This is a genomic window from Paraburkholderia sp. SEWSISQ10-3 4 (assembly GCF_030464785.1).
GTDB lineage: Bacteria > Pseudomonadota > Gammaproteobacteria > Burkholderiales > Burkholderiaceae > Paraburkholderia > Paraburkholderia aspalathi.
The window spans coordinates 173,015-230,685 of sequence record NZ_JALPRI010000006.1 but is presented as its reverse complement, the minus strand read 5'-3'; the positions used below and the strand labels follow the sequence as shown (position 1 = coordinate 230,685).

At 61.7% G+C, this 57,671-nt stretch carries 53 protein-coding genes (2 of these 53 running past the window's edge); 33 read left to right on the top strand and 20 right to left on the bottom strand.

Annotation, left to right across the window (positions count from 1 at the left end; genetic code table 11):
- From M0D68_RS15960 to M0D68_RS15940, 5 genes are all read right to left on the bottom strand, one after another.
- Positions 1–218, bottom strand: partial view of a biopolymer transporter ExbD gene (locus M0D68_RS15960; RefSeq protein ID WP_200618296.1) — the 5' portion only. 181 nt of this gene lie to the left of the window's left edge; only the first 218 of its 399 coding nucleotides appear in the window; it begins with the start codon at positions 216–218; its stop codon lies off the left edge, out of view.
- Complete coding sequence (locus M0D68_RS15955; RefSeq protein WP_200618297.1) at positions 215–868, bottom strand: MotA/TolQ/ExbB proton channel family protein; 654 nt, start codon at positions 866–868, stop codon at positions 215–217. Before M0D68_RS15955 ends, M0D68_RS15960 begins: the two co-directional genes overlap by 4 nt.
- Before the next feature lie 27 nt (positions 869–895).
- Positions 896–3,241, bottom strand: coding sequence for a TonB-dependent receptor (locus M0D68_RS15950; protein WP_266224808.1), 2,346 nt, complete (start codon positions 3,239–3,241; stop codon positions 896–898).
- Positions 3,242–3,633: 392 nt separating this feature from the next.
- Positions 3,634–5,397 (bottom strand): protease pro-enzyme activation domain-containing protein, encoded by a 1,764-nt coding sequence (locus M0D68_RS15945; protein ID WP_266224807.1) that lies wholly within the window; start codon positions 5,395–5,397, stop codon positions 3,634–3,636.
- Positions 5,398–6,017: 620 nt separating this feature from the next.
- The gene (locus M0D68_RS15940; protein WP_266224806.1) at positions 6,018–6,368 is read right to left on the bottom strand and encodes a DUF4148 domain-containing protein; all 351 of its coding nucleotides are present in this window, start codon (positions 6,366–6,368) and stop codon (positions 6,018–6,020) included.
- A 519-nt stretch (positions 6,369–6,887) separates the two neighbouring features.
- Between M0D68_RS15940 and acs the strand changes: the two genes are divergently transcribed.
- From acs to M0D68_RS15925, 3 genes are all read left to right on the top strand, one after another.
- Entirely contained in the window at positions 6,888–8,861 is a 1,974-nt protein-coding gene (gene acs, locus M0D68_RS15935; protein ID WP_211706541.1) for an acetate--CoA ligase, read from the top strand.
- Between the two features lie 55 nt (positions 8,862–8,916).
- Positions 8,917–9,516: an acetate uptake transporter family protein gene (locus tag M0D68_RS15930; protein ID WP_093645383.1), complete on the top strand. Its 600-nt coding sequence runs from the start codon at positions 8,917–8,919 to the stop codon at positions 9,514–9,516.
- Positions 9,517–9,597: 81 nt separating this feature from the next.
- Complete coding sequence (locus tag M0D68_RS15925; RefSeq protein ID WP_200618302.1) at positions 9,598–9,837, top strand: UDP-glucose 4-epimerase; 240 nt, start codon at positions 9,598–9,600, stop codon at positions 9,835–9,837.
- 48 nt (positions 9,838–9,885) lie between these two features.
- On the opposite strand, the gene M0D68_RS15920 is transcribed toward M0D68_RS15925, so the two are convergent.
- From M0D68_RS15920 to M0D68_RS15905, 4 genes are all read right to left on the bottom strand, one after another.
- Positions 9,886–10,413 carry a universal stress protein gene (locus tag M0D68_RS15920; protein ID WP_211700494.1) on the bottom strand — a complete coding sequence of 176 codons (528 nt, stop codon included), beginning with the start codon at positions 10,411–10,413 and terminating at the stop codon, positions 9,886–9,888.
- A 41-nt stretch (positions 10,414–10,454) separates the two neighbouring features.
- Positions 10,455–11,174 carry a Crp/Fnr family transcriptional regulator gene (locus tag M0D68_RS15915; protein WP_093645389.1) on the bottom strand — a complete coding sequence of 240 codons (720 nt, stop codon included), beginning with the start codon at positions 11,172–11,174 and terminating at the stop codon, positions 10,455–10,457.
- Between the two features lie 204 nt (positions 11,175–11,378).
- The gene (locus M0D68_RS15910) at positions 11,379–12,668 is read right to left on the bottom strand and encodes an NRAMP family divalent metal transporter (RefSeq protein ID WP_200618304.1); all 1,290 of its coding nucleotides are present in this window, start codon (positions 12,666–12,668) and stop codon (positions 11,379–11,381) included.
- A 244-nt stretch (positions 12,669–12,912) separates the two neighbouring features.
- The gene (locus M0D68_RS15905) at positions 12,913–13,785 is read right to left on the bottom strand and encodes a LysR family transcriptional regulator (protein WP_266224804.1); all 873 of its coding nucleotides are present in this window, start codon (positions 13,783–13,785) and stop codon (positions 12,913–12,915) included.
- Positions 13,786–13,991: 206 nt separating this feature from the next.
- Here M0D68_RS15905 and M0D68_RS15900 point away from each other — a divergent pair, with 206 nt between their 5' ends.
- The 5 genes from M0D68_RS15900 to M0D68_RS15880 all read left to right on the top strand — a co-directional run bounded on the left by M0D68_RS15900 (position 13,992) and on the right by M0D68_RS15880 (position 19,888).
- The gene (locus tag M0D68_RS15900) at positions 13,992–14,954 is read left to right on the top strand and encodes a sugar ABC transporter substrate-binding protein (RefSeq protein ID WP_054038992.1); all 963 of its coding nucleotides are present in this window, start codon (positions 13,992–13,994) and stop codon (positions 14,952–14,954) included.
- Positions 14,955–15,027: 73 nt separating this feature from the next.
- Entirely contained in the window at positions 15,028–16,653 is a 1,626-nt protein-coding gene (locus M0D68_RS15895; RefSeq protein ID WP_200651431.1) for a sugar ABC transporter ATP-binding protein, read from the top strand.
- Positions 16,654–16,656: 3 nt separating this feature from the next.
- Positions 16,657–17,658 (top strand): ABC transporter permease, encoded by a 1,002-nt coding sequence (locus M0D68_RS15890; RefSeq protein WP_200658545.1) that lies wholly within the window; start codon positions 16,657–16,659, stop codon positions 17,656–17,658.
- A 59-nt stretch (positions 17,659–17,717) separates the two neighbouring features.
- Positions 17,718–18,650, top strand: coding sequence for a ribokinase (rbsK, locus tag M0D68_RS15885; protein WP_093645395.1), 933 nt, complete (start codon positions 17,718–17,720; stop codon positions 18,648–18,650).
- A gap of 134 nt (positions 18,651–18,784) precedes the next feature.
- Positions 18,785–19,888 carry a nucleoside hydrolase gene (locus tag M0D68_RS15880; RefSeq protein WP_266224800.1) on the top strand — a complete coding sequence of 368 codons (1,104 nt, stop codon included), beginning with the start codon at positions 18,785–18,787 and terminating at the stop codon, positions 19,886–19,888.
- A 58-nt stretch (positions 19,889–19,946) separates the two neighbouring features.
- On the opposite strand, the gene M0D68_RS15875 is transcribed toward M0D68_RS15880, so the two are convergent.
- Positions 19,947–20,858 (bottom strand): LysR family transcriptional regulator, encoded by a 912-nt coding sequence (locus tag M0D68_RS15875; RefSeq protein WP_200618309.1) that lies wholly within the window; start codon positions 20,856–20,858, stop codon positions 19,947–19,949.
- Between the two features lie 117 nt (positions 20,859–20,975).
- Between M0D68_RS15875 and gltP the strand changes: the two genes are divergently transcribed.
- The 20 genes from gltP to M0D68_RS15775 all read left to right on the top strand — a co-directional run bounded on the left by gltP (position 20,976) and on the right by M0D68_RS15775 (position 41,318).
- Positions 20,976–22,301, top strand: a complete 1,326-nt coding sequence (gltP, locus tag M0D68_RS15870) for a glutamate/aspartate:proton symporter GltP (protein WP_266224798.1) — start codon at positions 20,976–20,978, stop codon at positions 22,299–22,301.
- Between the two features lie 54 nt (positions 22,302–22,355).
- Positions 22,356–23,630 carry an aminotransferase class V-fold PLP-dependent enzyme gene (locus M0D68_RS15865; protein ID WP_266224796.1) on the top strand — a complete coding sequence of 425 codons (1,275 nt, stop codon included), beginning with the start codon at positions 22,356–22,358 and terminating at the stop codon, positions 23,628–23,630.
- A 221-nt stretch (positions 23,631–23,851) separates the two neighbouring features.
- The gene (locus tag M0D68_RS15860; RefSeq protein ID WP_093645406.1) at positions 23,852–24,055 is read left to right on the top strand and encodes a hypothetical protein; all 204 of its coding nucleotides are present in this window, start codon (positions 23,852–23,854) and stop codon (positions 24,053–24,055) included.
- 272 nt (positions 24,056–24,327) lie between these two features.
- Positions 24,328–25,572: a Crp/Fnr family transcriptional regulator gene (locus M0D68_RS15855; RefSeq protein ID WP_256456680.1), complete on the top strand. Its 1,245-nt coding sequence runs from the start codon at positions 24,328–24,330 to the stop codon at positions 25,570–25,572.
- 70 nt (positions 25,573–25,642) lie between these two features.
- Positions 25,643–26,407 carry a flagellar motor protein gene (locus M0D68_RS15850; RefSeq protein ID WP_266224795.1) on the top strand — a complete coding sequence of 255 codons (765 nt, stop codon included), beginning with the start codon at positions 25,643–25,645 and terminating at the stop codon, positions 26,405–26,407.
- Between the two features lie 103 nt (positions 26,408–26,510).
- A complete protein-coding gene (locus M0D68_RS15845; protein ID WP_266224794.1) occupies positions 26,511–27,200 on the top strand; it encodes an OmpA family protein in 690 nt (229 codons plus the stop codon).
- A gap of 1,064 nt (positions 27,201–28,264) precedes the next feature.
- Positions 28,265–28,444 carry a Flp family type IVb pilin gene (locus tag M0D68_RS15840; RefSeq protein WP_093637811.1) on the top strand — a complete coding sequence of 60 codons (180 nt, stop codon included), beginning with the start codon at positions 28,265–28,267 and terminating at the stop codon, positions 28,442–28,444.
- Between the two features lie 135 nt (positions 28,445–28,579).
- Positions 28,580–29,116 carry a prepilin peptidase gene (locus M0D68_RS15835; protein WP_093637815.1) on the top strand — a complete coding sequence of 179 codons (537 nt, stop codon included), beginning with the start codon at positions 28,580–28,582 and terminating at the stop codon, positions 29,114–29,116.
- 34 nt (positions 29,117–29,150) lie between these two features.
- Positions 29,151–29,984 (top strand): Flp pilus assembly protein CpaB, encoded by an 834-nt coding sequence (cpaB, locus tag M0D68_RS15830; RefSeq protein ID WP_093637818.1) that lies wholly within the window; start codon positions 29,151–29,153, stop codon positions 29,982–29,984.
- A gap of 89 nt (positions 29,985–30,073) precedes the next feature.
- A complete protein-coding gene (locus tag M0D68_RS15825; RefSeq protein ID WP_244179430.1) occupies positions 30,074–32,092 on the top strand; it encodes a type II and III secretion system protein family protein in 2,019 nt (672 codons plus the stop codon).
- 23 nt (positions 32,093–32,115) lie between these two features.
- Positions 32,116–32,409 (top strand): hypothetical protein, encoded by a 294-nt coding sequence (locus tag M0D68_RS15820; protein ID WP_093637822.1) that lies wholly within the window; start codon positions 32,116–32,118, stop codon positions 32,407–32,409.
- Between the two features lie 46 nt (positions 32,410–32,455).
- Entirely contained in the window at positions 32,456–33,685 is a 1,230-nt protein-coding gene (locus tag M0D68_RS15815; RefSeq protein WP_093637825.1) for an AAA family ATPase, read from the top strand.
- Between the two features lie 56 nt (positions 33,686–33,741).
- Positions 33,742–35,127: a CpaF family protein gene (locus M0D68_RS15810; RefSeq protein WP_266224792.1), complete on the top strand. Its 1,386-nt coding sequence runs from the start codon at positions 33,742–33,744 to the stop codon at positions 35,125–35,127.
- Positions 35,128–35,161: 34 nt separating this feature from the next.
- Positions 35,162–36,139, top strand: coding sequence for a type II secretion system F family protein (locus M0D68_RS15805; protein ID WP_093637831.1), 978 nt, complete (start codon positions 35,162–35,164; stop codon positions 36,137–36,139).
- 52 nt (positions 36,140–36,191) lie between these two features.
- Positions 36,192–37,160 carry a type II secretion system F family protein gene (locus M0D68_RS15800; protein WP_093637834.1) on the top strand — a complete coding sequence of 323 codons (969 nt, stop codon included), beginning with the start codon at positions 36,192–36,194 and terminating at the stop codon, positions 37,158–37,160.
- 34 nt (positions 37,161–37,194) lie between these two features.
- Positions 37,195–38,061, top strand: coding sequence for a sterol desaturase family protein (locus M0D68_RS15795; RefSeq protein ID WP_093637837.1), 867 nt, complete (start codon positions 37,195–37,197; stop codon positions 38,059–38,061).
- Entirely contained in the window at positions 38,058–38,573 is a 516-nt protein-coding gene (locus M0D68_RS15790; RefSeq protein ID WP_093637840.1) for a TadE/TadG family type IV pilus assembly protein, read from the top strand. Before M0D68_RS15795 ends, M0D68_RS15790 begins: the two co-directional genes overlap by 4 nt.
- A gap of 1 nt (position 38,574) precedes the next feature.
- The gene (locus tag M0D68_RS15785) at positions 38,575–39,207 is read left to right on the top strand and encodes a TadE/TadG family type IV pilus assembly protein (protein WP_093637843.1); all 633 of its coding nucleotides are present in this window, start codon (positions 38,575–38,577) and stop codon (positions 39,205–39,207) included.
- 49 nt (positions 39,208–39,256) lie between these two features.
- Complete coding sequence (locus M0D68_RS15780; RefSeq protein ID WP_093637846.1) at positions 39,257–40,594, top strand: vWA domain-containing protein; 1,338 nt, start codon at positions 39,257–39,259, stop codon at positions 40,592–40,594.
- Between the two features lie 94 nt (positions 40,595–40,688).
- Positions 40,689–41,318, top strand: coding sequence for an isoprenylcysteine carboxylmethyltransferase family protein (locus M0D68_RS15775; protein ID WP_266224788.1), 630 nt, complete (start codon positions 40,689–40,691; stop codon positions 41,316–41,318).
- Here M0D68_RS15775 and M0D68_RS15770 read toward each other — a convergent pair.
- The 9 genes from M0D68_RS15770 to M0D68_RS15730 all read right to left on the bottom strand — a co-directional run bounded on the left by M0D68_RS15770 (position 41,315) and on the right by M0D68_RS15730 (position 50,540).
- Entirely contained in the window at positions 41,315–42,493 is a 1,179-nt protein-coding gene (locus M0D68_RS15770; RefSeq protein ID WP_266224786.1) for an MFS transporter, read from the bottom strand. The genes M0D68_RS15775 and M0D68_RS15770 overlap by 4 nt on opposite strands.
- Complete coding sequence (locus M0D68_RS15765) at positions 42,490–43,284, bottom strand: DeoR/GlpR family DNA-binding transcription regulator (protein ID WP_200651411.1); 795 nt, start codon at positions 43,282–43,284, stop codon at positions 42,490–42,492. Before M0D68_RS15765 ends, M0D68_RS15770 begins: the two co-directional genes overlap by 4 nt.
- 158 nt (positions 43,285–43,442) lie before the next feature.
- On the bottom strand, positions 43,443–44,264 hold the full coding sequence (locus tag M0D68_RS15760; RefSeq protein ID WP_266224784.1) for a DNA-binding domain-containing protein: 822 nt from the start codon (positions 44,262–44,264) through the stop codon (positions 43,443–43,445).
- Between the two features lie 13 nt (positions 44,265–44,277).
- Positions 44,278–45,177 carry a DUF692 domain-containing protein gene (locus M0D68_RS15755; RefSeq protein ID WP_266224783.1) on the bottom strand — a complete coding sequence of 300 codons (900 nt, stop codon included), beginning with the start codon at positions 45,175–45,177 and terminating at the stop codon, positions 44,278–44,280.
- A 34-nt stretch (positions 45,178–45,211) separates the two neighbouring features.
- Positions 45,212–45,475 carry a DUF2282 domain-containing protein gene (locus M0D68_RS15750; protein ID WP_234487631.1) on the bottom strand — a complete coding sequence of 88 codons (264 nt, stop codon included), beginning with the start codon at positions 45,473–45,475 and terminating at the stop codon, positions 45,212–45,214.
- 159 nt (positions 45,476–45,634) lie between these two features.
- The gene (locus M0D68_RS15745; RefSeq protein ID WP_211700507.1) at positions 45,635–46,084 is read right to left on the bottom strand and encodes a copper chaperone PCu(A)C; all 450 of its coding nucleotides are present in this window, start codon (positions 46,082–46,084) and stop codon (positions 45,635–45,637) included.
- 36 nt (positions 46,085–46,120) lie between these two features.
- The gene (locus M0D68_RS15740; protein ID WP_266224781.1) at positions 46,121–47,572 is read right to left on the bottom strand and encodes a PepSY domain-containing protein; all 1,452 of its coding nucleotides are present in this window, start codon (positions 47,570–47,572) and stop codon (positions 46,121–46,123) included.
- Positions 47,573–47,671: 99 nt separating this feature from the next.
- Entirely contained in the window at positions 47,672–50,056 is a 2,385-nt protein-coding gene (locus M0D68_RS15735) for a TonB-dependent receptor (RefSeq protein WP_266224779.1), read from the bottom strand.
- A gap of 82 nt (positions 50,057–50,138) precedes the next feature.
- Positions 50,139–50,540, bottom strand: coding sequence for a DUF2946 domain-containing protein (locus tag M0D68_RS15730; RefSeq protein ID WP_266224777.1), 402 nt, complete (start codon positions 50,538–50,540; stop codon positions 50,139–50,141).
- Here M0D68_RS15730 and M0D68_RS15725 point away from each other — a divergent pair.
- Positions 50,539–50,814, top strand: coding sequence for a hypothetical protein (locus M0D68_RS15725; RefSeq protein WP_211706513.1), 276 nt, complete (start codon positions 50,539–50,541; stop codon positions 50,812–50,814). The genes M0D68_RS15730 and M0D68_RS15725 overlap by 2 nt on opposite strands.
- Positions 50,811–52,967 carry a tetratricopeptide repeat protein gene (locus M0D68_RS15720; protein WP_266224775.1) on the top strand — a complete coding sequence of 719 codons (2,157 nt, stop codon included), beginning with the start codon at positions 50,811–50,813 and terminating at the stop codon, positions 52,965–52,967. The genes M0D68_RS15725 and M0D68_RS15720 overlap by 4 nt, the downstream gene beginning before the upstream one ends.
- Positions 52,968–52,982: 15 nt before the next feature.
- Here the strand turns inward: M0D68_RS15720 and M0D68_RS15715 are convergent, their stop codons facing one another.
- Positions 52,983–53,939, bottom strand: a complete 957-nt coding sequence (locus M0D68_RS15715) for a LysR family transcriptional regulator (protein WP_266224773.1) — start codon at positions 53,937–53,939, stop codon at positions 52,983–52,985.
- A 104-nt stretch (positions 53,940–54,043) separates the two neighbouring features.
- Between M0D68_RS15715 and M0D68_RS15710 the strand changes: the two genes are divergently transcribed.
- From M0D68_RS15710 to M0D68_RS15700, 3 genes are all read left to right on the top strand, one after another.
- Positions 54,044–55,159: an aryl-sulfate sulfotransferase gene (locus tag M0D68_RS15710; protein WP_266224772.1), complete on the top strand. Its 1,116-nt coding sequence runs from the start codon at positions 54,044–54,046 to the stop codon at positions 55,157–55,159.
- Between the two features lie 30 nt (positions 55,160–55,189).
- Positions 55,190–56,518 (top strand): uracil-xanthine permease family protein, encoded by a 1,329-nt coding sequence (locus tag M0D68_RS15705; protein WP_266224770.1) that lies wholly within the window; start codon positions 55,190–55,192, stop codon positions 56,516–56,518.
- 68 nt (positions 56,519–56,586) lie between these two features.
- Positions 56,587–57,671: the 5' portion of a porin gene (locus M0D68_RS15700; protein WP_266224768.1), read on the top strand. Its footprint extends 22 nt past the window's final position; 1,085 of the gene's 1,107 nt are visible here — the first part of the coding sequence; the start codon lies at positions 56,587–56,589; the stop codon falls past the right edge of the window.

The following is a 57,671-nucleotide window of genomic DNA, read 5'->3' as shown; positions in this document are numbered from 1 at the left end:
ACGAATACCTCATTGCTACTGTCCACCGAAATAGTCAGCGGTTCATGTGCCGCCATCTTTTGCGCGCTGCCGGCAGGGAGATTGACCTTGAGTGCATCGAGCCGCTGCATCGCAAGCGATGCGAGCATGAAGGTCGCCAGCAGAAAGAACATCACATCGATCATCGGAATGATTTCGATGCGACCGCGCTTAGCCGCGCGCGAGCGCTTGAACTTCACGGCTGCGCTCCCACGGACGTGTCAGCAACGGCAAGGCGGATTTCGCTGAGCCGCGCATTCGCGAACGACTCGAGTTCATCCATGAGTCGTTCGAGCCGGCGGGAAAAATAGTTGAACGCAAAGAGCGCGAACAACGCGACGACGAGACCGATCGCGGTTGCCACCAACGACTGTGCCACGCCGCCGGTCACGCCACCTGGATCGACGAGACCATCGCCACCGAACAACTGGAACGAATGCATCATGCCGACGATGGTGCCCAACAGACCCAACAGAGGCGCCGCCGTCACGATGGTTTCCAGCACCCAGAAACCTTTGCTCATGTCGCGTTCGATTTGCGCGGCGACCGATTGCGCTTTCGCCTCGCGTAGCCACAGCGGTACAGAAGGATCAGGCGCCCACGGCGCGCTCATCCGTCTGAACGCGTTCTGACTGGAGACATCCTTCAATCTGCCGGCCCAATCAAGGGCTGAACCGGCCGCCGCAATCTCGTGTGTGCCACGCAGCGTGCCCGACAACCGGCCAAAACGCAGAAAGACATAGGCCCGGTCGAGGGCAATGGCGACGGCCAGAATAGCGAGTATCGTCAGCGGATAGATGACCCATCCACCTACGCGTACTGCCGCTAGAACGCTTGTCCAATCTTGCATGCTCTACCTCTTCGTAGCTGGACAGAATCAGAAGTGCTTGGTGACGCCGGCGTAGACGGCGAAATGCGGGCCGTACTGCGGTGCGCCGACACCGATACCCGACCCGTCGCGCAACTCATAGACGCGGTTGAATGCGTTAATCACGACGAGGCGCGCATCGAATTTGCCGATGAGCGGTTGATTAAAGTGCTGTATCACCCCGAGATTGACTTGCGCGTAGAGCGGCAGTCGATCCGTGTTCGCAAAGCCGCTGCGCAAACCGCTTCCGACGAGTCCGTCGAACGTGAAGGTCGTTCTGCCGAGATCGTATGTCCCGCCGAACGACGCGGTGATGCGTTGGTCGTGATCCAGATAGACCCAGTGATTGTTGATATAGGCGAGTTCCGCCGGATCGAAATTGAACTGCGCGGAATCGATCTGCGTGCCCTGCGCGCGGCTCCACGCGAGATTCATGTACGCGGATACGTTGTCCTGTTTGTAGTTGGCCGTGAACTCGACCCCATACACACGCCCCTCCCTGTAGTTGAATGGCGTGAAGATAAGCGCGGAGCCGAACTGTCCTTCATCGAGCAGGTTCGCCGACTTCTTGTAGTAAGCGTCGAGCCCGACCGTCACGTTCGATCCAAGACGCTGCGTCACACCGAGATCGAAATAATGGCTGCGCTCCGGTTGCACCTGATCGTTCTGGTTCGATGGACTCTGGTTGGTCGTGCCATTGAAGCGGCTGATGGTCGAGCCGGACACCAGTTCGAACGCGGGCGGCGTGAAATAGCGCGCGTAACCGGCATGGAGCGTCGTGGCCGGCGTCAGCGCATAGACGAGACCGATGCGTGGACTAAGCTGGCTTGCGCTGACATATTCGTCCATCTTGTCGTAGCGCAGACCATAGTTCAGCGTGAGCTTGTCCGTGATCTTCCACTCGTCCTGTACGTAGGCGCTGTACAGATAACCGGTCTTGCTGCTGGAGTCCTGAATATTGAAGGGCTGATCGGAAAGCTGGTTGCCGTTGCTGTCCGTCGCGAATACGTTGACGCTGTCGTTGAACACGGCATGTTCTTGCTGGAAGAAGATACCCGCCCGCACCGTATGCTTATCGTTCAACCGCCAGGTCGTGTCTACCTGTGCGCCATTGGCCGAGTTGCTGTGAAAATCCTGCGACGCCACGCCGTTAAACAGGAGATCGCCGACCGGATCGGGATTGAATTGCGTCCGCGTGTAGCGAGTGAACAGGGCAACCTGATAGTCGAGTGCGCCACCATTGGTGCCCTGGAGGGCCACCACCGCGAAGTTGTTCAACTCCGATTGCGTTTCGTTCAGTTGGCTCGAATCGAACGTGTTGCTGCCGTTGAGTGTGAAGTTGGTCGGCAAGCCGGGTGTGTTGGGAATCTCGAACTGGTTGCTCGTCGTGCCGAACATCACGCTCACGCGGGTGAGCGGGTTGATGATGTACGACATGTAACCGAACGCGTCGCCTTGACGGGTGTGATCGTGAATCGCGTTGGCACTCGCAGTGGGATTCTCGATCCCGAGGTTGTTCATGCCGAGCGAACCGCTGAAGTAGTAGCTGAACGGCCCTTCACTGCCGAATACATCCGCGCTGGTCTTGATCGTCTGATGGCTGCCGCCGAACACGTCGATGGACCCGCCGTTGCCGGCATCGCCTGTCTTCGTGCGGATGTCCACCACGCCGGCCGTGCGGTAGCCGTATTGCGCCGGTAACGCGCCGGTGAGCAGGTTCACCTGGTCGATGATGCGAGTGTCGAGTGCCTGGCCGAAACCGCTGATTGGCTCGGGAATGATGATGCCGTTGATGCGGTACTGCAGATTCGCGTGATCACCGCGCACGTGCAGTTGTCCGTACGAGTCGCTCGCCACGCCGGGCGCCTGGAGCAACACCTGGTTCAACGGCGTGTCTTGCCCCGCGGGCAGCGCATTGATATCGGCCTGGCTGAAACGGTACACGCTGCTGCCGGTTTCCGGCAGTAGTCCGTTGCGGGCTCGATCGAGACGCTTTGCGTTCACCTGAACGTCGAGCGTGTCGCTTTGAGCGAGTTTGACGCTTACTGCGCTTTCTGCACCTGCTGTCGTGGTCGTCACGCTGCTGCCGCTCGCAAATCCCGGTGCCGTAACCACGATCGCGTAAGTGCCCGGCGTCACATGGCCGATCGCAAAACGGCCGTCCGCATCCGTCTTTGCCTCATTGACCGCGGCGCCGCTTGCGTTCTGAACGCTCACGGTCGCGTTCCGGACGGGCTTGCCTACTGCGTCGGTGACGGCGCCTGTTACCGAACCTTCGTCGGGCGCGGCATGGGCGTGAGCGGCGATAGCGAACAGCAGCAGGGCTGCATGGGAGACACGCGTGCGGTTTTTCATCGTTATTTATTCAGGGTGAGCACTGGGTGGATGTGTTTTCTGTCTTGCCGCCGTTTTTCCAGGACCAAATACGGATGACCAGGCGTGCGCCGACCGGTCCCGATCAAGCGGGCACCTTGTCGTCATTCGTCACGAGGAATGTTATATCATTACATCGCAAAACAAAAATGACAACCCAATGGAGGGCACGGCGAGCGATTGGGGAAAGCGAGGAGGGGCGTTTTACGCGTGAGGGGCGGCTCGGATTCGGACCGCCGCAATCGTTCGGCGCGAGGGGAGGGACGCTCGCGCGCGGCGATTTCGACGAACAGTTTGCCTGTCGCCGCCGATGACCCGCGTGCCGCGAAGTCATCTGCGAGCGTTCAGGCGTTCACATCAACCGGCCTGCGGACTCAATGTGCAAAGCCGTTGCTCTTGATATGTGCAGACAGTTTCGCGATATCCAGACTGCCCCATCCGGTCGGATAGTCCCAACCGGTTCCCGCCTTGTAACCATAGCCGCCGTAGCCGTTGTTACCCGATTTCACGTCGTGCACCAGCGAAGGCGTCGAGCTAATGGCGCTGTAAAAGCTGGCTGCGGGGAAGCCCAGGCTGTTCGAATTCGCGGTCTGCAAACGTGCCCACAGTCCGACGAAGATCGGCGAAGCGAGGCTCGTCCCGCCAATCTGCTGCAGCTGACCGTAGTTGTAAATCAGTGCACCGGTGCTCTGCGCCGCGTCGAAGGAGATGTCGGGCAGCAGGCGCTGGCTCGGCGTGCCGCTCACCGCCGATTGCCACGACGGCTTCGCCTCGTACACGCTGTAGCCGCCGCCGGTCGCCCAGAGCTTGCCGTTGCTGTCGAGCCCTTCATTCCAGACGGTTTCGCTCGAGTAGGCGCCTGCTGACGTCGTGTAAAGTGTCGTGCCGCCGACGGCGATCACATTCGGCGACGAGGCCGGCCACGATACCGAATAGGTGCTGCCGTCCGGGTAGCCGCGGTTGTTGCACTCGTACACGCCCTCATCGCCGGACGACACCGAGAAGGTTTGCCCTTGTGCAGCCGCCGTCGAGAAGATGCGGTCTTCGGCCTGCAGCGTGCCGTCCGCGTTGGCATCGGCTTCACACCAGCCGAGCGACACGTTGATCACCTTCGCGACGTTATCGGACACCGCCTGATTGAACGCCTGCGTGAGGCCGGTGTTGCCGGACGCGCTTTGATCGGCCATATAAAACAGTAGTTGCTGCACGGCGCCGCCTGCGGAACCGACAATCGACTGGCTGTCGAGGTCCCATTCACCCTGGCCGTCCTGATCGTCGCTGTAGTCGCCATTCGACGACCCGGTCTGGATCGTCTGTGTGTTGACGGGCGCGAGACCGTTCGCGCTGGTGAACTGCTGGAGATCCTGCAGCGTCTGCGAGACGCCGCCGATCGTGATGATGCCGACCGTCGTGTTCGCCGCGGTGGGCGCGCTGCTGGCGTCGTAGATCGTCGGGAATTCGGTCGGATTGTGACCCTTGGCCGTACCGGCGGCCAGCGTCTTCGCGGCGGAACGCTCGCCGACCTTCAGCATCGGATGGGCTCGCGCGACGTTCTGCAAGCCGAGCACCGAACCGACTATTTCGCCGAGATCCTGCGGCACTTGTGCCGGCGCCGTGTTCGCGTAGCCGGCCTTGCCGTTCAACTGGTAGCGAACCAGCGGCGTATTGAAGGCCGCTTTGACTGCACCGGCGCTGCCGTCGGCGGAAATCAGCAGACGGTTCGGCGCGACGTGAATGTTAACGAAGCCGTTCTTCCGCAAATGCGCGACGACGGCCTGCACTTGCGCTTCGGTCGGCGCGTACTGCGAGAGGAATTGCTGACGCTTGAGGAATTTGCCGAACTGCGCGTTGCCCGGCTGGTTGACTGCCTGCGCGAATTGCTTCAGTTGCGCCTCATCGCGAAGCTTGAGACTGACCACGACATGTGCGGTCTCGCCGGCGGCGAGTTCGAGCAGCGGCGTCGCACTGCGCGCCTCGACCTGGGAGGGCGTCACAAACGCCTTCGTGTCGGTGGGCGCCCACAGCGTGGACGCAGGTGATGCGCCGAACGCGGCGAACGAAGCAATAGCGAGAGGCAAAGCAACGACCGCGTAACGGTTTAGACAAAGGACCGTCTGTTTTGCGGCTGACGACTTCATGTGACCTCCTGAGATAACAGCGCAACGAGACGCCGAATCTTCCGGTGGCTGTTTCCGGTCGAGTCAAATAAATAGGAATTTCGTCTGGAAGCGCTGTTCTGAACGGTTAATAGGGGCACTCAGTTAAATCCGTGAGCGCCGCCAAATTACCGTTCATTACAGATTATCGGTACCTATCAGAATAGATAGTTGAGAGGGAGGGGAAGTCGCGACTGAACGAGGGTGGTTGCTTGAAAATATTATTATTATCAGTCGGTTATGGAGCCGTTGATTGTTCGACAAACCTAAGTGCATGGCGCACTGCAATGGAGGCAGGACTCTAATTGATTTAATGACGCTGCCGCGTAGTCATTAATTACAAAATCATTTCTTTATGCTAATTCGATAATGATGCGTCGGGATTTGAGTAATTTTCAATTAAAAGGCATGTCTGTTAAATTGGAATTAATTGGGCTGTATCGTCAAAGGGAAATCAAAAAGCGATGCGGCCTGTGACCGGGTTGTTAGAACGGACGGACGCCTCATAAGGCCACCGTCCGCTCGCCCCCGGCATAGGCATTCGACAGCCAGCCAGTCATTCGTTGAATCCCAAACCACTTCCAGAAGCGCATCGTCAGCGGTTAGCTGCCGAAGTACGGCGAGCAGAAGCTTACGGGGCCGACACACGCCGGCATCGCCGCGCCTGCTGAACGAGCGGGCGTGCTGGACGAACGTTGGCCTGCCGCCGTCGAACCCGACATCGCCGGACCTTCGCCACTCGTGTTCATTTTCAGACGTGCGGCCTGCTGCGCGAAGATCGGGCTAATCTCGGGATACGACGTATCGGTCACGAGGTTCGAGCCGTTAGCTTCTGCCTGAACCAGTTCCTGACGCACTTCCGCGCGGGTCTTTTCCTGCGCCGATGCCTGGGTGACTGCGCCGGCCGACGCAAGGAGGATCATCGAAAGGGTCACTGCAAGATTGAGCTTCATTTGGATGCCTAATTAAGGTTGGTTGAATCTAACGATCTATGTGATTGAGAACTACGTCTTTACCTGTCCACCAATGTGATCTACGTACTGCTGAAGCTGCGCAGAAGCGTTTCTGCTTTCGCTCGTAGACCGTCTGTTTGCTGCCGTCCACATAAGGGCAAACACATCGCCGGGCGGCTTATTCCAGATTTTTTCTGCAGCCCCGGTGGAATGGTACAAAACTTACATTTGCCTGAAGGCGCAGACGAAACCCTGTACGCCACCGTACCGACTTCCCCCTCCTACGCGAGCACCGTCGTTACAAGCCCTCTGCTTTTCTCCGTCACCGCGGATCGAAACAGTTTCGTGTGACAAGGCTTCCCTGACCGATTTGTGCGCCATCCCCATTTCGCCCGGAGCGGCCAACCGCTTGATCGAACCGATCACGCGGAATGCCATGTCACGCCCGGCGCAGCAGGGGCGCCGCCACGAGCGCAACACATCTATCAAGCACGCACGAAAGCGTGCAAGGGACACAAAATGTCAACCAGCGATTCGATTCTGGAGGAGCCGCAAGCCTTCCTTCCTCACGCCAGCGTGGCGGCTTACGCCGCGATCTCCGGCATGGATGCCTACCGCGCGTTGGTCGCCGAAGCTGAGCGCGATTACACAGGATTCTGGGCGCGTCTCGCGCGCGAAACGCTCGAGTGGAAAAAGCCGTTTTCTACGGTTCTCGATGAATCGCGCGCGCCGTTCTATGAATGGTTCAACGACGGCACCCTCAATGCGTCCTACAACTGCCTCGACCGTCACGTCGAAGCCGGCAACGGTGAGCATGTTGCGGTGATCTTCGAAGCCGACGACGGCACCGTCACGCACGTCACCTACCAGCAATTGCTCGAACGAGTGAGCCGCTTTGCCAACGCTTTGCGAACGCGCGGCGTGAAGAAAGGCGACCGCGTCGTGATCTACATGCCGATGTCGATTGAAGGCATCGTGGCAATGCAGGCGTGCGCTCGCATTGGCGCGACGCATTCCGTCGTGTTCGGCGGCTTTTCGTCGAAGTCGCTCAATGAACGGATCGTCAACGTGGGCGCGATCGCGCTGGTGACCTGCGATGAACAGATGCGCGGCGGCAAGGCGCTGCCGTTGAAGAGTATCGCGGACGAGGCCCTTGCGCTGGGCGGCTGCGAAGCGGTGAAAAGCGTTATCGTCTATCGGCGCACGGGCGGCAAGGTTGCGTGGCACGAAGGGCGCGACCTGTGGATGCACGAGCTCACAGAAGCCGCAGCCGACACGTGCGAGCCCGAATGGGTCGGCGCGGAACATCCGCTCTTTATTCTGTATACGTCTGGTTCGACGGGGGTGCCCAAAGGTGTGCAGCACAGCACGGGCGGCTTCCTGATGTGGGCCGCGCAGACCATGAAGTGGACCTTCGATGCGAAGCGCAGCGACGTATTCTGGTGTACCGCCGACATCGGCTGGATCACTGGCCATAGCTACATCGCGTACGGCCCGACAGCGATCGGCGCGACCCAGGTCGTGTTCGAAGGCGTGCCCACCTATCCGAACGCCGGCCGTTTCTGGGAGATGATCGCGAAACACCGCGTCACGGTGTTCTACACCGCGCCGACCGCGATCCGTTCGCTCATCAAGCTTGCCGAGTCCGATCCCAAAGTTCATCCGGACCGTTACGACCTGTCAACATTGCGTTTGCTCGGCACAGTCGGCGAGCCGATCAACCCGGCCGCGTGGACGTGGTTCTACGAACACGTCGGCCATAGCCATTGCCCTGTCATCGATACCTGGTGGCAAACGGAAACGGGTGGCCACATGATCGCGCCGATGCCGGGCGCGACGCCACTGGTGCCGGGTTCGTGCACGCTGCCGCTGCCTGGCATCATGGCCGCGGTCGTCGACGAAACCGGGCAGGATGTGCCGAACGGGCAGGGCGGCATTCTCGTCGTCAAACGGCCATGGCCGTCGATGCTGCGCGGCGTCTGGGGCGATCCGGAGCGCTATAAGAAGAGTTACTTCCCCGAAGAACTCGGCGGCAAGCTGTACCTCGCCGGCGATGGCGCGGTGCGTGACGAGGACACCGGCTACTTCACGATTACCGGCCGTATCGACGATGTGCTCAACGTGTCAGGCCACCGGCTCGGCACGATGGAGATCGAGTCGGCGCTCGTCGCGAACCCGCTGGTGGCGGAAGCCGCGGTCGTCGGCCGTCCCGACGAGACGACCGGCGAAGTCGTCGTCGCGTTCGTGGTGTTGAAGGGCGAGCGGCCGACCGGTGACCAGGCGATCAGAATCGCGACCGAACTGCGCAACTGGGTCGGCAAGGAGATCGGGCCGATCGCGAAGCCCAAAGAAATCCGCTTCGGCGAGAATCTGCCGAAAACGCGCTCGGGCAAGATCATGCGCCGCTTGCTGCGCTCGCTGGCGGCCGGCGAAGAAATTACCCAGGACGTATCCACGCTGGAAAATCCGGCGATTCTCGATCAGCTCGGGTGATGGTTCGCGAAGGTCGCGAGATTGCCGGAACGCTTTTTATCTTCAGGAGCAGGCCATGGCCAGCGCACCGATTCGAACCACGCTTGCGAACCCCGCGCCACTGGGTCTCGCCGGTTTTGCATTGACAACGTGGCTGCTCAGCATGATCAACGCCGGCTGGTTTTCGGGCGAGTCGATGGGCCTCGTGCTCGCTTGCGCGCTCGCTTACGGCGGGACCGCGCAGGCCATTGCCGGGATGATGGAGTTGCCGCGCGGCAATACCTTCGGCGCGACGGCCTTTCTAAGTTATGGCGCGTTCTGGTGGTCGTTTGCACTGTTCGTGCTTTTTTTACACGACAAGGTGCCGCCCGCGTTCGTCGGTTGGTATCTGTTTCTTTGGGGCGTCTTCACGTTTTATATGTGGCTGGCGACCTTTCGCTCGCCTCGCGCGCTGCAGTTCATCTTTCTGGCGCTCTGGATCACCTTCGGCCTGTTGGCTGGAGGAGAGTGGACGGGTTCAGGCCTGGTGCGGATGGCGGGCGGCTATATGGGACTCATCACCGCGGCGTTGGCGTTCTATCTGTCCGCAGCCGACGTGATCAACGAGGTGCACGGGCGAGTGGTTCTGCCGGTCGGCGATCCACGGGTGCTTAGCCGGCATGCTGTGGCGCTCTGATAGACCAGTTGGGCGGCGCGCGCAAACCGCGAGCGTCGAACACGCACCACGTTGCGTTGAGCAGGCACGAGGCAAAACTTTATGAACCTGTCGGGAAGAGTGGACGGCGATGGCTGGACGGTCACGGCTTGTGCACGCGAAAGCGGCACTGAATTTGGCTGTCTGATCGGTACGAGCGTTGCCGCGCCGGATGGTGTGGTCGTGCGTGAATTCACGCACGACCGAAACTTCAGCACGCCGCAGGAGGCCGTGCTGGACGGCCTGAAGCAGGGCATGTCGTGGGTGGATCTGACGACCTCGAATACGATTTGCGCTGCCTGAGCGCGCCGTATTTCCCACCCTCGACGCGACGTCGAGCGCCCCGGCTCTCTAGTGCGGCGGCATCTCATACATCACAGCGGCAACGTCGGTATGCCCCGGTTTGGCCGACTCCACGTGCGTGGTTTGCGCCTGGCGACTCGGTATCAGCAATACCGGACAGCACGCACTGCGCACCACGCGTTCGGCGACGCTGCCGAGAAACAGACGCTTGAAGCCGCGCCGGCCGTGCGTGCCGAGCACCAGCAGGTCCGCATTGAATTCGTTGGCCGTGATGCGGATGCGCTCCGAAATATCCTCGCCTATCGGCTCGACGTCGACCATCCGCGGCGTGCCGGCCACGTTTTCGTGTTTCATGCGCGCCAGTGCGTCTGCCAGCAGCCGTTTGCCTTCTTCCACGAACGCGTCATGCAGGATCGTCGGATCGTAGCCGGAGGCGTCGTACGCCATCAGCGGATTGTCGACGACATAGAGCGGCTGCAGTTGCGCGCCGCTCTCGCTCGCGAGTTGCAAAGCGGCGTTGAATGCATGCTCGGACGTGTCGCTGCCGTCGATCGCTACCAGAATGTGTTTATACATATCAGCCTCGAAGAGATTGTTCAAAGAGTTGCCGTGTCAACTTAAACGGCTCTCAGATCGGGTAGCAGGCGGTCGAATTCCCGCCTCACCACGCCGTAGCATTCGCACACGCGTTCCTCCAGACCCGACCGGTCGACCACTTCGATATGGCCATAGCTGTAACGGATCAAGCCCGCGTCCTGCAGCTTCATGGCCGCTTCGGTGACACCGGACCGGCGTACGCCGAGCATGTTGGCAATCAACTCCTGGGTCATCTTGAGTTCGTTCGACGGCAAGCGGTCGATACTCAACAGCAACCAGCGGCACAGTTGCTGATCGATCGTATGATGCCGGTTGCAGACGGCCGTTTGCGCCATCTGCGTGATGAGCGCCTGCGTGTAACGCAGCAGCAAGCGTTGCACCGGGCCGGCACGATGAAACTCTTCTTTCAGAATGCGCGCGTCGAGCCGGTATGCCTTTCCGGCGCTTTGCACGACCGCGCGGCTAGGCGTTGTTTCGCCGCCCATGAAGAGCGCGATACCGATCAACCCCTCATTGCCGACAATTGCGATCTCAGCCGACGAGCCGTCTTCCATCACATAGAGCAGCGAGACGATCGCGGTGGTGGGGAAGTAGACATAGTCGAGCCGGTCACCCGATTCGTAGACGACCTCCCCGAGCGGCATATCGAGCGCGATGAGATGCGGTGCGATGCGTTCCCACTCTGCTTTCGGCAGCACGGAAAGCAGATGGTTATCTTTCGGTTGATGTGTGGTCAACATGAACCACCCCACAGTGTCCTGCCGAAAAACGACCTCGTATTCGCAGAACTGACTTGAAAAGTTTTCAGGTCCTCCTGACGGGGCGGTTGCGAAATCGACTGGAAAGCGGTTTGGAAATCGCCGGTGCATACAGGGCCAGCAACCATTCTGGCACGCTTCGTGGTGCGCGTCTGTACGGTGGCGTTCACGTCTTGAGCGCATGGCTCATGCAACCCAGCTGACAGCCATCGCGATGACCGTAATCGCCATCACACCGGTAGCAATCCAGCCGAGGACGCGCAGCACCAGCGGCAACGTGAAGCGCGACATGATGCCGGTTCGCATCGACAGATGCATCATGACGATCATGACCGGCACGGCGACCACCCCATTGAGCACTGCGCTCCAGAAGAGCGCCTTGACCGGGTCTATCGAGGTGAAATTCAAGCCGACGCCGATCGCTGTCGCCGCGGCGATCACGCCGTAAAACGCCTTCGCCTGCAGCGGCAGACGGGCCAGACCGACCCGCCATGCGAACAGTTCGCCCACTGCGTAGGCACCCGAGCCGGCCAGTACCGGCAGCGTCAACAAACCGGTGCCGATAATGCCTGCCGCGAAAATGGCAAACGTGAACGGTCCCGCGACCGCTCGCAGCGCTTCCGCTGCCTGAGCCGACGTCTGGATATCGTTGAGCCCGTGAGCATGCAAGGTCGCTGCTGTGGTCACGACGATAAAGAACGCGATGGTATTCGACAGCGCCATGCCGAGATAGGTGTCGATGCGGATTCGCGTGAATTCGGCAGGGGCTTCCCACGGTGCGTGAGTGAGCGGATGGGCGCCGGGCCGTTCCAGTTCGTCTTCGACTTCCTGTTCGGCCTGCCAGAAAAACAGGTAAGGGCTGATCGTGGTACCCATGACAGCGACGATGGCCACGATGTAATCCGGCTTGGCCGAGAGCGGCGGCCAGATCACCGCCCAGCCCACCTGGGTCCATGGCACTTTGACGACGAACGCGCAGATCACATAGCTGAAGAGCGACAGGCACAGCCATTTGAGTATCGACACATAGCGCGAGTAACGCGTAAAAACTTCGAGCGCTACCGAGAGAAGGCCGAAACCGCAGACATAGAGCAGCGCGGGGCCCGAGATCAACAGCTTGAGCGCCGCGCCCATCGCGCCGAGGTCCGCGCCCAGATTGATGATGTTCGCAATCAGCAGCAGACTGACGACGCTGGTGGAAAGCCAGCGCGGATAGTGCCGCCGCAAATTGCCGGCGATGCCGCAACCGGTCACGCGCCCGATGCGCGCACTGATTTCCTGGATCGCGGCCATCAGCGGGTAGCTGAACAGCAGGGTCCACGCGAGGCCATAGCCGAATTGCGCGCCGACCTGCGAATAGGTGGCGATGCCGCTCGGGTCGTCGTCGGAGGCGCCGGTGATAAGGCCGGGCCCCATCACCTGAAGCAGTTTCGGGCGAGTCGGCTGCTTGACCGGATCGCGGGTTAGCGTATCCATGGCCGGGAGCTCCTGGTGGCGGGCGCGACCGCCACCACCTGTCGGATGGTTGCGGGGCCGCCGGTTCGGTCGTTACCACGCCTTCATGCGCAGTGCGGCCGGCGTGACACGGGCCGCCAGCGCGCTTCTTTTGCTGATGTGCGGCGTGTCTATCCGAGGGTGCGCCGGTTTGCCGATGCAGTCGGTACGGTGTCGTACCACGCTACCCGGCTGCCTACTCTGCATGTGCCCGGTGAAGCTAGCCCTAACGAAAAATCTCGGCGATGAGGTTGGCCACCGTGCGGATCCGCTCGCTATCGCGTAGAGCGGGATGCAGCACCATCCACACATCCTGGTCGAGCGCCTTGATATGTTTCTCGATGCAGACGAGATCGCTCGTGGTGTCGCCCGCGAGTTGGGCAAGCACGCCGAGCCCGGAGCCGCCCAGCACGCCGTCGAATACGCCCATGCCATAGCTGCTTCGAAGCGAAGGCGCAGGCGCGCCGGGCAGGGTTTTCAGCCATTGCGTGGCCGGGTGATCGGGTTGCCGGTCGTCATAACCAACGAACGACAGCTTGTCCCACTCCTTCCGGGTAATTGCTGCCTTGTGGCGCAGATAGTAGTCGCGCGAACCGAACAGCCCGAAGCGGATCCGGCCGATGCGCCGGACATACAGATCGCCCTCGTCAGGGCATTCGGACCACAGCGCGATGTCAGCTTCGCGGCGGGCAAGGCTATACGGCCGCCGCGACGTCAGCACCTCGATAGCCAAGCCGGGCAGCCGGTCCTGGAACGACCCGAGCAATTTAAGCAAAATGTAAGATGGCCATTCGACGGCGTTGATCCGCACCGTGCCGTGAGTCGCTGCGCCGCCCGTCACGTCCGCGGCACGCTCGATCTGGTGGGCCAGATCCTCCATCTGCTCGGCCCAGGCCAGCACGCGCGCGCCGAATGCCGTCACCGTACAGCCCGACGGAACCCGGTCGATAAGCGGCTCGCCCAGCCGCCGTTCAAGCTCGGTCAGGCGGCGTGACAGGGTGGGCGGACTCAGATCGCATGCCGTCGCGGCGGCTCGCATCGTGCCGCCGCGGGCGATCGCCACCAGAATCCGCAGGTCGTCCCAGTCAACGTGTTCCATTTTTGAAACGCTCGATTTTGAAATTAGGCATAGCATAACGTGGATCGCGAGGATAGCATTGGACCTGGCCATACTCGTCCCAGCATCTGGCAAAGAAACCCGAGGGCTTCATTGGCAACTGGCGGCAAGTGTGGTGAACCTGCCCATCACACGACTCAACGGCTATCAGTCACTACGTAGACCGAACGAGCGATACGGAGACATCAATGATTCGTCATTTCCAACCGGCGCGGCGTCGCGCTATCGTAGCCAGCGCAGCTTTCTTCGCAGTGTCGATTCTGCCGGGCGCAGCGTTCGCTCAGGCCGCCCACAAGCCGAAAGTCGCACTGGTGATGAAGTCGTTGGCGAACGAGTTTTTCCTGACCATGGAAACCGGCGCGAAAGACTATCAGAAGCAGAACCCCACGAAATTCGATCTCGTCACGAACGGCATCAAGGACGAGACCGATACGGGTAATCAGATTCGCATCGTCGAACAGATGATCGTGTCGAAGGTCGACGCACTCGTGATCGCACCAGCCGATTCCAAGGCGCTGGTGCCGGTTCTGAAGAAAGCGGTCGATGCCGGCATCATCGTGGTCAATATCGACAACAAGCTGGACCCGGACGTGCTCAAGTCGAAAGACCTGAACATCCCGTTCGTCGGCCCGGATAACGCCAAGGGCGCGCAGAAGGTAGGCGACTACCTGGCCAAGCGCCTGAAGTCGGGCGACAACGTCGCCATTATCGAAGGCGTCTCGACTACCACCAACGCGCAGCAACGCACGGCCGGCTTCAAGCAGGCCATGGCGACGGGCGGCATGAAGGTCGTCTCGCTGCAATCGGGTGAGTGGGAAATCGACAAGGGCAACGCCGTCGCGAGCCAGATTCTCAATGCGAACCCGGACGTCAAGGCGCTGCTGTGCGGTAACGACAACATGGCGATCGGCGCGGTATCGGCCGTGCGTGCAGCGGGCAAGGCGGGCAAGGTGCAGGTGGTGGGCTATGACGACATCAACGCGATCAAGCCGATGCTCGCCGACGGCCGCGTTCTTGCCACTGCCAATCAGTACGCTGCCAGACAGGCCGTGTTCGGTATCGATACGGCTTTGAAGGCAATCGCTGAACACAAGAAGCAGTCGGAATTGTCGGGCGTCGTCGAAACGCCTGTCGATCTGGTCACCAAGTAAGATTGGGGCAACACGTGGCCCGCGTCGTTTGCGGGCCACCCCCGCCTGATCTTTGTCTGGCTTTATCAATCTGATGTCCACTCCCAACCTATCCCTTGCCGTTGCGCCGCCCGTGCTGACTGTGCAGGGCATCGGCAAGACCTACGCCGGGCCGGTGCTCGCCGATATCTCGCTGGATCTGTACGCGGGCGAGGTGCTGGCGCTGACCGGCGAAAACGGCGCGGGCAAGAGCACCTTGTCCAAGATCGTCGGCGGCCTCGTTACGCCGACCACCGGTTCAATGACGCTTGGCGGCGCAGCTTATACGCCGGGCAGCCGCAAGGACGCCGAGGCGCTCGGCGTGCGCATGGTCATGCAGGAGTTGAACCTGCTGCCGACCCTTTCGGTGGCGGAGAACCTGTTCCTGAATCGTTTGCCGCAGCGCGGCATGTTCGGCTGGATCGATCGCGCCAAACTGCGCGAGGACGCCCGGCATGCCATGGCGCAAGTCGGGCTCGACGCGATCGACCCTGACACGCTGGTGGGCACGCTGGGCATTGGCCATCAACAGATGGTCGAGATCGCGCGCAATCTGATCGGCGATTGCCGCGTGCTGATCCTCGACGAACCCACGGCGATGCTGACCGCCCGCGAGGTGGACCTGCTGTTCGAGCAGGTCGAACGGCTCAAGGCGCGCGGCGTCGCGCTGGTGTACATCTCGCACAGACTGGAAGAATTGAAGCGGATCGCGCGGCGCGCTGCCGTCTTGCGCGACGGGCGGCTCGTGCATGTCGACGAGATGGCGAACCTCTCGGCCGACCGCCTGGTCACGCTGATGGTTGGGCGTGATATCGGCGAGCGGATCGATCTGGGCGAGCGGCGCATTGGCGACGTGGCGTTCAAGGTAGCGGGCATGACCCGCGAGCCGGTTGTGCGCGATGTGTCCTTCGAAGTCAAAGCCGGCGAGATTTTTGGCATCAGTGGTTTGATCGGCGCGGGTCGCACGGAATTGATGCGGCTCGTCTACGGGGCCGATCGCGCGGATGCCGGTACGGTGCAGATCGCACACGGCGGTGGCCCGCTGCAGCCCGTGACGGTGTCTTCGCCGTCAGATGCCGTGAAGCACGGCATCGCGCTGATTACGGAGGACCGCAAAGGCGAGGGCCTCCTGCTGACGCAACCCATTGCCGCCAATATCTCGCTCGGCCATTTGCGTTCGGTGTCAAAGAACGGTGTGGTGGACGCGCGTCGTGAGGCGGCGCTGGCGCGCAAACAGATCGACGCCATGAGCATCCGCAGTTCGGGGCCGTCGCAGCCAGTGTCGGAACTCTCCGGCGGCAACCAGCAGAAGGTGGTGATCGGCCGCTGGCTCGCGCGCGATTGCACGGTGTTGCTGTTCGACGAGCCCACACGTGGCATCGACGTCGGGGCGAAGTTCGATATCTACGCCCTGATGGGCGCGCTTGCACGGGAAGGCCGCGCGTTGGTGGTGGTGTCGAGCGATCTGCGCGAATTGATGTCGATTTGCGACCGGATCGGCGTGATGTCGGCAGGACGGATGACGGGCATGTTCGAGCGCGGAAGCTGGACCCAGGACGCGCTGCTCGCAGCGGCGTTCGCGGGCTATACGAAACGCGACGCGCTGCTGCACGACCCGATCGAACCCGACGCGAAAGCGCCCGACTCAGCGGCGCCCGATCAAAAATCTGTGGAGTATTGAAGCATGACTGCACCAACCAGCCTGCCTTCCGTGCAGAACGAACCGCCCAAGGACGCGAAGCCGATCGGCACGCGCCTTGGATTCTCGAACTATATTGGCCTGCTCGGCGCGTTGCTCGGGATGATCATCCTGTTCTCGCTGCTGAGCTCGCACTTCCTCAGCTACGACACGTTCAGCACGATCGCGAACCAGATTCCCGATCTGGTGGTGATGTCGGTCGGCATGACCTTTGTGCTTATCATCGCCGGGATCGACCTGTCGGTCGGCTCCGTGCTGGCGCTCGGCGCGGCGCTCACGAGCGTGGCGGCCTTGCAGTGGCACTGGCCGGCGCTGCCTGCCGCCTTGCTCGGCATGGCGGGGGCAGCCTTGACGGGCTGCGTGACCGGCGCGATTACCGTGGCCTGGCGGATTCCGTCGTTCATCGTGTCGCTCGGCGTGCTCGAGGCGGCCCGCGGTCTCGCGTACCAGATGACCAACTCCCGCACGGCCTATATCGGCGATGCGTTCGATTTCCTGTCCAACCCGATCGCGTTCGGCATTTCTCCCGCGTTCCTGATCGCCATCGTCGTGATGGTCGTCGCGCAGTTGGTGCTGACCCGCACGGTGTTCGGGCGCTATCTGGTCGGCATCGGCACGAACGAGGAAGCGGTGCGCCTCGCGGGCGTCAACCCACGTCCGTACAAGATTGCTGTGTTCGCGATGATGGGCTTGCTGGCCGGCCTCGCGTCCCTGTTCCAGATTTCGCGGCTCGAGGCTGCCGACCCGAATGCCGGCGCGGGCATCGAACTGCAGGTGATCGCGGCCGTCGTGATCGGCGGAACGAGCTTGATGGGCGGACGCGGCTCGGTGATCAGCACCTTCTTTGGCGTGTTGATCATCTCGGTGCTGGCCGCGGGTCTTGCCCAGATCGGGGCGACCGAGCCGACCAAACGCATTATCACGGGGGCCGTGATTGTCGTGGCCGTCGTGCTGGATACGTATCGAAGCCGACGTCGCGCTGCATAAATATTGACCCATTAATGACCGTCAGCGACCTTTCGTGAACGGTCAGCAGGAGAGTGAACGTGTCGAAAGAAGTGAAGCCGGGCCGCGTGCTCGTGGTGGGCAGCATCAATACCGACCTCGTCGCCCGTGCACCGCATTTGCCGCGGCCCGGTGAGACGATCAGCGGACAGGAGTTCTCGCAGGTTGCCGGCGGCAAGGGTGGCAACCAGGCCGTGGCGGCCGCCCGCATCGGCGCGCGCGTGGCGATGGTTGGCCGCGTGGGGAAGGATGCGAACGGCGCACAGCGGGTCAAGGATCTGGAAGCTGAAGGAATCGATTGCGCGGGTGTCGAGGTCGATGCCGTGCAGCCCACCGGCGTCGCCATGGTCACAGTCTCGGACGACGGCCAGAACACGATCGTGGTGGTCGCGGGCAGTAACGGTGAGTTCACGCCTGAAGGCGTCGCGCGCCACGAAGCGGCGATCAAAGCCAGCGACGTCGTGGTCTGCCAATTGGAAACGCCCTGGGATTCCGTCCACGCAACGCTCGCGCTCGCCCGGCGCCTCGGCAAGATCACCGTGCTGAACCCGGCGCCGGCAATCGGCCCGCTGCCTGCAGAATGGCTGCCGCTCGTCGACTACCTCGTGCCGAACGAAGTCGAAGCCGCGATACTCGCCGGCCTGCCGGTCGAATCGCAAAGCGGTGCGAGAAGGGCGGCGCTGGAGCTGCAACGCGGCGGCGCCCGCAACGTGATCGTCACGCTCGGTGCGCAGGGCGCTTACCTGTTGCCGGAAGGTGGCGAAGGCATGCATTTTCCCGCGCCGCAGGTGAGGGCGGTCGATACGACCGCGGCCGGCGACACCTTTATCGGTGTCTTTGCCGCGCAACTCGCCGCCCGGCAGCCGCTGGAAGGCGCAATCAGCCTCGCGCAACGCGCGGCGTCGATTTCGGTCACGCGCGCTGGTGCACAGCCATCGATCCCGACTCGCGCGGAAGTCGAAAGCGCAGCCTGAAACGGACGCCTGTTGTGACATGAGGCAGTCCGGCCTGTAACTCTGGGTAGCTTGACGTTGAATGACCGGCACCATCTCCGGATGGTGTTCCCCCTGGTTTGATCGCGATCTCTACTGGAATAAAAGGACTAAACATGAAATCACAATGCATAGGCATCCTGATGATAACGTCGCTGCTCGCCGCATGCGGAGGCAACGTGACGACCACCGATCCGCTCGCCAACGCGCCGAAGATCATCATCGATTCGGACTTCAACACGATGGGCGACGACGGTCAGTTGTTCGCCATGACCACACAGTTGATGGGGCAGGGCAAGGTCAACCTGCTCGGGCTGACCGTCGTGACCGGCAACGACTGGTTGCTGCAGGAAGAAGCGGATGCGCTGAAGGCGGTGGAGCGCATGGGCGTGCAGAACGTAGTGGGCGTCTACGGGGGCGCTGACTATCCATTGCAATACGATGTGGCGAGCATTCGTGCACAGCAGGCCGCCAACCCGCAAGGCTACTTCGGCGCATGGATGCGGACGGAACCGACCCAGCAGTCCCAGCTTGTGGCGCCGCCGGACGGCTTCGCGGTGTCGACGAAACTGCAGACGCAAAGCGCTGCAGACTTCATGATCCAGACCATCAAGCGCTATCCGAATCAGGTCACGATTCTCGAAGTCGGGCCGCCCACCAATCTCGCCACGGCCATCAAGAAGGCGCCGGAGATCGTGCCGCTGATCAAGCAGATCGTCTACATGGGCGGCGCGATGGCGGTGCCGGGCAATGCAAATGCAGTGGGGGAACTCAACTGGTGGTTTGATCCGCTGGCCGTGCGCACGGTGCTTCAAACGACGATCCCTCAGGCCGTTATTCCGCTCGACGTCACGAATACGGTGCCGCTCACGCAGAGCATCTTCGATCAGATCGTCAACAACCCGAACAAGCAGACCGCGGTGACCAAGGCGTATGGGATCGTCAACGCCGGGTCATTCGGCGACAACACGCATCTGTTCGACACGCTGACGATTGCTTATTTCATGGACCCGACCTACGCCACGCAAACGAAGAGCGCTTACCTCGATATCGACACGACGAGCGGCGAGGATCAGGGACATGTGACGGTCTACCCCGATCAACCTGCAGCGGGCGCGTCACCGAACAAGATCACCTACGTCACGCAGTTCGACAACAATCGTTTCTTCAGCCTCTACGTCGATCTGCTGACGCGGCCTGTGCCGATTACGTTGCCTTGACGAGGAAGGACATACACATGCGCGGCGGATTATTCGCAACGCAGGGCCGAGGTCCCGCTCAGACCCGGCCCGGATCGAGCAGGTTCGAGCTGAAATCGCAGCACTGCGCGGCGAGCCGTGCGATTTCGGCATTCAACGAGTGCGGTTGTTCCGCGCGATGCATCGCGACGTATGAGACAGGCGGCAGCGCCGGTCGCGTCTGAATCATCCCGAGCGCACCGCGTGTGACCATGTGGTTCAGGCACGCCCTCGGCAAATAGCTGATGCCGAGGCCCGAGAGCGTCAGCCCGATCTGCGCGATCAGACTGTTGCTCGCGAGAATGCGTTGCATGCTGACCCCGTGCTCCTGCAGGAAGCGGCTATAGATAAAGCCTGTTCCCGACAGACCGCCCTGCAGGATCAGCGGGTACTGCGCAATCTCGGCGAGCGGAAGGACGTCCTGCTTCGGCGCCAGTGCCGGCGCGCACATCCAGGCATTTTCCACTTCACCGACCTGCGTCATAACGAAGGACTCGGTGCTGTGGATTTGCGGCACGACGATGATGTCGATCGTGTCGTCCGCAAGCCGGTCGCGCAGCGTTGCATTCAAATCCACCTCGGCTTCGACCACGACCTTGGGATACGCCGCCTGGATCGCGCCGATCAGCCGGGGCAGCCACGTCAAGGCGGTCAGCTCCGTCACGCCAATGCGGACCTGGCGCACCAGCGCTTCTTTTGAGCTGATCCGCTCGACGATCTGGTCGCGCCGTTCGAGCAGTTCTTTCGCGTAGGCGAAGAACTCGGCGCCTTTCTCGGTCAGCCGCGCGCTGCGGTGCGCGCGGTCGAATACCGTCAGGTCGAAGGCGCGCTCGAGTTCCTGAATCCGCTTCGAAACGGCCGACTGCGTGGTGTTCAGGCGGCTCGAAGCGGCCTCGAACGAACCCAGTTGCACAATCCAGTAGAGCGCTTCCATCTGCTTGAACGTCAGCATCACGCCGCCCTTTGCATGAATTAAAGCGATAGTTTCTCATACAAAAAAATCGCTTTTTTTACTTATTTCGGCTGCTTAAGGTTTCTCCATCACCCCGCCCCCCAATCTGGAGAGAGCATGGATACTGTCGTCGAAAGCCCGCCTGTCAACCATATCGAGCGCAAACCGCGTGTCGGACTTGCGTGGCAGATACTGATCGGTCTCGTCATTGGCGTTGCCACGGGACTCGTGTTGAACCACTTTCCGCAAATGCGGGACGCGACCATTTCAGGGCTGCTGCAGCCCGCCGGCGACATCTTCATCAAGCTGATCAAGATGATCGTGGTGCCGATCGTATTCACGAGCATGGTGGTCGGGATCGCCGGTGTCGGAGACGGTAAATCGTTCGGGCGCATCGGCCTGAAGACGCTCGTGTACTTCGAGGTGGTCACGACGATCGCGATCCTCCTCGGGCTGATTCTCGGCAACGTGCTGCAACCTGGTGTCGGCACCGACATGTCGCAGCTCGGCCACGCCGACATTTCCCGCTATCAACAGGCAACGCAGCAGGTGCAGGGTCATCATGGCCTGATGACCCTCGTGCTTGGCGTGATTCCGGACAATATCCTCGCTTCGATGGCCAAAGGCGACTTGCTGCCGGTGATCTTCTTTTCGGTGTTGTTCGGCCTTGGCCTGCAGTCGGTCCCGGAAGAATTCCGCAAGCCGGTGATCGCCATGCTCAAGGGCGTCGCGGAGGCCATGTTCAAGGTGACGAATATGGTGATGCGTTACGCGCCGATTGGCGTATGCGCGCTGATCGCGGTGACCGTGGCGAGCTTCGGCTTCGGTTCATTGCTGCCGTTGCTTAAGCTGGTGGCCGTCACGTATCTGGCGATCGTGCTGTTTGTGCTTGTCGTGCTCGGCATCACCGCCCGGCTGTTCGGCTTTCGTATCTTCACGTTGCTGCGCGTTATCAAGGACGAACTGATCATCGCGTTCTCGACCTGCAGCTCGGCAACCGTGCTGCCGCAACTGATGAAGAAGATGGAGGACTACGGTGTGCCGAAAAGCATCACAACCTTCGTCGTGCCGACCGGCTACACGTTCAATCTCGATGGTGCATCGATCTATCTCGGCATCGGCACGCTGTTCGTCGCGCAGTTGTACGGCATTCATCTTGGCTGGCAGGAACAGATGGTCCTAGTTTTAACGATGGTCGTGACGTCCAAAGGTGCAGCCGGCGTGCCGGGCTTCATGTTCGTGATTCTTCTCGCGACGCTTGCAAGCGCAGGGTTACCGCTCGAAGGGCTCGCGTTCATCGCAGGCGTGGACCGCGTGATGGATATGGGGCGTACCGCGCTGAATGTGGTGGGTAACGCGCTTGCGCCGCTCGTCATCGCCAAATGGGAGCGCCAGTACGACGCGGAGAAGGGCAAAGCGTATGTCGCGTCGCTTGACGCTTGAGCGGACACGGTTCGCGGCACGACATCATTTAGCAGAAAGATCAGGAGCATCCAGATGAGCAGTAATCAAGGCGAGTTCTTTTCCGAGTCGCTGATGCAGGAGATCAAGGCGCGTTTCCACCACGTCGACCACGACATCGACGGGAGCGAGCGACTCTTCTTCGACAACGCAGGTGGCTCGTTCCGCCTCAAGGCGGCCGTCGACGCGTTCGCGCGAATCGATGCGCTGCCCGATTGCCCGGAGCGCATTCACGCACGCGCGCGCCATCTTCAGGACGTTCAGGCGCGCGGCGAGGCGGATATCCGCACGATCCTCAACGCGAAGGACGGCAGCATCTACCCATCGTTGACCGCGTCGGGCGCGATGTTCGACATGGTGCGCGCGATCATGGAAAACGTGCCGGGCACCAACGCCGTCACGACGATCCTCGAGCACCCGTCTTCTTTCGACGCAATGACGTACTACGCGCAACGCACGGGCAAGTCGTTGCGTGTTGCGCCCAGCAATCCGGAGACGGGCGGCGTGGACGTGGATGCGATTCTGTCCTTGATCGACGCGGACACAGCGCTGCTCAGCGTGATGTACGCGTCGAATATTTCCGGCGCCAAGTTCGATATCGCGGCACTCGTCGAGCGGGCCCGAGAGAAGAAGCCCGGACTCTTCATCGTCGTGGATGCGGTCCAGCACGCGCCGCATGGTGTGATCGACCTGCAGAAGACGCCGGTCGACGGCATCAATTTCGCGCCCTACAAGTTTTTTGGCTGCCGCGGCTCCGGCATCTCGTGGCTGTCGCCACGAGTGGCCGCGCTGCCGCATCACCGCCTCGACGCGAAGCAGGAAGGCGTGTGGGAACTCGGCAGTCCGGCGCCCGCGCAGTTTGCGGTCGTGACCGAGATCGTCGAGTACGTGACGTGGATTGGTGGCCAATTCAGCGATGCCGATACGCGCCGTGAGCTTTTCGTGGAAGGGATGAAACGCATCGAGTTGCATGAGCGCGCGCTACTATCCGCGCTGCTCGACGGCCTGGATGGGCGGCGCGGTTTGCGGCGAATAGATGGCGTAGAGGTGTTCTGGGATCATGCCGATCTCACGAAACGTGACCTGATCCTGGGTATCGGCTTCGCGAATCTGAGCCCGACCGATGCAGTGCGCGAGTACGAGAAGCGAGGCGTGATCGTCTACGAGCGGATCGCCTCGAGTCTGTACTCCGGCCGTATGCTGAAGTCGTTCAATCTGGCGGGCGCGGTGCGGATTTCACCGCTGCATTGTCACGCACCCAGCGACGTCGAGCGCTTTCTTTCTATTACAGAAGCGCTGACGACACTGTAAAGCGGCCCCATACGCAGACCCCAATTACGGGGCGCATAGAAAGTATTGCGCCCCTTTACTCCCGCACCTCGCTCGCTACCTCTGCCGCGCGGCGCGTCAACGCTTACCGCCGACGCTTACAGCACTGCAGGTAATCCGTAGAAACACAACCGTAGCCAAACTGTAGCGTCGTTTGTCTAGGATGCCTCCATCGCCCATGTATCGATCAATGGAGGTACCCGATGCTCAGCCACCACGAACTTGCGACCCTCATGCTGCTTGGCGACACGGACAAGCGGCTGGAAGATTTCGACCCGGACGTATTGGCGTTACGCCGTTACGAGTTAGTGGAAATTCGCCAGCGTGACCGGCAAGGTTCGACACTGCAACTGACCCGTCAGGGCCGTGAATTACTGGAGCGTTTGCGCACGGGCGCGCAGCAATGAGCCGATACGGCGCGATCAGAGCTCACCCCGCATGCCGGGCCGTGTGCATCGCGCCGCCGCCGAAACCCGGCCACGAGGGCCAATCCCTTACGAAGTCTCACAGCCCGCCAAACGTTTGCGCTATTTGCACGATTATGTCTGACGATTGAGAAGGTTAAAGATTTGCGTTTTGCATGTCGTTATCCAGTCAAATAAGTCAGGACCATTGCACATACCCGCGCCTCATGAAGACGCGGGATGTGCGAGGCAATAGCTCTACGGGGGATTGAATTTTGAATCAACAACGATCGCCATGGTCGCGCGCAGCGGCTCCGGGCGAAGTCATCTATTCCGAAGGCTTCGCGGGCGACGCCGTCATCTACGTAATCGCAGACGGCAAAGTCGAAATCTCCACCCAATGCGACGAAAAGAAAGTCATTCTCGCCACGCTCGGCAAGGGTGAGTTTTTTGGCGAAGCCTCGTTGTTGCCAGCCGAACCACGAGCGCACACCGCGAAAGCCATCAGCTTCTGTCAATTGACCGTCATCGCGGCAAGCGTGGTGGAAGAGGAGCTCGAACGCGTATCGCCGCTGCTGCGCCATATCGTGCGCACCATGATTCGACGTGTGAGAAAGAAGGACGATGTCCTCGCTACCAACACGCACGCTGATTTTCTGCCAGGGGTTCTCTCCTACGCGCATGTTCTGTCGCTGATGGCGGGTATTGAGAGCGCGGACCGGGTGGATGGGCGCGCGCGCCGCGGCCAGGGGGAGGAGTGCTCGGTGCCGTTGCCCGAAGTCATCAAGAAGTGTCATGCAATTGCCGGTCATTCCCGTCCGCATGTGATGGCGATGCTCAAGCGCATGGAAAAACTCAACCTCGTTACGCTCGAACCAGGCCGCTCCGATCGCGTGAGCACCCTGTCGGCGCGCTATTCGGCGCAGGACGGCGCAGCCGGCCGGCAGCTCGTGACTTTCGATCCCGTGCGGATCACGGAACGGGCCCAGCAGGTGGCGGACCACGATCTCGACGTGTCGATCAACAGCGAACTGGAACTGATCGAACTGGCCGACCTGGAAGCCCTGATCGGTGTCGAGAAGAACCTGATTCTCAACAAGCTCGCGCATGCGGAAATCGCCGAAGACATCTTCGCGTTCCGCAAGACCAAGGTACTGAACTACGTCGAGGAAAAGGGCGTCACGTATTTTTCCCGGCGTACTCCCCGTGGCGCGAGCGAGCTGAAGTCGCTGGCCGATCTGGAGTTTGTCGACCAGCGAACCCTGTTCGAAGCCATCAGCGCTTTCGACACCTATGACCTCGCGAAACTGCTTTCCGCCGTGACCGGCGAGCCGATTTGCGATCGCCTGTTCTCGGTGATGACCGAGGCGCGCAAGAAGGAGGTGTCGTGGGTCATGCGCCGTGAGATCAAGATCGATCCGCTCGAGATCGCCGAGATCGAGGAGCGCTTCATCGAGACCGTGCGCGCGATCAAATCTCCGGCCGCCGCTGCAGCGCCGCTTTCCAATGTGGATGCCTGACGCCTGATGGTCGGACACCGGACGCTTTCAGGTCCGATCCGATCACTGGAGCAGCCGTTCGAGAGGACGTATGGATCTTTTGACGCTATTTGGCGCCCTGTTCGGCGTGACCGCCATCGTGGCCGGATTTTCGCTCGAGGGTGGCCACTTCACCTCGCTGTTTCAACTGGAGGCGTTCGTCATCGTTTTGGGCGGTACCTTCGGCGCGGTGATGATCCAGAACACGTGGGCGAGGTTTTATGACGGCGCGAAGCAACTGCGGCTCGCGTTTGTGAAAGTGCGGCAGGTCGACCGGCAAAGCTTGTCGGTCCTGCTCGAGTGGGGCGATCAGGCGAAGCTGAACGGCATGCTCGTGTTCGAGTCGATCGGGGCGGGCGACATCAATCCGTTTGCCAAACGTGGTCTGGAGCTTCTGGCCAACGGGGTGTCGACTGCCGTGCTTGAAGACGCCCTGCAACGTGAGCTGGATGCCTATGAGCGCAATCACATGGCGGCCGCGCGGATATGGCAGCAGGCCGGCGGCTATGCGCCCACGTTCGGCATTCTGGGGGCGGTGCTCGGCCTGATTCAGGTCACAGGCCATATGCTCGAGCCGGCGCAACTCGGACAAGGTATTGCCGTCGCCTTTGTGGCGACGCTGTACGGCCTCGCGTTGGCGAATCTGGTTTTTCTGCCCTTGTACGGAAAGATCAGGGCGCAGGTGGATAGCGAATTGCGCTTCAGACGTTTGTACCTCGATGGCCTGCTCGCGATTTCACGCAAGGAGTCGCCCCATACGATCGAAACCCGGCTCGCGGGCGACGTCCGGGAGCGATCGGCGGAGTTGCTGGGGTAACTAGGGATCGCCCTGGGATAACTCGGGATAGCCGGCCTCGATCGGTTGGCGCTAGCGCGCGACGCGCCCATTCAAACGCAATTCGGAAGCACACGTTTCGAGCATGACAATCTCCTCGGGTAACAAGCGCCTTGCGGCGGACAAAGCCGGCTATCGGCACGACGATGACGACGGCGATGGCGAGGCGCAATCCGGGCGTTGGTTGATTTCCTACGCGGACCTCATCACCACGTTGATGGTGCTGTTCCTCGCGCTTTACGCGCTGCAGCTGGCGAAGAACCGGGAGCTCGAAGTCAGGATGCTCGAGCGGCGCGAGGTAAAGACGGCGCCGGCCGTTGCCGTGGCCGCCGCACCGGAAGCCGCGAGGCGGCAGCTTCTTTCCTTGCTGGCGCCGCTTCAGGACAACCGGCAGATCACGATTTCGAATGCCTCGCAGGGCGTGGAAATCGCCATCGACGCGAAAATTCTCTTTAACTCGGGCGACGCGCGTTTGTTGCCGGAGTCGTTCGGCGTCCTGGATCAGATCGCAGGGGTGCTGCGCGAGCGCTCAAAGAACAACATCCTTGTCGAGGGGCACACGGACAGCGTGCCGATATCGACCGCGAAGTACGAGTCCAACTGGGAGCTGTCGTCGGCACGCGCCGGCGCCGTGGTTCGATTCTTTGCCGACAAGGGCATTGAGCCTCACAGAATGGCCGCCATTGGCAGGGCGGACAACTTCCCCCTGATCATCGGCGACGCTGCCGCAGCGCGCGCCGCGAACCGCCGCGTCACCATCCTCGTGGCATATTGAGTCGCAAGCAGCGTGAGTACGCTGCGCGTCAACACGGATCTCTCTACGGTCCACATGAATCAAAACCGGCCATTTCTTGCCGCATCTTACTCAGCACTGAACTAAGCCGGACACCGCGTGCTTCGCGAGCATCCAGGAGGCTATGCGACGCGCCAGGTACGAAGTTTTTTATCCACCGTCCGCAAAACCCCATCGTTTGAAACGTACCTTTTCGCCGCGTGACGCGCCACCAGCAAGGCGCTGCGTTTAATGCGAGGCGAAGCGAGTGCATCGCTTACGCCATGCAAAAAAATTCGTGCGGCAGCCAGCCTGTCCCACGTCCAAGCGATTCATAAATCCTCCGTCAATCCCCGTAGTGCGGGCCAGCACACATAGCGACGCAGACGCAGGCGCGTCAATCTCGCAACCTGTCCGCCGAAACCACTGCTTGCTGTCTCAAGCTTGCGACATACCGGTCCACGACCTGTAAAAGCTACTTTTGTGTGTTGAGACCCGGCATTTTTGACCTGGGCATTCGTCAAACCATTGCCAGTCATCGTGGCTGCGGGTTTCCCCACCCTCCAGAATTCACGCGTGGCGCATCGCGGCAACCCGCCGCCACGGCCGCTCACGGCGTATCAAACACGAATCATCGCGTGATGCGAACTCCCTTCCGCGGGGTGTACCGAATCGCTCATCACCGTCCAGCAAGGTTTTGAGGGCACATGGCACAGCGCGTGCAATAAGGGAGTCACAAAGCGAAACACGTTGCAGCCGGGAAGCAGCAAACGAGCAGAAGCAGCAGAAAAAAATCCCGGCAGCAGCAACAGTCTTCGTAGAACGCGTCGGGGAGTTCAACGCGCTTTACGGGGTGCGGCGGGGCCAACGAAAAACGGATGTCGATAAAGCACGGCGCGAACGATCGATACGGGGTATCGACGATTCGTGACCGGGACGACGTGAAGCGCTGACCTCGCCACTTTTTCCGTCTCTGTGGACGGACCTCAACGCCGCACCGGTGGACCTGTTTTCAGGCAACTGCGCGGCACAAACCGAAGTCAACTTTCACTCTTACGGGGGTTAGCATGAAGAACACGATCCAACAATTTCTGCGCGAAGAAGACGGTGTTGCAGCGATCGAATATGGCCTGCTGGCCGGGCTGATTGCGGTGGCGATCATTGCGATTGTGACGACAATGGGTACGAACCTGAAAGCAGTGTTCACCACCATTTCGAACAAGTTGGCCACTGCCGCCGCGGCCTGACGCACTTCGCAGCCTCAGGCGCAAAACCGATCGCCCGCCCTGTCTCGACGGTCCTTCGAGATAGGGTAGCGGCGGCTCGGTGCTTAAAAGAAGCGACTCCAGAAGGGCAATTCGATCCTTGAAACGGAGCAGACAATGAACGGGGTTCCTTTTCCGGTTGGACCGTGCGTAATGACGTTGGTGTTGCTGGTCGCCTTGTGGGACTTGCAAACGCGCCGGATTCCTAACTGGTTGGTAGCGACAGGATTGATCGTGGCGATACCCGTGCAGTGGTTTACGCAGGGCGGTATCGACGGGATGCAGATGTGGTTGGGCGGCATGCTCGTAGGTGGTGCGATATTTTTGCCGGGCTACGCGATGCGGCTGATGGGTGCGGGCGACGTGAAGCTGATGGCGGCGATCGGTGCTTTCTGCGGCGCTTACGGCGCACTCGAAATAGGTTTGGCGACCTGTGTGATTGGCGGAATCGGGTCGCTTGCAATATTGCTCCGGCGGCGCCAGATGCGCGTCGGACTGAGCGGGGTGGCGGCATTGCTGATCAGTTGCACGACGCCGGGAAACGGCACAAAGCAACGGCTGGGCAGTGTGGCTGAGAGTAGTGCGACGGGGACCATGCCGTACGGAGTGGCCATAGCAATAGGTAGCGCACTCGTGTTGTTCTACAGCGTGTGACGCAGACCCGCAGGCAAAAAATCGGGGGTTGAAAATGAAAAACGCGCGCGCTGTAACGATGCTGCTGATCGCGACGCTGGCCGGTCTCACCGCGGTGGTGTTTGCCTCGCGCTGGATGGCTTCGCAGGCGTCGAATGCCACGACCAGAATCGTGGTGGCCGCAACCGATATCAATCTCGGTCAGCGGATTGGACCAGACTTCCTCAAGGTCGCCGAATGGCCGTCGGACAGCGTGCCGCCCGGCGCGTTCACCGACGTCCGGAAACTCGACGGCCGCGTGATAAAGGAAAGCCTCTTGCACGGTGAACCGATTGTCGACGCGAAGCTGACACCGGTTGGCACGCTCGGCGGCCTGTCGGCAGTCATCGGCGAAGGCAAGCGGGCCATCACGGTGCGGGTGAACGACGTGATCGGCGTAGCGGGCTTCGCGCTGCCGGGTAACTACGTCGACATCATCGTCAACACGCAGAAAGACAATCGCGATCCCGGTACGCAGCGCGATCAGAACATTTCGAAGATCGTACTCGAAAAGATTCTCGTGCTGGCCGTCGCACAGGAAGTGGGCCGCGACGAAACCAAGCCGAAGGTGGTCGATGCGGTGACGCTCGAAGTGTCGCCGGAACAGGCCGAGAAAATCGACCTGGCGCGCAGCATCGGCACGCTCTCACTGGTGTTGCGCAACCAGATCGACCCGCAGGCGATCGACACCGCCGGCGCGACCAAGGCAACGCTGCTCAAGATGCCGGTTGCAGTAGTCGCCGCGTCTGAACCGAAACCGGTGCACATCGTACGGAAAGTGGCGGTGCGCGCGCCGGGCAACTGTGTCCGTGTGCTCGACGGCGCCGACGCAAGACAAGAATGCTTTTGACAGGCCTTAGCCTGCAAGCCGTGACCGATATGCGTGACTGACCTCCAGGTTCAGCGCGTCAAAAAAGCGGCACATAACGGGGGTAGGACATGAACGCCAGAACGAATCAGCGCGCTCGCGCGCCGCAGGACCCGCTTGGCCCAGGTGAATCACGCGGATTGCATTCGCGCTCACCTCGCGGCCGGACCCGGATCGCTGAAGCCTGCACCTGCGTGGTGGTCGGACTGTATCTGTCGATGCTACCGGTCGCGCAAGCGGCCGGACAGAATGCGGCCGCCAATGTGCCGGGTCTGCCGGATATGCCGCTCACCGTGGCGTCAAACGGAGCCGTGCATCTGACCATCGCGGCAACGGGCATGAGCGGCGGCGCCTCTTCCGGCGGCGCGGCGCAGGCCAGTCGCGGACCCAACTGCAGTGGCCCGGTTGCGGAACATACCTCAGTGACGATCCCGGTTGGCAAATCCGCGATGGTCGATGTGCGCGAACCCGTGCGCAGTCGCACCGTCGGCAATCCGTCAATCGTGCAGGCGATGCTGGTGTCGCCGCAAACGCTTTATCTGCTCGGCTCGGACGTCGGCACCACCAACATGATCGTGCAAGGCCGCAGCGGCTCCTGCACGATCATCGACGTGAGCGTCGGCGCGGACCCGGGCGGCCTGCAGCAGACGCTCGCCGCGCTGATGCCGGAGGAAACCGGCATCCAGGTCAAAACAGCCGCCGATACGCTGGTGCTGACCGGCACGGTCACCGATGCTGTGAAGGCCGAGCGCGTGATGGAACTGGCGCGCGCCTTCGTGGCCCGGCCGACCACCGCGTTGCAAGGCGGTGCGCAGATGGGAAGCGGTCCGTTGCCGATCGGTGCGGCGCCGCGCGCGATGGGCGCATCAGCGCCGGCGCCGGCGCTCGGTGGCGGGAGTGGCGAGCGCATCATCAACATGATGCATGTGGCTGCACCGCAGCAGGTCATGCTCGAAGTGAAGGTCGCCGAAGTCTCGAAGACGCTGATCGACCAACTCGGTGTCGCGGCCAACATCCAGGGCGGCATCGGCAGCTGGAGTTTCGGCTTGCTGGCGAATTACCTGTCTGGCGGGTTGAGCGCGCTGACTGCTTCGAAGGCGAACAATCTCCCGCTCAACCTCGCGGTCGATGCGCAGAAAACCGATCAGCTCGTGAAGATCCTCGCGGAGCCGAATCTGATGGCGATCAGCGGCCAGGAAGCGAGCTTTCTCGCGGGCGGCAAGGTCTACATTCCGGTACCGCAAAGCAACGGCGCTGGCGGCACGACGATCGTGTTGCAGGAAGAACAATACGGTGTCGGGCTAACCTTCACGCCGACGGTGCTCGAAGGTGGCCGTATCAATCTCAAGGTGTCGCCGGAAGTGTCAGAGCTGTCGTCGACCGGTGTGGTGGTCACCGCCGGCAACTCGAACACGACCTCGATTCTGCCTTTGATCACGACGCGGCGCGCCTCGACCACGCTGCAGGTGTTCGACGGTCAGAGCTTCGCGATCGGCGGTCTCCTGAAGAGCAACGTGACGGGCTCGATCAAAGGCCTGCCTGGCGCTGCTGAACTGCCGGTGCTCGGCGCGCTGTTTCGCAGCACCAGCTATGAACAGGACAAGACCGAACTGGTGTTCGTCGTGACACCGCGTCTCGCCAAGCCGCTGCCGCAGCACTATCCGCTGCCGACCGACGGTTTCAGCGACGCCAACGAAGGGAACGTGTATCTGACAGGCCATATGGAGGGCACGAAGCGCGCCGCGCCAGCAGCAGGGGCCACGGCACCGGTTGCACCGAATTCGCCGAACGCCCCCTCGACACCGGCCGCGCCTGACATGCCCGCGGCAATCAGCCAGACACCGGTCGTGACTACGCCTGTCGCAACGCCGGCTACGTCCACGCAACCGTTGCCACCCACGCAACCCAAGCCCGGCCAGGACGATCGTACGCCGGCTCCGGTGGCCGCGACCACCCCGGCCCGCTCATCGACGGCAACGGCTGGCGGCGCGTCGCAGCAACTCACCGCCGTGAAGCCCGACCCGGCCCACGACGCCGCTCTCGTCAGCCAGGCATCGGCGGCCGGCGCCGACTCACACGCCGCGCGCTGAATCGCGGCCCATCGGAGACCGACATGACATCCACCAAGACACTGATCCGCGCAGCCTTATGCGCCGGCCTGAGCGTTGCGCTCGCCGGTTGCCTGACTTCGACGCCGCACTGGGACGCGACGTTCGGCGACTCAGTCAACCAGATCAAGGAAATGCAGACACTCAACCCGCAAGCCTCGGCCAATACCGATCCGGTTGCGGGCATCGACGGTAATGCGGCGGCAGCGGCACAGAAGAGCTATGCCAAATCGTTCACGGCGCCGCCCCCACCGGCCAACAGCCTCACGATCGGCGTCGGCTCATCGAGCAGCTATTGAAACAGCGCGGCCAGGCGGCTCGGGCTCGAGCCAGCGGAGACACACCATGATCGACATTCTCCTGATTTCGTCCAGCGCGGAGCGCGCGCCGCACATCGCAGCGCGTCTCGAAGCTAGCGACGTTGCGTTCCGTCTGCGTACGCTGCACGGCACCGCGAAGCAGTTGCGCGTGCATGCCGCGGCGATCAAGAGCGCGGATCTGCTGATCGTCGACGATGCCGAGCTGACGCCACGCGAACTGGGTGGCGTGGAAGAGGCGCTGTCCCATACGCCGAATCTGCACTGCATGCTGGTGACGCCCGCACCGTCGACCACGCTCCTGATGGCGGCGATGCGCGTGGGCGTGCGGCACGTGCTTTCCTGGCCGCTCGACGAACGCGAAATCGGCGATGCGCTCGCGCATATCTCGGCGAAGAAAACCGCCGGCGTGCGGCGCGACGGCCGTGTGGTGTCATTCACATCGTGCAAGGGCGGCAGCGGCACCACGTTGATCGCCGTGAATCTCGCCTACACACTCGCCGCGTCGCGCGACAAACGCGTTCTGTTGATCGATCTGAACCAGCAGTTCGCCGACGCGAGCCTGCTGGTGGCCGACAAGCCGCCGCCCGCGACGCTGGCCGACCTGTGTGCGCAGATCGATCGCCTCGACGTGGCGCTCTTCGAAGCTTGCGTAATGCACGTGCACGCGAATCTCGACGTACTGGCCGGCGCGGGCGATCCGGTCAAATCGGGCGAGCTGCGAGCCGCGCATCTGGAGCGGATTCTGACGCTGGTGCGCGAGCAATACGATGCGGTGTTGATCGACGTCGGCCAGAACATCAATCCGTTGGCGATTCACGCGCTCGATCACAGCGACTCTATCTGGATGGTGGTGCGGCAGAACATCCTGTATCTGCATGCTGGCCGCCGCATGCTCGACATCTTCAAGGAGCTCGGTTATCCAGCGAGCAAGGTGAAGGTGATCGTCAACCAGTACGACAAAAAGGCGCGGATCGATCTCGCGACGCTCGAAGCAACGCTCAACGCGAAGATCGCACACCATCTGCCGCGCGACGAGAAACAGGCGACTGAAGCGCTGAACCATGGTGTGCCGCTGGTGACGTCGGCGAAAGGCAGTGCGCTTGCACACGGCATCACGCTACTGGCCGAGATGCTCTGGCCGCAGCCTGTCAGGTCGCGCAAGAGTGTGCTTGGGCGTCTGTTCGCAAGCAGGACGAATGCTTCTAATGCGTCGAATGCTTCGAAATCGCCGCCGCAACTGAAGGCCGGACATTGAACCTGGCAAGGTCCGACTGAGTCCGGTTGCCATCGAAAAGAAAAGCGGAGAGCACCATGTCATTGCGCGAACAGTTAATGATGCAAAACGTCACCATGCCGTTCGACGGCAGCAGCGGAAGCACCGCGGCAGCAGCGGGCGTTGCGGCCGAAAGCCTTGCGGCACGGCGCGCGTACCAGCAACTCAAGATGAACGTTCATCAGGCGATCATCGACCGGGTCGAACTCGACAAGCTGCAACGCCTGTCGCCCGAGCAGATCAAGCGCGAACTCGCGCAACTGGTGGAGCGGATCCTCGAGGAAGACAAGATTCCCATGAACGAGCTCGAGCGCCGCCGTCTCGCGCAGGACGTTCACGACGAAATGGTTGGGCTCGGCCCGCTCGAACCGCTGTTCAGCGACCCGACCGTCTCCGACATTCTCGTCAACACGTCGCAGCACGTGTACGTGGAGCGGCGTGGCCGCCTCGAACACACGGACGTGACCTTCTACGACGACGCGCATCTGATGAAGATCATCGAGCGCATCGTCTCGCGGGTGGGTCGCCGGATCGACGAATCCACGCCGATGGTCGACGCGCGTTTGCCCGACGGTTCTCGCGTCAACGCGATCATTCCGCCGTCGGCGATCGACGGTCCGCTGGTGTCGATTCGCCGCTTCGCCGTGAATCCGCTGACGGTTGCCGACATGATTGACAACCAGAGCTTTACGCCCGCGATGGCGCAATTGCTCGAAGCGCTCATCAAATCGAAGCTGAACGTACTGATTTCGGGCGGCACGGGCAGCGGGAAGACGACGTTGCTCAATCTGCTCTCCGGCTTCATTCCTGAAGATGAGCGCGTCGTTACGATCGAAGATGCCGCAGAGCTGCAGATGCGCCAGCAACACGTGCTGCGACTCGAGACGCGGCCACCGAATATCGAAGGCAAAGGTGAAATCTCGCAGCGCTCACTGGTACGCAACGCGTTGCGGATGCGCCCCGACCGCATCGTGCTCGGCGAAGTTCGCGGCGCCGAAGCGCTCGACATGCTGCATGCAATGAACACCGGCCACGAAGGATCAATGGCGACGCTGCACGCGAACACGCCACGCGATGCGTTGACGCGGCTCGAGAATATGGTGGGCATGGCGGGTCTGACGATGCCAATCAAGGCGGTGCGCCAGCAGATCGCATCGGCGATCACGGTAGTGGTGCAGGCCTCGCGTTTGACCGACGGCCGCCGCAAGCTGATGAGCATTCAGGAAATCACCGGCATGGAAGGCGACATCATCAACATGCAGGAAATCTTCACGTTCAAGCGGACCGGCGTCGACGAAAACGGCATGATCAAAGGGCATTTCTGCGCGACCGGCGTACGGCCGAAGTTCTGCGAGCGGCTGGCGGGTTTCGGCATTGCGTTGCCGGACCAGATGTTCGATCCGGCACGGCGCTTCGAGGTGTGAGCATGCCTAACACAATGGCTTCAGGGAGGCGGATATGAACACTTCGTTTATCGGTTTTGCGGTGCTGGCGTTTCTTGCGATCGTGCTGCTGATCGAAGCCGTCTATCTGTTCTGGAACAGTCGTCACGGCACGGCCGTGAAGCGCATGGACGAGCGCCTTCGCGCACTTTCGGCGGGCGGTAATGTCGGCAAAGAGCAAATGTCGATCCTCAAGCAGCGCCTCCTCAGCGAATCGCCGTTTGTCACGCGGCTGCTGCTGCGTGTGCCGCGTGTACATACGCTCGACCGGCAGTTGCAGCAGGCCGGGATGCGCTGGTCAGTGGCGCGGTTTGCCACCTATACGCTGTTGTGCGCCGTCGCCGGCGCCGTGCTGGGTTTCCTGATGCAGGTGCCCGCCGTGGTGATGGCGGTTCTGGCAGGGGTGCTGAGCCTGCTGCCCATGATGATCCTGCGCCGCAAGCGCGCGAAGCGCGTGTTGCAACTCGAACGCCAGTTGCCCGACGCAGCCGACCTGATTGCTCGTGCACTGCGTGCGGGCCACTCGTTTCCTGCCGCGCTCGGCATGGTCGGCGAAGAACTGCCCGACCCGCTCGGAGGCGAATTCGCGCTGGCGTTCGACGAGATCAACTATGGCGTGTCGATGAACGACGCGCTCCTGAACATGGTGAATCGCGTACCGGTCGAAGATCTACGCTACTTCGTGATCGCCGTGCTGATTCAGCGTGAAGCGGGCGGCAATCTGGCGGAGATTCTCGGCTGCATCGCCGGCATCATTCGCGAGCGGTTGAAGCTGCTCGGCAAGGTGCGGGTGCTGTCGGCTGAAGGGCGGTTGTCGGCATGGGTGCTCGGCGTCCTGCCGTTCGCGATTCTCGGCCTGCTATCGGTCCTCAATCCAGGTTACATCACTGTGTTCTGGAAAGACCCGGCGGGTGTGCAACTCGCCGGTATCGCAATCACGATGATGCTGTTCGGCATCTTGTGGATGCGCAAAGTCGTGCGCATTCATATCTAGACCGCCGGTCCCAAAGGTTAGGAAAGAGGAGCGCGGGTTCTGCCCGCAGACCATGAGAACAGAACAGATCGTTATGTTAGGGGTGATGTTCCTGATCGTGTTCGGTGCCGCGCTGAAAGCGATGATGCTGCTGAAATCCGATCCGGTGCAACAGCGCATCGAGAAGGTCGGACAGTCCGGCGCCACGAACCATGCCGATGCAGAAGACGAGTTCGGTGCAGAGAGGAGCTGGGTCGAAACCGTCACCAAGGTATCTGAGCGTGTCGCCAGGCTTTCGCTTCCGAAAGACGACTGGGACAAGTCGGCTCTGCGCCTGCGCTTTGCGAATGCGGGCATTCGCACGCCGTCCGCGCCGGCCATCTATTTCGCCGCAAAGACGCTGCTGGCGCTCGTTCTGCCGGTCGTCGCGCTGATCTTCCTCGCCAACAGTTTCGACGCTGACAAGCGGGTCTGGCTGTTGCTCGCGGAGTTGGGGGTGTCGGCGGTCGGTTTCTATTTGCCGAATCTGGTGCTCACGCGTCTGATCGAAACCCGCCAGCGCAAGCTGTTCGAAGACCTGCCCGACGCGCTCGATCTGATGACCGTGTGCGTGGAAGCGGGTCTCGGGCTCGACGCGGCGATGATGCGTGTTACTCAGGAAATCGGCGTCAAGAGTCACACGTTGCAGGACGAGTTCGAGATGGTGCTGCTGGAATTGCGTGCCGGATCGGGTCGCGACAAGGCGTTGCGCAATCTGTCGCTGCGCACCGGCGTGGATGATATCGACACACTCGCCGCAATGCTGATTCAGGCGGACCGCTTCGGCACTAGCGTCGGCGATTCGCTACGCGTTTATACCGACAACTTGCGCACCAAACGGCGCTTGCGCGCCGAAGAGCAGGCTGCGAAGATCGCATTAAAACTGCTCTTTCCTCTGATGTTTTTTATTTTTCCGACGCTTCTGGCCGTGCTGGTCGGTCCGTCGGCGATCCAGGTCGTGCGCCAGCTGTACCCGGCCATGGCTGGCATGTCGGGTGGTTGAGCGATCGAGAGCACCGTATCTACCGGGGAATTACATGTTCGCGTCGAGCCCGTTTCCTGAACTGCTTCGCCACGCCACTCACTGGCTGGGCGGCTACGCGCTCGCACTGGTGATGATGGCTGTGGGCGCGTCGCTAGAGCGGCGCTGGCCTGTCGAGTTGCTGCAATCGCGCGCCGGGATGCGCTTTAACCTCATCTACGCGGCGCTGTATATGGCGCTCGCAGAGACAATGCGGCCGCTGACAGCAGTGATCAGCGTCGCGGTGGTCAATGCGCTCGGTGGCGGCTGGGTCGTGCTTGCTTCGCAGGGGTGGAGCGCATTGGCCTCCATCGTGGTCGTGGTATTGACGATCGATCTGCTGGAATATGCATTTCACCGCCTGCAGCACGCGTGGCCCGTGCTTTGGAAGTTGCATTCGCTGCACCACAGTGCCGCTGATTTCAATGTCACGGTGACGTTCCGGCATCACTGGTTCGAAGTGTTCATCAAGGGCTGTCTGCTCTATCCGGTGGTCGGCGTGCTATTCAAAGTCGAGCCGTGGATTGTCGGCGTGAGTTCCATCGTGTTCATGTTCGGCAATTATTTTGCGCATATGAACCTGCGCGTCGACCTGGGCCGCTTCACGACCTGGGTCAACAATCCGCAGTATCACCGCTTGCATCATTCGATCCGCGCCGAGCACTTCGATCACAACTTCACACAACTGCTGCCGCTGTGGGACCACCTGTTCGGCACGTTATGGGTGCCTGCAAAGCACGAATGGCCCGCCACCGGTCTGGACGACGGCGCACAACCGCGTTCATTGCTGGGCGCGCTGAGCTGGCCGCTCCGCTCGCAGGCCGGCGGCAGCGCCGGATTGGACGGCGAGCGCATTGCAATCCTGAACAAGGAGGCGAAATGAAAGCCACTTGCAAAGTTACTCGTGCGGAATCCGCACGACGGGATACGCGCAAGCAGCGCGGCGTAGCGACAATTGAATTCGCATTGCTCGCGCCGGTGCTGTTCCTGCTGTTGTGCATTGCGATGGATCTGGGAGTTGCGCTGTGGGTCAACCTGACGATGCAGTACGCGGTGCGGGAAGGCGCGCGTTACTCGGTGACCGGTCAAAGCAACCTGGATCCGAACGCAACCAATCAGCAGCGCTATCTGGCGATCGTGCAGGAGATCAAGGACAGCTCGATGGGACTCTACACGCTCGTTTCGCCGAGCTATGTGATCACCATCAACGGCGCAGCCCAAACCTACAACACGCAGACCAGTTACAGCACTGGCATGTTCGGCAATCCGGGCGACATCGTCGTGTTGCAGATCAATTGCATCTGGCCGTTGCTGACACCGCTGGTCAAGCCGTTTTTTGCCAACGGCCAGTTCAGTTTCAGCGTCGCGGCGACGATGCGTAACGAGGGATTCTGACATGCGCACCCGTTCTTCGCCAAGAGGCCGCCACGCAACCAGAGGCATCGTCAGCGTGGAAATGGCGCTGTTGCTGCCGATGCTGGTGGCGCTCGCATTGCCCGTCTACGACATCGCGCGCAACATTCAGGCGCAGATGATACTGATCAACGTAAGCCGCGAGGGTGCGAGCCTGTCGTCGCGCGCATCGCTCACGTATCCGATGCAGACCATCATGTCGTCGTTGACTTCGACCACTCCGCCGCTGGACATGAACGCGCACGGAATGATCTACATCACCGAAATCATGGGCAACAACAACTGCGACAGCAACGGCAATAACTGCACAGGCGTCGTGGTCGCCCAGTATCGCTGGAACGGCGGCAATTATTTCCCGGCGAGCCAACTGTGGAGTTGCGGCAACAGCGGCACACGCTGGGCGACGGACGGCAGCGGCAGTTGCAGCGGCATTCCGGCGGCGGGGGCCAAGTCGCCGGTGGTGAACCTGCTACAAGGAAAGCTTTCCGATGGCCAGATCGCCTATGCAGTCGAGACGTTTTATTTGCAAACACCGCTGCTTGGTTCACTGGATCTGGGCAACGGCGTCAAAACACCGGCGCTCTCGCCGAATCTCTATGCGATGACGGTGTTCTGATTCAAGCAGGTACTGACTCAAAATAATAAAGCGCAGGTCGGGGGATTCAATGAAAAGAATAGCGGCACATAAACGGCAAAAGGGATCGGTCAGCATCATCGTGGCGGTGTCGCTGATTGCGTTGCTGGGCATTCTCGGGCTCGCGGTGGACTCCGGTTTCGGCTACATGATCAAGGCGCGGCTCGACGCCGCTACCGACGGCGCGGTGATCGCCGCCGGCGAGGCAGTCACGCGCGGCAACAACCAGACAGAGCAGACCGCCAACGCGCAGCAAGCGGCAACGGCATTCTTCGCGGCAAATTATCCGGCGGGTTTTCTCGGCTCGACAGTGACGGCAGGAACGCCGTCAATCGTGTTCAACGCCGGTACGGTCACGATCGACATGGCGGCGCAGGCGAGCGTGCCAGTCACGTTCATGCAGACGCTCGGCTTCAAGGTGCTGAACGTGAGTGCCTCGTCGCAGGCGATCCGCAAGACGCTGGATATGGCGTTCGTGATCGATAACACCGGCTCGCTGAACACGTCCGGCGTGCCGGCTGCGGTGCGCTCGAATGCGGTTGCGTTCCTGAACAATTTCGATGTGACCAACGATCGCGTGGCGCTGATGCACTTCGCGTACGGCACCGTGGTGGATGTGCCGTTCAACGGCAATACACGCGGCTTCGATCGCACGGCGATGGACGCCGATATCAACAAATACACCTTCAACGGCAGCACCAATTCAGCTGAAGCGATCTGGAATGCGCGCAACCAGTTGAATACGGTGATCACGCAACCGTCCAGTCTGCGAGTGATCGTGTTCTTCTCGGACGGTGCACCGAATAGCTTCTCGTCGTTCTTCACGACGAATCAGAGCGGCTGCAATAACACGGCCGGTACGATCGCGAGCCCTGATAGCGCGGGGACGATGTCGGGCCTGTACAACATGAACGCGCTGAATCAGGCGCTGGGCTCGCCGTGCTTCCAGAGCAACGTGACGAAGCTCGTCACCGCCATGCCGAAGTGGTACAACGCGCACAACGTCAACGAACAGATCTTTCCGATCTGGCCCGTAACCGCACCGCGCGCTGTGCCGAATGGCAACATCACGTATGTGAACGTCAATCGCGCGTCGCGCAATCTGCTCGAAGCGATGGCGGCGCAGGCGCGTATTGAGGGCACGTATGTGTTCACACTCGGCTATGGACCCGAACTCGTCGCGCCGGCCGGCCCGGACAACGAACTGGGCGAGGATGTTCTCAAATGCATGGCCAACACGCCGGATTCTCTGCCACGTTGCTACAACCCGGCACAACCGGTCGGCGTGTTTTGCTACGCCGCGACACCGGCCGATCTGAAGCCGTGCTTTTCGCAACTGGCCTCGCAAATTCTCCGCATTTCCAAGTGAGCGCGCTATGACACCGACGACATCTTTTCAGGATCTGCCTCTCTCGCCCAGCCCTGTGGACGCGGCAGCTTTGCCTCAAGCATCCGCTGCCGATATGAGCGAGTCCACCGGCTTGCGCCGCGCGCTGGTGGAAATCACAGCACGGGCTGGCGCCGCGACGATGCTGAGCCTGTTCGCCTACGCCGCGATCGTGCAGTGGCGTGCGGCGCCCTCGCGGATCACGCTGCTTTTGCTGGTGGTGGCCGCGTGCGTGACAGTCGGTCTTTCGCTGTTTTCGCGCGTGCCGATGAAGCGCGACTGGCGGCTGTTCGCGTTCGTCTGTTCGATGGGCGGCACGTATTACTTCCTCGCCGTGCGTCTTGCACCCGGCGCGCAACTGGTGCCTGAGATGGTCGGCGCATCGTTGCAACTGCTGGGGATTCTCTGGCAACTGTTCGCGAAGGCGTCGCTGCGCCGTTCATTCGGCATCTTGCCGGCGAACCGTGGCGTCGTATCGCGCGGCGCGTATCGCTTCGTGCGTCATCCGATGTATCTGGGTTACTTCATCACCGACATCGGCTTTCTGCTGGTGAACTTCGGCCTGCAAAACCTTCTGGTGTACGGCTGCCAGTTTGCCTTGCAGGTCGGACGGATCGTGCGGGAAGAGCAGCTTCTATCGGCTGACGAAAGTTATCGGACGTACAAGGGGCGGGTACGTTATCGCGTGATTCCCGGCGTGTTCTAACCAGCACTCCCACCACGCACCGCTTTGCCACCCGTCATACAAACGATCATAGTAGCCACGACGAGCACGCATAACGCCACGCGCAAGCCAAGCAAACCCGCACCGAGTCCGATCAACGGCGGCCCCACCAGAAAGCCGGCATAACCCGCCGTGGCCGCCATCGAAACACCGACAGCCGGCGTCACGGTCGAGCGGCCCGCCGCACTGAAAATCACCGGGACGATATTCGCGAGGCCGACGCCGACCATGGCAAAGCCCACGCAAGCCGTGAGTACGGTGGGTAGGCTCAACACCAGCGCGAGTCCAGCCGCCGCCAGCAGGCCGCCGAAGCCGATCACCTTGCTCGAACCGAAGCGCCGCACGGACACATCGCCGACGATGCGGCAAGCCGCCATCGAGAACGCAAACGCGGAATAGCCGACCGCCGCGACGCTGGCCGCTTCGGTCAAGGTAGCGCGCAAATACACCGCGCTCCAGTCAGCTACCGCGCCTTCCACCATCATGCAAAGGAACGCGAGCAGCGCAAGCTTCATCACTTTGGCGTTGGGCAACGCGAAGCCACTCGAGGACGCGGCCGCGCGCGGACCAAGATCGCGCAACGCCAGCGCCGCGGCGGCGGCCATGAGGACGGCGATGAACACGGCCGGCAGCACGAGACCACCGATCACGCCGACGCCATTTTTCTGCAGCATGGCGCCCGTCGCCGCGCCGAGCAGGCCGCCCGCGCTCCACGCCGCATGAAACGAGGACATGATGGGCGACTTCCATTGCGTTTCGATCGTGCTGGCGTGGCCGTTCATCGAGACGTCGAGCGCGCCGTTCGCCGCACCTAGCAGGAGGAGCACGATGCCCAGCGTCGCCAGGTTCGGTGCGAACGCGGGGAGCGGCAGCGCGATAACAAACGCAGCGCCGAGCAGCGCGGTGGCCCGGCCGCTGCCGAAGCGCGGCGCCAACTGTCCGGCCAACGGCATCGCGATGATGGCCCCCAGCGCGAAGGCGAATAACGCGATCCCCAACGAAGTGTCGCTGAGCGACAGGCTTTCCTTGATACGCGGCACTTCGACTGCCCAGGCGCCGATCCCGAATCCGTTGGCGAGAAACACGCCGAGGGTGGCCACCCGCTCCTTGAGCGGTTTCATGAGCGGTGTGCTGATCGGAGTAACGAGAGTTTTCATGAGCGCGCCACCATCACGTTGTCGCACACCGCTGCGAGTTGGGTACGCCGCGCGGCCGTCACATCCGCTTCGACGAATAGATGGTCCACGGCGCGCGCCGGCGCAACGTAAAACGGCGCAGCGGTCATCAGTTTTTCCGACGTCACGGCGATAGCGACCTGGCTGCTTGCCTGCACCATCGCCCGTTTGAGTTCGGCCTCTTCAGCGTCGAACGCGGCGACTCCTTCATCTGTATCGAACGCGCACGCACCCAGAAAGCAGAGGTCGGCCTTGATCTGCTGGATCTGCAGCAAGGCGGTGGCGCCGGTCGCGCCGGCTGCATGCTGAGCGATGCGCCCGCCGATAAGAATGATCTCGAAGCCAGGCCGGTTCAGGAGACGCGCGCAAGCCTCGGGCGAGTTAGTCACGACGGTTAGATCCGCGTTGTCCGGGAGCGCCGCGGCGATCGCGACATTCGTCGACCCGGTGTCCAGCAAAATGATCTGTTTGGGCCGGACGATGGACGCCGCGACGACCGCGAGAGAGGCCTTCCGATCCACGGCTTCGTGCATGCGGACCGAGGCGTCTACGCCGGCAGGCGAGATCAGCAGGGCGCCGCCGTACACGCGCTTGCAATGACCCTGGTCGGCCAGTTCGCGCAAATGACGGCGGACCGTATGTTCAGATGTTTGGAGTTCGGCAGCGAGTTCGGATGCCAATACGCGGCCTTGAGCACGCAACCGTTCCAAAATCAGCTGTTCCCGCTCCTCGGGCAGAAGCCCGTCCACTGCGTCCTGCCTCGTTCGTTGCATGACTTCACCTTGCTCGATTGCGAAACGATCATAATCGAGCATAATTTAACGTAAACGAGCAGGGCGAGCAACGGTGCAGTCGAAATTCTTCTGAAGGGACGGATTCGGCAGGTCGTAAAGCGTTTGCGTCGGCGCCGGCGGGGCGGTCTGCAATCTGCTTAACAGGGCTGGAGGCCTGTAATCGCCGAGGCCGCGATCCACGCGCGCCATTGCGACGTGAAATTGAATTCGGCATCGATTGCGAATGCCGAGTCGAGCGCTTCGTTGAGCGTCGTTCCACGTTGCAACGCATTGAAAGCCGCATGCGCGGCGGCGCATTGAACGAGTATCTGCGGCTGCCACTGCGGTCGCACAACCAGTGCATCGGTCGGTGACTCGAGATTTGCCGGAAAGGAGCCACCTGGCTGATGCGCTGCCCAGATATCGGCGATCGCATAGCGCGACGAGATGAGCGCGCAGGCGGGATGAACGGCCAGTTTCGCTTCGAGCAAATCTTCGGGGAGGATGACGGCCCATTCCGCTGGCGTAAGCACGTTGGCGTCCGCGGCAAAGTAGGCCAGATGCAGCGACCATTCGAGACGCGCGAGGTCGGCGAAATAACGGAAACGGGGAGCCTGTTCGTAGGTTTCGATGAAAGCCGGTAGCGCTGCGCCGAAACGATTGAGGTCGCCGCTCTGTGACGGATGGGCTTCTGCGTAAGCCACCGACAGCGCATTGAAGTAGGCTTCACCGACTAACACCAACAAGACGGGATAGGCGCTCGCGAGTGCAGTCCGCCGATTGGCGCGAACGCTGCTCCGATAGAGATCGACGCGCTCGCGCAGATTGCCCGTGAGCTCGATGCCGCTAAAGCAAGGTGTTTGTTCAGCGGCACATGCAGGGCTCTCAGCGCGACCTTGCGCATGATCGACCCCGCGCCCCGTGCATTGCAGCTGCGAAAGCACAGGCCGCTGTTCGCCCTCCAGGGATTCAGCGAACATGCGCTGCAGTGACTCAAGCGGCGTGCGCATCGCCGGCGTCGTGTTGAGTCGAAGGGGTGAGGGTCGATCGCGTGGCGTGCACGGTGTTCTGAATATCACGTGCGCGACCCGCTTCATTGAGTAAGACGCTTAACGCCGGTACATCGGTATCCCACTCGATCAGCGTCGGTATCGTGCCGAACCGCTGCAGTGCGTATTCATAGAGCGCCCAGACTTCGTTGGTGACGCGTGAGCCGTGATCGTCGATGACGGCGATGTCCGTTACACGATGACCCGCGAGATGAATCTCGCCAATCGTGCCGATCGTCAGCGCGTTCATGGCCGCGACGGCGTCCTCTCCATGATTGCATTGGTTCACGTATAGGTTGTTCACGTCGAGCAATACGCCGCAACCCGTGCGTGACGCAAGTTCGGCAAGAAATGCAGTCTCGCCGTACTGATCGTCGCGGAATCGAACGTACGTGGAGACGTTTTCCAGTAGAACCGGCCGGCCGAGCGCGTCCTGCAATTCGCTGACACGCGAAGTGAGCAGCGAGAGCGCCGCCTCGGTCAAAGGCATCGGCAAAAGATCGTTCAGATGGCCAGCCGATGTCGCGCCCCAGCAAAGATGTTCGGAGACGGCAGCCGGCTCGATCCGCTCGATCAGACGTTTGAGCTTCGCAACGTGAGCGAGGTCGAGTGGCTTCGTCGAGCCAAGGCCGAGACCGACCCCGTGCAAACTGACAGGCAGGTCGCGTCGCACGGTGTCGAGCACGTGCAGGTCGAAGCCGCCGTCGCCGAAATAGTTTTCACTGTGCACCTCGACCCAGTCGACCGCAGGCGTAGCGTCGAGGAAGTCGCGGTAATGAGCATGGCGCAACCCGATTCCGATGCCGGGCGGCGCGCAGGCAGAAGGGACGAGGGGATGCATCATGGGCCCGGACTGGCACAGGAGCGCCGCATCCGCATCAGGAATGCTGCTCGTCGAACTTGCCGCCCATCTTCTGGCAGGTTCCTTTCGGCACGGTCTTGAAGTCGCCTTTGTCGTTGTCGACCTTGGCCTCACCGGCGCAGCCGTGCACACCGGTCTTGCTCGCACAGTCGTTCTGACCGGCCTTGGCGATGCCAAAGCACTGAACCTTCTCGTCCGCATGCGCTGCGCTGATGCCGGTGGCGGCGAGTCCTGCGAGGGCCGCGGCGATCAATGCCGGCCGGCTAAGTTTCGAGTTCAATTTGCTTCTCCTGAGTAAGCGGCGGTGGATCGCTCGCCGCACCATTTCAACCGTCGCTTCGCCATGGGCTGCTGCGGGGCTGAGACGGTGCGCCTGATTCGCAGCGCCGCGGCCATGTGTAAACCGATTCTAAGCCTGCCACATTAATTATCCGGCATGTTACTGGCTCATCGTACTCGCGCTTTTCACGGCACAGGAGGCGGTGACTTTCTCGCCGTCGCTGAATGAGAACGCCAGCGGGATCGTCGTGCCGATCTTGAGCGGCTGTTTCGGATGCTCCAGCATCACGTGATAGTTGCCCGGAGCAAAGACGAGCGAGCCGTGCGCGGGCACCGCCACCTGATGGACCATCGCCATGGAAGACGTGCTGCCCTGGCTTTGCGTCTGATGCAGCATGGCCATGCCGAAAGCGTCAGTGCTGATACCGGTGAGATTGACGGGCTGATCACCCGTGTTGCTGGCCTTGAAATAGCCACCCGATGGCAGATCGCCCGGCAACGCGCGGATCCAGCAGTCCGATACGCTCACGGCTGCAGCGGCACCGGCGAAGGCCTGAATGGATGATCCGCACAGCAAGGCGGGGAGGAGAAGTTTGCGTGTTGTCTTCATGAGGTGTTCCTTGTTTTTAACAGCGGAAATGAAGCGTTAAGCAGCTTGCCGCGTGGCGCGGCCAAAAATCGTGCGATCGGCAAGCCACACTGCGAGCAACGTGGCGCCCATCAACGGAAAGACGATACCGAGCAGAACGAGACTGGTTTTCCAGCCACGCATCGGCGGTGCGGCACGTTCGCGCGAGGGTGCGCCGAGCGAGCGCTGCGGGCGTCGCTTCCACCACATCACGCAGCCGGTCACGGCCATTCCCGCGAGCCCAAGCGAAATCGCAGCGCAGAGGATCTGATTGGCGACGCCGAAATAGCGGCCCATATGCAACGACGTGCCGTACGACACGGCTTTCGACACCGCGCCGTAATCGCCGTAGCGGATGTCTTTCAGCACCGTGCCGCTGTATTGGTCGATGTACAGCGTGCGCTCGTCTTTCGGGTCGGCGGGAAAGTACGAGACGGTGTAGACGCCCGTAGCGGATGACGGCAGCACGATGCCGTAGCCGCTCTGGACACCGAGCGATGCGACGAGGGCGACGATGCGTCCGAGCGGCAGCGCTTGCGCCGCGTGTGCGTCGGCGGATTGCGGCACCGGCGTGTTGCCGACGGCCCATGGCGTGAGCGGCAACGGCAAATCGTCCATCACCATGCCCGGCATCGAGTCCATGTTCGCCTGATCAGCGCCGTGCGCGGCTTGCGTTTCACCACGCGCTCCCGGCAGGACAGAACGCAACGGCAAACCGCCCCACGAACCTGGCGGCGCGCCAAGATTGACAGAGGTTGCGAGCGCCTTGAACTGCTTACCCCATGAGCCTGTCCACGGCAGACCGCTCAGCACGAAAATGAGCGCACCGAGCGCGAGCCAGATACCCATCACGGCGTGAAGATTCTTCCAAAGCGCGCGTCCTTGCAGCGAGAAACGCGGCACCAGCACAGCACGTGCGGTGGTCTTCCCGCGCGGCCACCAGAGTGCGATGCCGGTGCCGATCATCACCAGCGTCCAGCACGCGGCCAACTCCATCAGCAATTCGCCTGGTTTGCCGAGCAGCAGCTTGCGGTGAAGCATGCGGTCCACCTGCATGAAGCGGCGCTCGACGCTTAGCGTGCCCAATACTTCGCCGGTGTAGGGGTTCAGATAGACACTCTGTTTTTCGCCGTCGGCGAGGCGAAAAATGAACTCGGTGCTGCGATCCGGTGCGCTCGCGATAGGAGCCGTCACCGCGCGCGCATCGGTCGGCATCGCCGCGCGGGCTTTGGCGAGCAACGCGTCTTCAGTGAGCCTTGGCGTGGCTTGCGGTTCGACGATCAGGCGGTGCGGGTAAAGCAGCGGTTCGATTTGCGGCTGGAAGCAATACAGCGTGCCGGTGATCGCAAGCACGACCAGAAACGGCATCACAAAGAGACCTGCGTAAAAGTGCCAGCGCCAGAGCGTTCGGTAGCCGGCATTCGCTGCGCCTGTTGCCGAGGTCGCGCGTTGTGCGGTGGTGGTGGACATTCAATCCTCCTGAAGCAAAAATGGGTCGATCGGTTTGCGCAGTGATGCACGCGCTGGTTTGCAACTCACGAGTGCAAACCGCGCATGCCAATCGCGTGTTCACATACGCAACTTTGCTTCGACGTAAAACGTGCGGCCCGGATACGGGTGATAGACGAAGTAGCGCGCGTCAAACAGGTTGTCGACGCCGATACCAACTTCACTCAGCTTCGTCGGCTTGAACGTGAATTTCGCGTCCGCCACCGTGTACGAACTGGTGCCGCCGAATACATCGGGATTCGTGTCGGTATTGGTGAGCGTGTTGTATTCAAGGCCGGAGTAGCGCGCGGCAAGCGTGATCGCTGCGCGTTCGTCGATGTGATACGTCGCGGCGAGATTCGCGCGCCACAGCGGAATCCGATAGAAGTACTTGCCGACGGTGGCCGGGTTCTGCGCATTCGCGATGATCTTCGACTGCGTGTACGCCACGCTCGCCAGCAGATCGAGACCACGCACGAATACATCCTGTCCCGAGTAGCTCGTTTCGACGCCACGCGAGCGCACCTTGCCGATGTTCTGGAAATTCGTCACATTTGGAATCACGGTCGTATCGGTCTGACTGAAGATCGTGTTCTTCACGTCGTCCTGAAACAGCGAGAAGCGGAACACGCCATTCCAGTGCGCCCATTCAGCGGTCAACTCCTTCGAGAGATCGTCTTCGGGCTTCAGGTTCGGATTGTTGTTGATGATCGAGGAGCCGTTGATTTGCCCCTGGAACATCTCACCCACCGTCGGAAACCGATAGGCGCGGCCAATCGATGCGCGCAAGCTCAGATCGTCAGTGACATCGAACGACAACGAGGCTTTCGGCGAAAAGTGATGCTGGTTCGCGTCGCTATACGGGAACGCCTTGCCCGGTAGCGCCTGCGAGCCGCCGTAGGCTTGCCAGTCTTCGTACCGTACGCCGTAGACCAGCTTCCAGCGCGGCAGAAAGTGCCAGGCATCCTGGGCGTACAGCGCCTGGGTCTGCGTCTTGCCCTTGAAAGCATTGGCAAACGAGGTCGCCGCGCCATCGCGCCAGTTCAGCGTGTTGTAGCTCTCGTTGTCGAGGAAATAGTTGTCGTAGTGATAGCCGAAGCTCAGCGCATGACTCGTCAGGCCCGCTTGCGGCGTGACGGGTGTGTAGGTGGTGCGCAGATCGAGCGTTTTCCAGCCGGTGCCGTCGCCGAAGATCACCGTGCCGGGGCCGTTGCCCGGCGCGCCCGAATTCGCGGTGCGCGCCACGCTGTTGCCGACGTCGTAGTACGAAGCGATTGCTTCGCCATTCCAGCCGGTGGCGTTGCGGGTTTTCAGCGTGAGCCCGTATAACCAGTTCTCGCTGTAGCCGAGGCTCGGGGCGAGGGCGGCCGCCGGAATCGTGTACTCGTAGCCGCCGATCGCGACCTTGCCGCTGTATACCGGGTTGCCGTTCGCGTCGCGCAGGAAACTCGACGTCGCGCTGTTATAGGTCTGGTGCCAATAGCCGAGTGTGAAGGCGGCCTGCAGTGTCGGCGTGAAGTCGTACTGCATCTTCAGCTTGAACTGGTCCTGTACCGTGTGTTCGATCCCTTCGCCGTTCACGCCGAGCACCGCGGTCGGCGTATTGGTCTGGTTGTTGTAGAAGTACGCGCCGGTCACCGGTGTGTCTCCGGCTTTCGCGGGCGTATTTGACTTGGCGAGCGTGGCGAATTGCAGCGGCTGGCTCGTGTTCTCAAGGTGATTCACGCCCAACCGATACGAGAACTTCCCGATCTGATCGCCGATCGACGCGCTTGCCTCGCTGCCGTTGAAATTCTGATTCACACCGAACAGGCTGAAGTGCTGGGTGAAGGCTTTGACGTCCGCGTCGGCTTCGAACTTCTTCGGCATGCGGGTGCTGATGAGCACCGTGGCGCCTAGCGAATTGCCCGGATAGAGCGCGGAAAACGGCCCATAGATCACGTCGACCTGCTGGATCTCGTCGGGAAACACCATCGACCAGCGGGGCGGAAACGAATAACTATTGCCGAGCAGATTACTGAGCAGGAGGCCGTCCGCATAGACGAGACCGCGTGCGCTCTGCGAATTGCTGGTGCCGCGTACGGCGATGATCGAGTTCAGATCGCCGATAAAACGCTTGCGCACGGCAAGGTTCGGCATGTACTTCAACACGTCTTCGGTATTGACGACGTTCCAGTTGTCGAACTGTTCGCGCGTTACGGTTTCGACCGAAGCCGGCAGATTAGGGTCGACGGCGCGCGGGTTGGCGACGGAATTGGCACTGGCGGTAACGCTGACGGCAGGTAGCGTGGCGTCGGCGGACGCGCTATCCGCGTGAGCCGGGGAGGCGATAAATGCCGGCGCCAAGGCCGGAACTAGCGCAGAAAAATAAGCCGGGAAATGCGACAGCGGCCGCCGGCCGGATGGAATGCGCCGGGCGCCGCGGCGGGCGCAAAGAGGCAGCCTTCGCAAAGCGAAGTTGAGCATGAACGTTTCCTTGATGCATTGAACAGGCGATCGCGCGCCCCCTCAACGGGTGCGGCAAATGCGCGATCAGGAACAACAGCGATCAGGAAACGGCGGGCGGGCCTCTTGGGCGTCCGGACGGGAACGCGCCGAGCGGCGTGAAGCGGGTGGAGAGGGCGGGCGGCACAGTGCCGGCAAGCGCGAGCGCGGGCGGCGGTTCGACGGCCGCAACGGTCGGCATGGCGACGTGATGCTGGAGCAGATGGCAGTAGCCGCATGCGCCGAAGGCGTCGTCGTGGCTGAGGTGGACGGGCGCCGGGTTGGCCTGCGTGGATTGGCTCACCAGGCTCTGATTGGCCGGCTGCAGCGCCGAGCAGAGCGCCGCGAAGGGCTCGTTCGCGCGGTTCGACACCAGCATCTGACTCACGACCGGCGCGAACACGACAAGCCACATGGCGATCAGGCCAAGCCATGCGGTCATGCGGTTATGGGAGCGTGTAGTCATGGTGATGAACGTAAAGACGCGGGCGATTCTAGCACTGCCGCGCGGTCTTTTCTCCTGTGATTCCGTCTATAGCGTCGGATTAGAAGGCCGAAACCGGCTCATTTCGGGGCGTTACAGCGTGACCGTTTCCCTTAAGCTGCATGGTAAATGTTCGGCTTTCCCTGTCGGCGCTTCGACCTCCTGCGCGGCCGCGCAGATACGCGAAACGCCGGACAGGGCGGGCAAAACACGATTGACCCGGCTGACCGCCACCACCCGTTACCACGACTCATGACTGCCACGCAGACGCCAGCATCCTCGATAGCCGACATCAATCAGCAGGCGGCATTGCTCTGCAAAAGCGGGCAATTCGCCGATGCCTGGTCGTTGGTGGAGCCGATCCTCGACCCGCACGACGAGGTGGAGGAAGACGCGCGGGCCGACGCGTTGAATATTGCGGGCGCCTGCTGGTACGGCATGGGCAATCTGTCCGACGCGGAAACCTACTGGCGCCAGTGTCTGCGCGCCAAACCCGACTATGCCGAGGTGTACAGCAGTCTCGGCATGCTGCTCAAATCGCACGGCCGCCTGTCGGCGGCCAAGGCGGTCTATCGGCAACTGGTCGCGCTGCGGCCCGGTCAGGCCGACGCGCACAACAATCTCGGCACCGTGCTCTACGGAATGGGTTACCGGGAAGAGGCCGAGGCGTCGTATCGTCAGGCGGTGACGATCCGCCCCGACTACGCGGAGGCGCACTACAACCGGGCTATCGTATTGCACGAACTGCGCCGCCTGCATGAGGCGGAAGTGGCCTATCGCGAGGCGCTGATCGGGCTGCCGGAACACGCCGAGGCGCACAACAACCTGGGCAACGTGTTGATGGAACTCGGCCGCGTTGCCGAGGCGGACGCAGCCTACCGGCAGGCGCTGACCATCAAGCCCCAGTATCCCGAAGCGCTCAATAACCTCGGCGGCGCGCTGAAGGCGACGTATCGTCTGCCCGAGGCCGAACTGGCCTGCCGGCTCGCGCTGGCGATTCGCCCGGATTACGCGGAGGCGCACCTCAACCTCGGCGCGGTGCTGGCTGATCTCCAGCGTCTGCCCGAGGCTGAAGCGGCGTACCGGGAGGCAATCACGCATCGCCCGGACTATGCCGAGGCGCACTACAACCTCGGCCTCGCGCTAACCAGCCTGGAGCGTCTGCCCGAGGCCGAAATGGCTTACCGGGAAGCGATTCGCTGCCGGCCCGACATCGTTCACGCGCACAACAACCTGGGCTGCGTGCTTCGTCAGCTCGACCGTTTGCCGGAGGCTGTCGAGGCCTTCGCGCAAGCACTTACGCTTCGTCCCGACCTGGCTGAGGCTCATTACAACGTCGGGGCCGCGCTGGCGCAACTCAAGCGGCTGCCGGAAGCCGAAGCCGCTTACCTGCGGGCACTTGCTTTACGTCCCGATTACGGCGATGCCAGGTTCGGTCTGGCTGTGCTGGTGCTCAGCATGGGCCGCTTTGAAGAAGGCTGGCGCTTGTACGAGTGCCGCTACGACCAACCAGGTTTCGTGCATCACAAGACGCGTTCCATGTTGAGTTGTCCGCAGTGGCAAGGCGACTCGCTCGCCGACAAGTCCTTGCTGGTCTGGCAGGAAGACGGGCTCGGCGACATGGTTCAATTCAGCCGCTATTTCGCCCTGCTCAAGGCGCAAGGGGCCGCGCATATCACCTTTGCGTGCCAGCCTGCCTTGCACCGGCTGATGGCTACGGTGGACGGCGTGGATGCCGTTCTCGATCACGATACGGCGTTGGCCCATGTAGCCGCATCGACATACGACTGCTGGACGAGCCTTTTGAGCGCGCCGCTGCACTTGCGTACGGCAGTGGACACGATTCCGCGCCCGGTCCGTCTCGCGGCCGAGCCGTCGCTCGTCGAAAAATGGCGGCCGATGCTCGACACCCTGCCGCCCGGCCGTAAAGTCGGGTTGGTGTGGAAAGGCAACGCGAAACACCATAACGACGCGAACCGGTCGATCCCCACGCTAGCCACGCTTGCCCCGCTCTGGAGCGTGCCGGGCCTGAGCTTCGTGAGTCTGCAAAAAGGTCAGGGCGAGGACGAGGCGCAAAACCCGCCCGCCGGTCAGCCGCTGCTCGAACTCGGTTCGGCGGTGAACGATTTCGCGGACAGCGCCGCGATCATCGAACAACTCGATCTGGTGATTTGCGTGGACACGTCCATGGCGCATCTGGCCGCCTCGCTGGGCAAACCGTGCTGGGTGATGCTGCCGGAGAAAGACATCGACTGGCGCTGGATGCACGAACGCAACGATTCGCCGTGGTATCCGCACACGCTGCGGCTATTCCGCCGGGCAGTGGGCGAAGACTGGACCGTGTCGGTCGAGAGAGTGCGGCAGGCGTGTGTGGAGCGGTTTGCCGTTGAACGCGCTACCGAACTCTGAACTCCTCCGGATTCCTCACTTGACCCGCAGCCCACGCTTGCGGCCCGCTTGCGTTGAAGCGTGGAACTGGCTCTCGGTCGCCTCGATCGCGTGGCCGAGGAACTGCAGGAACATGCTCATCGCGACGGTCGTGGTCAGGTCGGAGCGCTGATAAAGGCAACTGAACGACTTCGCGCCAGCGTCGGTGAGCGCAGTCCACGCAAGCTTGCGTTGCGTCACATCCTCCGCCACGTTCTCCGCGATCAGGAAGCCGATCCCGACACCATCTGCAACGAGCCGGCGCACCATCGAAACCGAACTCGTTTCCACCAGCGGACGCGCCTTGCGTTGCTCGCGGTGGTCGATCTGATCCACCATGGCCCGCAACTCCGTATCCGGTGTCATGAGGATAAGCGGGTAGTCGAGGCAGTCGCGCAGCCGGGGCCGTTTGCCGAGCTTCGTCAGCGGATGCCCGGGCGGCGTGACGAGCCCGAGGTGCTGCGAGAAGGCGCGTACTTCCACCACACCGGGCGGCGGTTTGCGACGCAGGCCATAACCGATGTCGGCTTCCCCGGTCTCCACCCACTTGAGAATGCTCTCGCCGTTGCCCGAGCGCACGCTGTACGTCACCCCCGGATAGCTTTTCATGGCGGCCTGAATGGCTTCGGGCACCAACTGCTCGGCCGACGAAGGCGACACCGCGAGATTGATATGCCCGCGGCGCAGCGAACGCAGGTCTTCCACCTGAGTCATTGCGTTGTCGAAATCGCGCTGTCCGCGCCGCACCGCAGCAATGATGATCTCGCCAGCCGTGGTGAGTTGCATGCCGCGCGGCAACCGGTCGAAGAGCGGCGAGCCGACCTGCTCCTCGAGATTAAGAATTTGCTGGTGCACGGCGGCCGCGGTCAGGTGCAGCGATTCGGCCGCTTTGCGGATCGAACCACGCCTGACTACCTCGTCGAAACAACGGAATGTCTGCGATATTGGACGCATAAATCGACCGTATAGTTTTTCCATACGGCCCGTTAAGAATAATCAGATTTTATTGACGGAACGGATAGCCTAGATTTCGCTTCATCATCTTAACGGAGCGAACCGTGACCACGACAGTCGATCAAATTACCCAGCGCCGCCGCGGCGTCGGCCTCATCGCTCACGACCCCAGGGTTTCATTCGGCGGGTATACGCTGATTGCTCCGCAAACGGCGGGTGGCCGCGTCTATCTCATCGATATCGAGGGCGTCGTCGTGCACGAGTGGAAGATGCCGGTGCGGGCCGGACGCCACGCCGTGATTCTTGCCAACGGCAATCTCGGCTACAACGGCAACCATGCAAAATCGGAAGGCCGTTACGCCCCATGGTCGATGTGGCACGGCGGCGATTTCTCCGAAGTCACGCCTGAGGGCGAGGTGATCTGGCATTACGAAGATCCCGCGCATCATCATGACGCGCAGTGGCTCGCCAACGGCAATCTGCTTTACGCCGCGTGCGCACCCGTGCCGGCGGGGTTTGCCGAGCGCGTGCCGGGCGGCACGGCGCACGGTCCCGACGAAGTCATGTACGCCGACGTGATCCGCGAAGTGAATCGCGCGGGCGAGCTGGTGTGGGAATGGAAGGCATGGGAACACCTCAAGCCCGAAGACTTTCCGATCGCGGCCGGCTTCGGCCGCTATCACTGGCCGCTCGTGAATGGGCTCGGCGTGAATGCGAAGGGCGAGGTGTTGATGAGCCTGCGCACCACGTCGGGCATCATCGCCGTCGATCGCAAGACCGGCGGCGTGACGATGCACATTCCGCCGAGCGTGGTGTCGCACCAGCACGCACCCGTGGCGCTCGCTAACGGCAACATTCTCACGTTCGACAACGGCAATTTCCGTAGCGGCGCGCATGTGGCTTTTTCGCGCGTGCTCGAGATCGATCCGTCGAACAACGAGGTGGTGTGGTCTTACGCCGACGACATGGTGAATGCGTTCTACAGCGCTTTCATGGGCAACGCGCAACGACTCGCGAATGGCAATACGCACATCACCGAGTCGGCAACGGGCCGCCTCTTCGAAGTGACGCCCGCTGGAGAGGTGGTGTGGGAATACGTGATTCCCTGGTTCGACCAGTACCCGGACGAAGCGGCGCGCAAAACCGGCCCCGGCCAGTTGAACAGCGTCTTCCAGACCTTCCGCTACAGCCGCGAGCAATTGCCGTGGCTGCTCGCCTGAACGCCGCGTTTTCGATCCCTCGGGGGTTACGTGAATCCAGACCCAGCCACACATAGCGTCGATACGCGCCTGCCTGCGTGGCAACTCGCGCTGTTCGGCTTGCAGCATGTCCTGTCGATGGCGGCTTCGCCCGTCACCGCGGTTTTTCTGGTGTCGAGGATGCTGTCGCTCTCATCGGATATGACCGTGCATCTGATCGGCGCGACCTTCTTTGCCTGTGGCGCCGGCACACTGTTGCAATCGCTCGGGGCGGGGTCGATCGGGGCGCGGCTGCCCTTCGTGATGGTGCCGGGCGGCGCGCCCGCCATGCTATTCGCCGTCATCGCCACGCAGACGGATCTGCGCACTGCCGCGGGCGCGGCGATTCTCACCAGCCTGTTCTACTGGCTCGTCCTGCCGGTATTCGCGCGCTGCCTGCGGTTTTTCCCGCGTGTGGTGGTGGGAACGATGCTGCTGCTCGTGTCAGTGAGCCTCATCAAGATTTACGCCGGCATCATCGTCGGCCAGCCGGGCACGCCTGGTTTCGCGCGGCCGCAGTCGCTCGGCCTTGCGTTGCTCACGATCATGGCCACGCTGGCTGTGGCGCGCCTCTTCAAGGGCACGGCGGGGCGGCTTGCCGTGCTGCTCGGTCTTGCGATGGGCACGTGTGCCGGCTGGGCTATGGGACTGATGCCCGCAGGCGATATGTGGGGCGGTCCGCTCTTCACGCTGCCGGTTTTGCTGCCTTTCGGCATGCCGCGTTTCGACTTGCTCGCCGCGCTGCCGATGCTGATTTTCAGCGTGATCTCGATGGCTGAGGCAACGGGGCAGACGGTTGCCGTCGGCGAGATCACCGGCAGGAAGATCGACATGCGCCGCGATGTGCCGAGGACGATTCGCGGCGACGCGGTGGCGTCGCTGCTCGGCTCGCTGCTGGGCACCTCGCTCATCATCACGAGCGCGGAGAACATCGGCGTCGTGCAGACCACCGGGGTGCGCTCGCGCTACGTGACCGCGACGGCGGGTGCGATGTTGATGGTCATCGCGCTGTTTGCGCCGCTCGGACGCTTCGCTTACGCCATTCCCGCGCCGGTGGTAGGCGGCACGGCGCTGATCGTGTTCGCGATGATCGGCGTGATGGGCGTCAATCTGCTCGGCAAGGTCGACCTGCATGCACGCGGCAATCAATACACGCTCGCTGCCGCGCTCGTTGCGGGGCTGATACCGATTCTGGTCCCCAACGTCTACGCATCGTTCCCGGGCTATGTGCAGATCGTATTGGGCAACGGCATGGCGGCGGGGACGCTCACGGCCATCGTCGTCAATCTGGTTTTCGGCGCATGGCATCTAAGCCCCGCGGAAAAGATTCAACCAACCTGATGAACTCGGGCTTTAACTTCTAACGCACGGCCACGCAGTTCTCCCTCCAGCGCTTCAACCAACACGCCATGAAAACCCATTTCGCTTTCCGCGCGACGCTCGTCGCGTGCTTGCCTGCGCTCGTCGTTTCAACCGCGGCCAACGCTCAGAGCAGCGTCACGCTGTATGGCAGTCTCGACGCGGGTCTTGGCTACGTGAGCAACCTGCACGGCGCCCACGCGTATATCGCCGAGCAGGGCACCTTTCAGGCCGACCGCTTCGGCTTCCAGGGCGTCGAAGATATCGGCGCGGGCCGTTCGGTGGTATTCAGACTCGAAAGCGGTTTCGTCACGACGACGGGCGCGTCCGCCAGCAGCAGCACCTTCTTCAATCGTCAGGCCTATGTGGGACTGTCCGATCCGATGTTCGGCACCGTGACGCTCGGCCGTCAGACCGACTGGAATTTCGATTGGCTCGGCTCGGTGTCGACCGGTCAACTGCTCGGCGACTTCTCTGCGTTTCACCCGGGCAATCTCGATGGCCTTGGAAGCACCTTGCCGGTTCAGTTGTCGAGCACCGTGAAGTGGAAGAGTGCGAACTACAGCGGACTCAGTTTCGGTGCGCTCTACGGATTTCCCGGCGCGTCGGCCAGCAACACCAATGGACGGACCATTAGCTTCGGTGCCAACTATACGAACGGGCCGCTCAAACTGGTGGCGGTGTATTCCGAATACCGCGACCGTTTGCTGCCGCTTTCCAATGGACTCGGCCTGACGTCGTTCGAAGGACAGACACTCGCGCCCGGCGCCACCTTCAACGCGAAACAGGTACGCGACATGGGGATCGGCGGATCGTATCGTTTTGAACGCGTGACGCTGCATGCGCTCGCAACGGATGTGCGAATCCAGTCGGATGGCGGCAGCGAGCACTTTCGCACCGTCGACGGCGGCGTCAATGTGCGCCTGACGCCTGCGGAGGAGATTGCGGCGGGGGCATGGACCGCGACACTCGCGGGGCGTCGCTGGACTCAACTGACCGTGGCGAACGTGTATTCGCTTTCGAAAGCAACGCAACTCTATGCCGATCTGATGTTCGAGACCGCAGGTGGCGGGGCGGTGGCGAATACGCTCGGGATCGGCGCGGCGTCAGATGGAAGGCAGACGGTGTTTCTGAG

Coding starts and splice junctions, on each gene's coding strand:
- M0D68_RS15955 (WP_200618297.1), bottom strand. CDS start 868: ATGCAAGATTGGACAAGCGTTCTAGCGGCAGTACGCGTAGGTGGATGG.
- M0D68_RS15950 (WP_266224808.1), bottom strand. CDS start 3,241: ATGAAAAACCGCACGCGTGTCTCCCATGCAGCCCTGCTGCTGTTCGCT.
- M0D68_RS15945 (WP_266224807.1), bottom strand. CDS start 5,397: ATGAAGTCGTCAGCCGCAAAACAGACGGTCCTTTGTCTAAACCGTTAC.
- M0D68_RS15940 (WP_266224806.1), bottom strand. CDS start 6,368: ATGAAGCTCAATCTTGCAGTGACCCTTTCGATGATCCTCCTTGCGTCG.
- acs (WP_211706541.1), top strand. CDS start 6,888: ATGTCAACCAGCGATTCGATTCTGGAGGAGCCGCAAGCCTTCCTTCCT.
- M0D68_RS15930 (WP_093645383.1), top strand. CDS start 8,917: ATGGCCAGCGCACCGATTCGAACCACGCTTGCGAACCCCGCGCCACTG.
- M0D68_RS15925 (WP_200618302.1), top strand. CDS start 9,598: ATGAACCTGTCGGGAAGAGTGGACGGCGATGGCTGGACGGTCACGGCT.
- M0D68_RS15920 (WP_211700494.1), bottom strand. CDS start 10,413: ATGTATAAACACATTCTGGTAGCGATCGACGGCAGCGACACGTCCGAG.
- M0D68_RS15915 (WP_093645389.1), bottom strand. CDS start 11,174: ATGTTGACCACACATCAACCGAAAGATAACCATCTGCTTTCCGTGCTG.
- M0D68_RS15910 (WP_200618304.1), bottom strand. CDS start 12,668: ATGGATACGCTAACCCGCGATCCGGTCAAGCAGCCGACTCGCCCGAAA.
- M0D68_RS15905 (WP_266224804.1), bottom strand. CDS start 13,785: ATGGAACACGTTGACTGGGACGACCTGCGGATTCTGGTGGCGATCGCC.
- M0D68_RS15900 (WP_054038992.1), top strand. CDS start 13,992: ATGATTCGTCATTTCCAACCGGCGCGGCGTCGCGCTATCGTAGCCAGC.
- M0D68_RS15895 (WP_200651431.1), top strand. CDS start 15,028: ATGTCCACTCCCAACCTATCCCTTGCCGTTGCGCCGCCCGTGCTGACT.
- M0D68_RS15890 (WP_200658545.1), top strand. CDS start 16,657: ATGACTGCACCAACCAGCCTGCCTTCCGTGCAGAACGAACCGCCCAAG.
- M0D68_RS15880 (WP_266224800.1), top strand. CDS start 18,785: ATGAAATCACAATGCATAGGCATCCTGATGATAACGTCGCTGCTCGCC.
- M0D68_RS15875 (WP_200618309.1), bottom strand. CDS start 20,858: ATGCTGACGTTCAAGCAGATGGAAGCGCTCTACTGGATTGTGCAACTG.
- gltP (WP_266224798.1), top strand. CDS start 20,976: ATGGATACTGTCGTCGAAAGCCCGCCTGTCAACCATATCGAGCGCAAA.
- M0D68_RS15865 (WP_266224796.1), top strand. CDS start 22,356: ATGAGCAGTAATCAAGGCGAGTTCTTTTCCGAGTCGCTGATGCAGGAG.
- M0D68_RS15860 (WP_093645406.1), top strand. CDS start 23,852: ATGCTCAGCCACCACGAACTTGCGACCCTCATGCTGCTTGGCGACACG.
- M0D68_RS15850 (WP_266224795.1), top strand. CDS start 25,643: ATGGATCTTTTGACGCTATTTGGCGCCCTGTTCGGCGTGACCGCCATC.
- M0D68_RS15845 (WP_266224794.1), top strand. CDS start 26,511: ATGACAATCTCCTCGGGTAACAAGCGCCTTGCGGCGGACAAAGCCGGC.
- M0D68_RS15840 (WP_093637811.1), top strand. CDS start 28,265: ATGAAGAACACGATCCAACAATTTCTGCGCGAAGAAGACGGTGTTGCA.
- M0D68_RS15835 (WP_093637815.1), top strand. CDS start 28,580: ATGAACGGGGTTCCTTTTCCGGTTGGACCGTGCGTAATGACGTTGGTG.
- cpaB (WP_093637818.1), top strand. CDS start 29,151: ATGAAAAACGCGCGCGCTGTAACGATGCTGCTGATCGCGACGCTGGCC.
- M0D68_RS15825 (WP_244179430.1), top strand. CDS start 30,074: ATGAACGCCAGAACGAATCAGCGCGCTCGCGCGCCGCAGGACCCGCTT.
- M0D68_RS15820 (WP_093637822.1), top strand. CDS start 32,116: ATGACATCCACCAAGACACTGATCCGCGCAGCCTTATGCGCCGGCCTG.
- M0D68_RS15815 (WP_093637825.1), top strand. CDS start 32,456: ATGATCGACATTCTCCTGATTTCGTCCAGCGCGGAGCGCGCGCCGCAC.
- M0D68_RS15810 (WP_266224792.1), top strand. CDS start 33,742: ATGTCATTGCGCGAACAGTTAATGATGCAAAACGTCACCATGCCGTTC.
- M0D68_RS15805 (WP_093637831.1), top strand. CDS start 35,162: ATGAACACTTCGTTTATCGGTTTTGCGGTGCTGGCGTTTCTTGCGATC.
- M0D68_RS15800 (WP_093637834.1), top strand. CDS start 36,192: ATGAGAACAGAACAGATCGTTATGTTAGGGGTGATGTTCCTGATCGTG.
- M0D68_RS15795 (WP_093637837.1), top strand. CDS start 37,195: ATGTTCGCGTCGAGCCCGTTTCCTGAACTGCTTCGCCACGCCACTCAC.
- M0D68_RS15790 (WP_093637840.1), top strand. CDS start 38,058: ATGAAAGCCACTTGCAAAGTTACTCGTGCGGAATCCGCACGACGGGAT.
- M0D68_RS15785 (WP_093637843.1), top strand. CDS start 38,575: ATGCGCACCCGTTCTTCGCCAAGAGGCCGCCACGCAACCAGAGGCATC.
- M0D68_RS15780 (WP_093637846.1), top strand. CDS start 39,257: ATGAAAAGAATAGCGGCACATAAACGGCAAAAGGGATCGGTCAGCATC.
- M0D68_RS15775 (WP_266224788.1), top strand. CDS start 40,689: ATGAGCGAGTCCACCGGCTTGCGCCGCGCGCTGGTGGAAATCACAGCA.
- M0D68_RS15770 (WP_266224786.1), bottom strand. CDS start 42,493: ATGAAAACTCTCGTTACTCCGATCAGCACACCGCTCATGAAACCGCTC.
- M0D68_RS15765 (WP_200651411.1), bottom strand. CDS start 43,284: ATGCAACGAACGAGGCAGGACGCAGTGGACGGGCTTCTGCCCGAGGAG.
- M0D68_RS15760 (WP_266224784.1), bottom strand. CDS start 44,264: ATGTTCGCTGAATCCCTGGAGGGCGAACAGCGGCCTGTGCTTTCGCAG.
- M0D68_RS15755 (WP_266224783.1), bottom strand. CDS start 45,177: ATGATGCATCCCCTCGTCCCTTCTGCCTGCGCGCCGCCCGGCATCGGA.
- M0D68_RS15745 (WP_211700507.1), bottom strand. CDS start 46,084: ATGAAGACAACACGCAAACTTCTCCTCCCCGCCTTGCTGTGCGGATCA.
- M0D68_RS15740 (WP_266224781.1), bottom strand. CDS start 47,572: ATGTCCACCACCACCGCACAACGCGCGACCTCGGCAACAGGCGCAGCG.
- M0D68_RS15735 (WP_266224779.1), bottom strand. CDS start 50,056: ATGCTCAACTTCGCTTTGCGAAGGCTGCCTCTTTGCGCCCGCCGCGGC.
- M0D68_RS15725 (WP_211706513.1), top strand. CDS start 50,539: ATGGTGATGAACGTAAAGACGCGGGCGATTCTAGCACTGCCGCGCGGT.
- M0D68_RS15730 (WP_266224777.1), bottom strand. CDS start 50,540: ATGACTACACGCTCCCATAACCGCATGACCGCATGGCTTGGCCTGATC.
- M0D68_RS15720 (WP_266224775.1), top strand. CDS start 50,811: ATGACTGCCACGCAGACGCCAGCATCCTCGATAGCCGACATCAATCAG.
- M0D68_RS15715 (WP_266224773.1), bottom strand. CDS start 53,939: ATGCGTCCAATATCGCAGACATTCCGTTGTTTCGACGAGGTAGTCAGG.